Genomic DNA, 55,602 nt, shown 5'->3' with positions numbered 1-55,602 from the left:
CTCCCCCTTGACGCCGCCCTGGAGCCCGATCACGGCCAGCCGGCCGTTGACCGCGAGGGCGTCGACATTCCGGCCCAAATACTTCGCGCCCATGATGTCGAGGATGACGTCGGCGCCGCCGAACGCCTCCCGCACCTCGGCCGTGAAGTCCTGCTCCCGGTAGTTGATCCCGAGGTCCGCGCCCAGCTCCCGGCACTTCGCGAGCTTGTCCTCGCTGCCCGCGGTGACCGCGACCCTGGCACCGACTGCCTTGGCCAGCTGGATCGCCATCGTGCCGATGCCGCTGGAACCGCCGTGCACCAGCAGCGTCTCGCCGGGACGCAAGTGGGCGATCATGAAGACATTGGACCAGACGGTGCAGACGACCTCCGGCAGCGCCGCGGCCTCGACGAGCCCCACGCCCTTGGGCACCGGCAGCAGCTGCCCGGCCGGGACGGCGACCTTCCCGGCGTAGCCGCCGCCCGCGAGCAGCGCGCACACCTCGTCGCCCACGCTCCAGCCGGCGGTCCCCGGGCCGAGGGCGGCGACACGCCCCGAGCACTCCAGGCCCGGGTAGGGGGACGCGCCGGGCGGCGGGTCGTAGAAGCCTTGCCGTTGCAGCAGGTCGGCACGGTTGACGGCGGTCGCGACGACCTCGACCAGCACCTCGCCCTCGGAGGGTACGGGATCGGGGACCTCGGCCCAGACGAGCGCGTCGGGGCCGCCGGGTTCGGGGATGGTGATCGCATGCATGGGGCCGACGCTACCTCTGCGGGGCGTGCGAGGAGTCTTCCTGACTCGTCCTGTGGATGACGATGAGCCGATCGGTCAACTTCAACGGGCTCGCCTCGGGGTTGTCGTGGTCGAGCAGCCGGTGGCCGCGCTTGACGACCACGACCAGGTCGCCGATCTCACGCGGGTCCAGCCCGGCCTCCGCCTTGGTGACCGGGCGCTCGATCAGGTCCAGCCCGCTGCCGTAGCTGATCAGCTCCTCCATCACCTCACCCGCGCTCGGGCTGAGCATCGACATCCCGAGCAGCCGGCCCGCCGCGCCGGAGCTGGTGACGACGGCGTCGGCGCCCGACTGGCGCAGCAGGGGGGCGTTCTCCTCCTCGCGCACGGACGCGACGATGGTGATCCGCTTGCTCAGCTGGCGGGCCGTGAGCGCCACCAGGACGGCGGTGTCGTCCCGCTGCGCCGCGATGATCAGTTCCCTGGCCCGCTGGATCTCCGCGCGCAGCAGGACGTCGTTGCGGGTCGCGTCGCCGGTAACGCCGGCGAAGCCCGCGGCGACCGCGGACTCCACCGCCTTGGGGTCGGGGTCGACCACCACGATCCGCTGAGTGGGCACGCCGTGGCCGGTCAGCGTCTTGGCGGCGGAACGGCCCTTGGTGCCGTATCCGACGATGACGGTGTGGTCGCGCACGGTGGACCTCCAGCGCTGCTGCCGGTACTGCTCGCGGGTGCGCTCGGTGAGCACCTCGAGAGTGGTGCCGACGAGGATGATCAGGAAGAGCACGCGAAGGGGCGTGACCAGGAGAACGTTGGTCAGCCGCGCGCTCGCGCTGTACGGGACGATATCGCCGTAGCCGGTGGTGGAGAGGGTGACGGTCGCGTAGTAGACGCAGTCCAGCAGCGACATCGGGCCGCCGGCGTTGTCGTGGTAGCCACCGCGGTCGACGTACACGATCGCTACGGTCAGTACCAGGACCAGCAGGGCCAGCAGGAGCCGCCGGGCCACCTGGATCAGGGGCCCGACGGTTTTCTTGTGGGGCAGGTGGACGACGTCGCCGGTCGCCCACGCGGCGCCTCGGCCGCGGCCCGCGTCCCTCACAGCCGCCCCCAGCCGGTCTCCAGGACGGCCGTACGGTCGCCCTTGACGGCCCCGCCGGGCGGGATCACGGCCATGCCGTCGGCCGCCGCGACGCCGCGCAACATGGCCGGACCGCTGAAGTGCAGCGGAGCCGCCTGCGACTCGTCGTCGAGGACCACCGGCACCAGACGGGTGTCGGTGGGATGGCCGTGCACGTCACCGGTGAGCCGTGCCTCGTACGCCACCGGGGCCGGGCGGCCCGCGAGCGCGCGCAACAGGGGGACGGCCAGGGTCAGCACCCCGGAGACCGCGGCCAACGGATTGCCCGGCAGGCCCACCAGCCGTCCACCGTCCGGCAGTTCGGCCAGCAGCATGGGGTGGCCGGGGCGGACCGCGACGCCGTCGACGAGCAACCGCGCGCCGATGCGTTCCAGCACGGGGTGGACGAAGTCCACCGGGCCGCCCGCGGTGCCGCCGGTGGTGACGACGACATCGGCGGTGGACCCGGTGACGGCGTCCTCCAGCAGGCCGGCATCGTCCTTCAGCCGCCGCGCGCGGACCGTGCCGGCCCCGAGCGCGCCGAGCCAGCCGGGCAGCAGCGGGCCGAGCGCGTCCCGCACCCGTCCGGCGCCGGGCGCGCCGCCGTCCAGCAACTCGTCACCCAGGACGAGGACCTCCACCGACGGCCGCGCGATGACGGTCAGTTCGTCGTAGCCCGCCGCCGCGGCCAGGCCGAGCACCGCGGGCGTGACCAGCGCGCCGGCCGCCAGCAACTCGTCGCCGCCGCGGCACTCCTGGCCGCGGGGCCGCACGTCCTGGCCGGGCCCGGGGCCGCCCCGCGTGGCGTGCAGCAGCCCGTCGGCGGTGATCCGCCCGTGTTCCCGGCGCAGCACCGCCGTCGTGCCGGGGGGCAGCGCGGCCCCGGTGGCGATGACGGTCGCGTGGCCGTCGAGCAGCGGGGCCCCGGAAGCCTGCCCGGCGAGGACGCTGCCTTCCGTGCGCCACGGGCCCGGGCCTGCGACGGCCCAGCCGTCCATCGCGGAGGTGTCGAAGGAGGGCAGGTCCGTGAGCGCGATCAGCGGCCCGGCCAGAGCGTGTCCCAGCGCGGCGCCGAGCGGCACGGCCAGCCGTGCCAGCGGTTCCGCGGCGGAGCCGGCGATGCGCCGTGCCCGGGGCCACGGCAGGTCGTGGTGGCCTCCGTTGGCGCCGTGGACGCCGTTGCCTCCGCGGGCGCCGTGGGCGCTGTGGGCGCCGCCCCGGGTCCCGCCGTGCGGGTGGGGGAGGGGCGTCGGGGCGCCGTCGGGGTCCGCCCCGCCGGAGGGTGGCTGCACGGGGTCGTGCCGGCCGGCGGACCGCCCGTTGGCCAGGGCCAGCGCCGCGTCCAACTCGTCGTCGGCGGCGTCCCCGGCACCGGTGTCGCGGGCGCCGCCCGCCGCACCCGGCAGGTTCATGCGCCCGGGTCCCCGCTCTCCGCTTCCTTCGCCCACCGCTCGGCCAGCGCGGAAGCACGCCTGGCGGCCTCCGCGACGGCCTGCTCGCCCCCGCCCGCCGTGGCCGCCGCGTAGCCCACCAGGAAGGTGGTCAGCGGCGCGGCGGGGCGGTCGACGCCGTGCGCGGCGTCCCGGGCGAGATCGAGGAGCATGCGCATGTCGACGTCGAGTTCGATGCCGAGTTCGGCTTTGGCTGCGGTGATCCATTCATCCAACACGCCCCCATGCTCCCTGATCCGGGCCCGGGCTGTGGAGAGGTCGTCCCAGGTGTCGCAGTCGAAGGAGGCCTGCCCGGTCGGGTCGGGCAGCCGCCGCAGGGCCAGTTCGCCGGTGAGCAGACGCAACGGCAGCCCGCTGAGGGTCCCGTGCTCCGCGGCGATCAGCGCCAGGTGCTGGCGCAGCGCTTCCGTGCGGTAGGTGGCCGCCAGCGTCTGGTCGCGGCCGTCGGAGTCGGTGAGCACGACCCCGTCGGCGCCCTCCGCGCCGCGCAGGGCGGCGAGCAGCGCGTCCACCGTCGTACGGGAGAGGAACGGCAGGTCGGCGGCGAGCACCAGCACGACGTCCGCGGTGACCTCGCGCAGCCCGGCGAAGAGCGCGGGCAGCGGGCCCCCGCCCGGCGGTTCCTCGCGGGCCCAGGCCACCGGGCGGGCGGTGGGGCGGCGCGGGCCCACGACCACCGTGGTGGCCGCTCCCGCGCACGCGTCCAGGACACGGTCGATCAGCGCGCGGCCGGCGACCGGCAGCCCCGGCTTGTCGGCCCCGCCGAGGCGCCTGGCGGCGCCGCCGGCGAGGACGACCGCGTCGTGGGGCTGCTCGTACGGCGAACGCGGCGATGGGTGGTCATGCGGCTCACGCGGCTCCGGGGTCATGCCCGGAGTATCGCCCACCGTGAGGTGTTCACACCGCCCGGAGCAGCACCGCCGGCTGTTCCACGCAGTCCGCGACGAAGCGGAGGAAGCCGCCCGCCGTGCCGCCGTCGCACACCCGGTGGTCGAAGGTGAACGACAGCTGGACCACCTGACGTACCGCCAGTTGGCCTTGATGCACCCACGGTTTGGGGGTGATCCGGCCGACGCCGAGCATCGCGGCCTCGGGATGGTTGATGATCGGCGTGGAGCCGTCGACGCCGAACACGCCGTAGTTGTTGAGCGTGAAGGTGCCACCAGTCAGCTGGGCCGGGGTCAGACCGCCGGAGCGGGCCGCCTCGGTGAGTCGGCCGATCTCCGCCGACAGCTCCTCCGTGCTGAGCCGGTGGGCGTCCCGGACGACCGGAACGACCAGACCGCGATCGGTCTGCGCGGCGAAGCCGATGTGCACCTCCGGCAGCACGACGATCTCGCCGCGCTCGGTGTCCACCGTGGAGTTGAGCTCCGGGTAGCGGGCCAGGGCCGCCGCGCAGATCCGCGCGAACAGTGCGAGGACCGACACCTTGGGACCGCCCGCGGCGTTCATCGCCGCACGCGCGGCAAGCAGTTCCGTCGCGTCGGCGTCGACCCAGCAGGTGGCGTCGGGGATCTCCCGCCGGCTGCGGCCGAGCTTCTCGGCCACGGCGCCGCGGATGCCCCGCAACGGGATGCGGGTGCCCTCAGCGGCCGCGGCGGCGGGCGCCGGGTGGGCCGCCACGGCGACCGGCGCCGTGGACCCTGCCGTGATGGCCCGTTCCACGTCGGAGCGCAGGATCAGCCCGTCGGGGCCGGAACCGGTCAGCGCGCGCAGGTCGAGGCCGTGCTCACGGGCCCTGCGCCGCACCAGCGGGGAGATGACGGCGACGGGACCCTCGCGCCGGTCCGGCGCGGTGACCGCGGCCACCGCGGCCGGGGCAGGCACCGGGGCGGGAGGCGGAGCGGCTGCCGGGGCTGTCGCGACGGGAGCCGGCGCGGGGCGCACCCGGCGGCGCCGGGCCGCGGGGCCACTGGTGCCGTAGCCGACCAGCACGTTGCCGGACCCGGAGTCGCCGTCGGCGGAGGCGGCCGGGGCGGCGGCCACCGGAGCGCCGGGCGCCTGCCCGTCGGGGGTGCCGACCGCGACCGTCAGCAGCGGCCTGCCGACGTCGAGGGTCTGGCCCTCCTCGCCGAACCGCGCGGTGACCACACCGCCGTAGGGGCAGGGCACCTCGACCACGGCCTTGGCCGTCTCGACCTCTACGACCGGCTGGTCGATGGCGACGACGTCGCCGACCTGCACCATCCAGCGAACGATCTCGGCCTCGGTCAGGCCCTCACCCAGGTCGGGCAGGGCGAATTCGCGGACGACGGCCATCACGCCTCCTCCCACTGCAGCCGCCCGACCGCGTCGAGGATGCGGTCGACGCCGGGCAGGTGGTGGCGCTCCAGCATCGGCGGCGGGTAGGGGATGTCGAAGCCGGCGACCCGCAGGACCGGGGCCTCCAGGTGGTGGAAGCAGCGCTCGGTGACCCGGGCGGCGATCTCGGCGCCCACGCCGCCGAAGCCGGTGGACTCGTGGACGACGACCGCGCGGCCGGTGCGGCGCACCGACGCGGCGACCGTCTCGTCGTCGAAGGGCACCAGGCTGCGCAGGTCGACGACCTCCAGGTCCCAGCCCTCCTGCAGCGCGGCCTCGGCCGCCTCCAGGCAGACCGGGAGCGACGGGCCGTAGGTGATGAGCGTGGCGGAGCGGCCGCCGCGGCGGACGACGGCCCGGCCGATCGGGGCCACCTCCTCCGGCGCGTCCGCCGACCAGTCGGCCTTTGACCAGTACAGCCGCTTGGGCTCCAGGAAGATCACCGGGTCGTCGGAGGCGATCGAGGCCCTCAGCAGCCCGTAGGCGTCCGCCACCGTGGCCGGGGTGACGACGTGCAGCCCGGGGGTGTGCGCGTAGTACGCCTCGGAGGCGTCGCTGTGGTGCTCGACGCCGCCGATGCCTCCGCCGTAGGGCACCCGGATGGTGATCGGCAGCGGCATGGCGCCGCGCGTGCGGTTGCGCATCTTGGCGACGTGGCTGACCAGCTGCTCGAACGCCGGGTAGGCGAAGGCGTCGAACTGCATCTCGACCACGGGGCGCATGCCGTACATCGCCATGCCCACGGCCGTGCCGAGGATGCCGGCCTCGGCGAGCGGGGTGTCGGTGCAGCGGCTGTCGCCGAACTCCTTGGCGAGGCCGTCGCTGATCCGGAAGACGCCGCCGAGGGTGCCGATGTCCTCACCGAAGAGGTGGACGGACGGGTCCTCGGCGAGGGAGTCGCGCAACGCGCGGTTGAGCGCCTGGGCCATGGTGGCCGGCTTGCGCCCGGTGGCCACGGCGGTCGCGGTGGTGGCGGTGCTCATGACTGTGCCTCGGCCTCCAGCTCGGCCCTCAGCATCGCGGCCTGCTCGCGCAGCTGCGGGGTGGGCTCGGCATAGACGTGTGCGAACAGGTCCATCGGGTCCAGGACCGCGTCCTCGTTCATCCGCTCGCGCAGCGCGGATGCCATCCGCTCCGCGTCCTCCTCGGTGTCGCGGACCATCGCGTCGTCGAGCAGGTCACGCTCGCGCAGGGCGCGCTCGAGCACCGCGATCGGGTCGTGCTCGCGCCAGGCCTCGACCTCGGCGTCCTCCCGGTACCGGGTGGCATCATCGGCGTTCGTGTGGGCTTCCATGCGATAGGTGATCGCCTCCACCAGGGTCGGGCCGCCGCCCTCGCGGGCGCGGGCCACGGCCTCGATGAGCACGGCGTGCACGGCCGCGATGTCGTTGCCGTCGACGAGCCGCCCGGGCATCCCGTAGCCGACGGCCTTGTGGGCCAGCGACGGGGCGGCGGTCTGCTTGGCGAGCGGCACCGAGATGGCGAAGCCGTTGTTCTGCACGAGGAAGACCACGGGGGAACGCCACACGGCGGCGAAGTTCAGCGCCTCGTGGAAGTCGCCCTCGCTGGTGCCTCCGTCGCCGACCATGGCGAGCGCGACGACGTCGTCGCCCTTGAGCCTGGCGGCGTGCGCCAGGCCCACGGCGTGCGGCAGCTGGGTGGCCAGCGGCGTGCTGAGCGGGGCGACCCGGTGCTCGCGCGGGTCGTAGCCGGTGTGCCAGTCGCCGCGCAGCAGCGTCAGCGCCTCCACGGGGTCGACGCCGCGGGCGACCGCGGCAAGGGTGTCGCGATAGCTGGGGAACAGCCAGTCCTGGGGCTCCAGGGCCAGCGCCGCGGCGACCTCGCACGCCTCCTGGCCGGTGCTGGAGGGGTAGACGGCGAGCCTGCCCTGCTTGGTGAGCGCGGTGGCCTGCCGGTTGTACCGGCGGCCGCGCACCAGCTGTCCGTACATCGTGGTCAGCAGTCCGGCGTCGAGCGCGCCTGCCTCGGGGGTGCCGAGCAGTCGGAACGGCTCAGGGTCGGGCAGCAGCGGCGCCGGGTCGGTGCGGGGTTGCCAGACGTGCTGGTCCAGGACGGTCATCGCGAGCACCTCCTCGTGGGCGTGTTCGTTGGGGGGAGCGGGTATCGCTCCCCTACCGATTGTTCGGTCGCCGGAGGCATTTTGGCTACAGGTGTGTCCCGCCTGTGGACAAACGGTTCTGCACAGCCTGAGATGGAGCCAGTACGTCCATGCTAGGGAGGCTCGGGGGCGTGACGGATTCCCAAATTTCTCGGGGGGGAGCCCCGGGACCACAGGCCACGGCGCCGGACACCGGTCCGGCGGCGGTGCGTCCGCTGGACGCCATCGACCGCGCGATCCTGCGCTACCTGCAGGAGGACGGGCGGGCGTCCATACGATCGGTGGCCGAGCACGTCCACGTGTCCAGGGCCAACGCCTACGCCCGGATCAACCGCCTCATCGAGGACGGGGTCATCCGCGGCTTCACGGCCCGGGTCGACCACGAACGCGCGGGTCACGGCGCGTCCGCCTACATCACGCTGAAGATCGTGCAGAACTCCTGGCGCACCGTGCGGGAGAAACTGCTGGAGCTGCCCGGGGTGGCGCACATCGCCCTGGTGAGCGGGGACTTCGACGTCCTGCTGCTCGTCCACACCCCCGACAACCGCAGCCTGCGGGAACTGGTGCTGACGCGCATCCAGGCGGTGCCCGAGGTGCTCAGCAGCCGCACACTGCTGGTCTTCGAGGAGACCGACCGGGTGCTGACCGACTGACCCATGGCCCGGCCAGCGCTAGTCGGCGTGCTTCTCGAGGAAGGCCGTCACGGTGGCCCAGTTGGGGTCGTAGGTGAGCATGCCCACCCCGTGCTGGGGCCCGCTGACGATGTCGAGCCGGTTCTCGGCCGCCTTCTTCGTGGCCTTGCTCAGCGCCTCGGCCGACTCGGCGAACCCGGTGTCGCCCGCCGCCGCCATGTAGAGCACGGGCGCGGTGAGCCGGGGTACCGCGGAGCTCGCGTCCATGGTCCCGTAGGTCTCCGGCGCGGAGAGCGAGACCACGGCGTCGACCGGCGGGTCCACCGAAGCGGCCCCCTCCAGGACGGCCGTGCCGCCCTTGGAGGCGCCCATGAGCAGGACGTGCCGTGCGCCCTTGGCGCGCAGGAACGCCACCCCGGCCACGACCTCGGGCACCTCGCTGCCGTTCGAGTCGACGACCAGGACGCGGTAGCCGTCCTTGATCAGGAGATCGGCCTGCGGCATCCACTGGCACATGTCGCCGTCGGCCTGGTGCATCAGCAGGACGGCGGTGTCGCCCTTGCCGGCGAACCAGGCGTCCACGGGGTTGTCGTCGGTGTCGTCGTAGCTGACGGATCCGGACTTCGCCTGCGCGGCCGTCAGGCAGCCGAAGTCCTCCGGCGGTGTGGCGTCGGCGGCCTGCCCGCCGCCGTCACCCCCTCCGCACCCGGCGAGCAGCAGGACGGCGGCAGAGGCGGCGCACAGGCGGGCACGAGGGGCGAATGGCATGGCCCTGATCGTGGAGGCCGGTCTGGACCAGCGTCAAGAGACGCGCAGCCCGTCGAAGGCGAGCCGTACGACGGCGGCGACGACCGCCGCGTCGTCGTGCTCCCGGGTACCGGCCGCGTGCGGCTGGTACCACTCGACTATGGAATTGATCATTCCGAAGAGCAGCCTGGTCGCGAGCCTGGGCTCCACGTCTCCCCGCAGGTCCCCCTCCGCGACGGCGGACTTCAGCAGGTCGGCGACCCGGTGGTCGAACTCCCTGCGGCGCTCCAGTGCCGCGCGCTCGGTCCTGGTGTTCCCGCGCACCCGCAGCAGCAGCGTGACGTAGGGCAGCTCCGCCATCAGCACCTCGGTGGTACGGCGCGTGACGTACTCCAGCCGCTCCACGGCCCGCCCGCCGCGCGCTCCGGGCTCCTCCAGGATGCCGAAGAGACCGTCCAGGGCACGGCCGACGGCGCGCTCGAGAAGCTCCTCCTTGCCCCGCACATGGTGGTAGATCGAAGACTTGGAGATGCCGGCGGCCCGCGACAGGTGCTCCATGGACGTGCCGTCGTAGCCGCGCTCGATGAAGACCGCCACGGCCACGGCCAGCAGCGAGTCCGGGGTGTAGGTGTCCCTCTTGGGGGCGGAGGTGTCGCGCTGTGCCATGGCCATGATTAGAGCAGTCTCCCCTCGGCCGCCGCGCGGCGGCTCAGCTGACGGGACGGCGCGTAGCGCCCGCCGGGGTACGCCTGGTCCAGGTTGCGCAGCACCTCGCGGACCCACTCCGGGCCCAGTTCGTCGCCCCAGGCGAGCGGACCGCGCGGGTAGTTCACACCGAGCCGCATCGCGGCGTCGACGTCCTCCGGCGAGGCCACCCCGCGAGCGACGGCGTCGGTGGCGAAGTCCACCAGCATCGCCACGGTGCGGGCGACGATCATGCCCGGGACGTCCTCGATGACACTGACCTTCTTGCCCAGCGCCTGGAACAGCCCGATCGCCGCCTGCACCGTCTCCGGGCGCGCGGAGTCGGACGGCGCGATCGCAACCCGGGTGGCGGCCCGGTAGTCCAGCGCGAGGTCGAACTGCACGTAGTCGACGGCCGGGCCCGTGGTGGCCGGGCCGCCGTCCGCCAGATAGAGCCGGCCGCCGCCGGGCAGCTCGATGTATCCGTCGTCCGGGTCGGCGACCTCGCCGTCCAGCACCTCGATGCCCGCCTCGGCGATCATCCGGGGCAGTTCCGCGGCCGGGCCGCGGCCGCCCATGCACACGGTGACCTCGGCGGGCGGCTTCTCCGGCCCCGCGGTGTGGGGGACCGGCGCGGCGGCACCCTCGGCGTGGTCGTACCAGCCGTGCCCGCTCTTGCGGCCCAGCCGCCCGGACTCCACCAGCCGCCGCTGGGCGAGGGAGGGGGCGAACTTGGGGTCCCGGAAGAAGGATTCCCACACCGAGCGAGTGACGGCCTCGTTGACGTCCTGGCCGATGAGGTCGGTGAGCTCGAACGGCCCCATCCGGAAGCCGCCGCTCTCCCGCAGCACCGCGTCGATGGTGGCTGGATCGGCCACGCGCTCCTCGTGGAGCCGGAAGGCCTCCGCGTAGAAGGGGCGCGCGACCCGGTTGACGATGAAGCCGGGCGTGTCGGCGCAGCGCACCGGCGTCTTGCCCCAGGCGGCCGCGGTGTCGTACGCGGTCCTGGCGAAGGCCTCCTCGGTGGCGGCGCCGGAGACCACCTCGACCAGCGGCAGCAGTGGGGCGGGGTTGAAGAAGTGCAGGCCGACGAAGCGGCCAGGGCGGCGCAGCGCACCGGCCACGGCGGTCACCGACAGGGAGGAGGTGTTGGTGGCCAGCAGGCAGTCCTCGCGGACCACCGACTCCAGGGCCGTGAAAAGCTGCTGCTTGGCGCCCAGGTCCTCCAGGATCGCCTCGACGACGAGCGACACGCCCGCCAGCTCCTCGATCTCCCGGACGGCCGAGAGGCGCCCGCGGGCCGCGTCACGCCCGGCTGCGGGCAGCCGGCCCTTCTCCACCAGGCGGTCCAGCCGTTCCGCTATGGCCCGCTCGGCCTGCTCGGCCCGGCCGGGGCCCGCGTCGTAGAGCCGTACGGAATGCCCCGCCACCAGTGCGACCTGGGCGATTCCCTGGCCCATCGTCCCCGTGCCCACCACCGCGACCGTGCTGGATCGGTCAAGAGCGCTCATCGCCGCCACTGCTCCTCGCCAGTTGTCCACAGCTTCGGCCGGCCCCCCTTGTCCCGACCGAACATTCGGTTAATCTAGCGGGGAAGCCAGCACCCTGCCCACCCCAATCCAGCTCGACGAGGAGTTGGCCCCATGGCTGCCGATCCCACCGCTGTCCCGTCGGTCGTGAAGCACCGCGAGACGCTCGACAAGGCGCTCAAGGCGATCCGTACCCGCGAGTACTGGTCTCCGTACCCCGAGCACCCGAAGGCATACGCGGACGGCGCGACCGCCCAGGCCGCGTTCGAGGCCCTGCGCGGCACCCGCTTCGACCTGGACCAGCCCGGTACCGACGGCTGGACCGGCGGCGAGGTGTCCCCGTACGGCATCGAGCTGGGCGTGGAGTACCCGCACCCGGACGTCGACGTGCTCCTCCCCGCGATGCGGGCCGCGATGCCCGCCTGGCGGGAGGCCGGCCCGGAGAACCGGGCCCTGGTCTGCCTGGAGATCCTGGCCCGGATCAACGCGCGCACCACGGAGCTCGCCCACACGGTCATGCATACTTCTGGCCAGGCCTTCATGATGGCCTTCCAGGCCGGTGGCCCGCACGCGCAGGACCGGGGCCTCGAGGCCGTCGCCTACGCCTACGTCGAGCAGGTGCGCACCCCCGGCACTGCCGAGTGGGTCAAGCCGCAGGGCAAGCGCGACCCGCTGACCCTGCGCAAGGACTTCACGGCGGTGCCGCGCGGCGTCGCGCTCGTGATCGGCTGCAACACCTTCCCCACCTGGAACGGGTACCCAGGCCTCTTCGCCTCGCTGGCCACCGGCAACGCGGTCGTCGTCAAGCCGCACCCGCGCGCCGTGCTCCCGCTGGCACTGACGGTCAGGATCGCCCGCGAGGTGCTCGCCGAGACCGGCTTCGACCCGAACCTGATCTGCCTGGCCGCCGAGCGGCCCGGTGAGGGCCTGGCCAAGACGCTGGCGCTGCGCCCCGAGGTCCGCGTCATCGACTACACGGGCTCCACCGCCTTCGGTGACTGGCTGGAGGACAACGCCCGCCAGGCCCAGGTCTTCACCGAGAAGGCCGGCGTCAACACCGTCGTCGTCGACTCCACGGACGACTACAAGGGCATGCTGTCCAACCTGGCCTTCTCCCTGTCCCTGTACAGCGGCCAGATGTGCACCACCCCGCAGAACCTGCTGATCCCGCGCGACGGCATCGCCACCGACGACGGGCACAAGGGCTTCGACGAGGTGGTGGGCGATCTGGCGGCCGCAGTCGGCGGGTTGCTCGGCGATGACGCCCGGGCCAACGCCCTGCTGGGCGCGCTGGTCAACCCCGATGTGAAGGCCCGCCTGGAGGCGGCCGCGTCCCTCGGCGAGGTCGCGCTCGCCTCCCGCGAGGTCCCGAACCCCGACTTCCCGGACGCCGTGGTCCGCACCCCGGTGATCGTGAAGCTGGACGGCGCCAAGCCGGACGACGAGGCCGCCTACATGTCGGAGTGCTTCGGCCCGGTCGCCTTCGCGGTCGCCATGGACTCCACCCAGGACGCGGTCGACCTGCTGCGCCGCACCGTTCGGGACAAGGGCGCGATGACGGTCGGCGCCTACACCACCTCCCGGGAGGTGGAGCGGCAGATCGAGGACGTCTGCCTGGAGGAGGCCGCCCAGCTCTCCCTCAACCTGACCGGCGGGGTGTACGTCAACCAGACGGCCGCCTTCTCCGACTTCCACGGCTCCGGCGGCAACCCCGCCGCCAACGCCGCGCTGTGCGACGGGGCCTTCGTCGCGAGCCGCTTCCGGGTCATCGAGGTCCGCCGCCCGGTCTGATCCGGCTCTTGCGCACCACCGACAGCCCCGTCCGGAGCCGCCCTGTCACTCCGGACGGGGCTGCTCCGTCCCCACCCGCGCGTGGCGCTGGATCCAGGCGTGCATGGCGATGGCGGCCGCGGCGCCCGCGTTGATCGAGCGCGTGGAACCGAACTGGGCGATCGAGCAGACCGCCGCGGCGTGCTTCCACGCCTCGTCGGTCAGCCCGGGCCCCTCCTGCCCGAAGAGCAGCACGCACCTCCGGGGCAGCTCGGTGGTCTCCAGCGGCACGGCGCCGGGGAGGTTGTCGATCCCGATGATCGGCAGGTCCTCCTCGGCCGCCCACGCGGCCAGCGCCGCGACGTCCAGGTGGTGACGCACATGCTGGTAGCGGTCGGTCACCATGGCGCCGCGCCGGTTCCAGCGCCGCCGCCCCACGATGTGCACCTCCTTGGCCAGGAAGGCGTTGGCGGTGCGCACCACGGAACCGATGTTGAAGTCGTGCTGCCAGTTCTCGACGGCGACATGGAAGTCGTGGCGCCGGGTGTCGAGGTCGGCGACGATCGCCTCACGCGTCCAGTAGCGGTACTCGTCCACCACATTGCGGCGATCGCCGTGCGCGAGCAGTTCGGGGTCGAAGCGCGGGTCCTGCGGCCAGGGCCGCGGATGCGGCCCGACCCCGACCTCGGGGCCGAAGCCGTCGTCGTACTGCATCGGCTCGGCCGCGTCGTCCTGGCTGGTGCTCACACCACGAGGTTAGAGGGGGCGGGCTCGCCGGCCGGTCCCGGCCCTCGCTGGCCCGTGGCCGCCTGCGCCCCCGCGTCCTCCGGCTCCCCGGTGGCGCCCGCCGTCCCGTGGCGTCCCGCTCCGCGCCCCACCAGCCGGCCCATCCGGTCGCCCGCCCAGCGCAGGAAACCGGTGGGCAGGAAGACCGCGTCGGCGGCGATCATCGCCAGCGAGAAGAACGGCAGTCCGAGCACGACGGCGATCGAGGCGTGCTCCACGATCATCAGCGCGAGCAGCACGTTCTTCACGCGGCGGTTGAAGAGGGTGAAGGGGAAGGCGACCTGGACGATCACGGTGCCATAGGTGATCACCATCACCATCAGGCCGTTGGCGGCCATCGCGTGGGACAACTCCGGCCAGGGACTGAAGTCGTCCAGGTGCAGCGGGTAGTACAGCGCGGTCCCGTCCTGCCAGCGGGAGCCCTGGACCTTGTACCAGCCCGCCGTGGCGTAGATCAGGCACACCTCGACCACGATCACCAGCAGACCGGCGGCGTGCAGGATGTTGGCGAGGATGTCGAGCACCGCGCGCGGCTCGCCGGGCGCGTACCGCCGCACCGCCCACCACACGGCCTGGAGCACTAGGAAGCCCCACAGGAACGGGGTCCAGCCCAGCCAGGGCAGCAGGCCGTCGGTCCAGGTCAGGCCGGTGCTGCCGAGCAGTTGCGCCACGGCGAGCACGAGTCCGAGGACGATCCACAGCACGATCCCCGCGCCGCCGGTGTCCCGGCCCTTGGCTCTGCGGCGGGCGTCGAGCGACCAGACCTGTCCGCACCGGGTGAAGACGAGGTAGATCGCCATCAGGTGGATCACGTTGTCGCCGCCGTCGCCGACGAACACACTGCGGTTCTGCAGGGCGAGCACGCCGATCATGAACAGCAGCGAGGCCGTGCGGGTGCGCCAGCCGAGCAGCAGCATCGCGCTCGCCGCGATCGCACCCGCGTACACGACCTCGAACCAGGCGTCGGCCCTGCCCCACAGCAGCGGGGTGAAGGCGTGGTTGTCGGCGACGAGCCGGTTCGCGAGGTCCCAGCTCCACGACCCGTCCGGTCCGTAGAGCTCGTGGCGGTGCGGCCACTCACGCAGCAGGAACAGCAGCCAGGCCAGCGAGATGCCGATCCGTACGACGGCGGCCTGGTGGGGGCCGACGGTGGTGCCGGTGATCCGCGCCAGGCCGCGCGACAGACCGCCCGCGGCGGAACGGGACAGTCCCGCGAAGGGGGACGGGACGGCGGGCGGGACGGGGCCCGGCCGGCCGGCGGCGGGCACCGGCCGGTGCACGGCCCCGCGCGCGGACCCGTCCGGGCCCTCGTGCGCGGACTCTTCCACGGCCCCGCGCGCGGACTCGTTCACGTACTCGCTCACGACGCGTCCTCCCCGCCCTCGTCCTCGTCCGCCACGTCCGAGCGCCACCAGGGCAGCACCTGGAAGGTGGTACGCGTGTCGATCTTCTCGGGGCTCCAGGTGGGGGCCGCGACCGGCGTGGTGCCGGTCCGCACCTGCAGGCGGACGACGTCACCGCCGTTGAGCCGGGGCCCGAAGCGGCCCTCCACGATGCGCTGCAGGTACTGCCTGCTCAGCTCGCCGCGCACGCCGATGGGCTTGTCGTTCTCTCCGTGGGAGGCGGCGTAGAAGCTCCACGCCCTGCGCAGCTCGTTCTGCTGGGTGTGACTGGGCGCGACGTTGTGCCTGATGGCGGCTATGTCCATGGCCGTGAGGTCGACCCAGCCGGTCACCTGGGTCGAGCCGTCGTCCTTGTGCACCTCGGCACGCGCCCAGACGTGGATGTTCTGCTGAAGCGGATTGGGCGCGAAGAGCTTCCAGTTCTGCTCGAACTCGGGGTAGACGTAGCCGGCGACCAGGTCTCCGTGCTTCTTGGTGGCGGTGTTCGGCGGCGCGACGTGCAGGAAGACCATGAGCAGGTGCACCGCGACGCCGACCGCGGCCGCGGCCAGCGCCAGCGCGACCACGATCCGCGCGGGCGGCGACAACGCGGCTATGCCGGCCGGTCCCCCGGACTCCTCGGGTGGCTCCATCGTGGTTCTCCGCTCTGTTCCCCGTGCACCGCTCAGCACGGAACGGTACTCATGCCACACACGTGCGGTACAGCCGTACCGGTCAGCACAGGCCGCGGGTGGCACGGGGAGGGCGGGGAAGGCGGTGAGCCAGGGCGCAGGTGCCGCCGGTCAGCCGCCCATGGCGCGGGCAGGGGGCCTCAGAGCACGTGCGCCGGACCCGTGCCGTCCGTCACCAGGGGGCGGCCCGCGGCCTCCCAGCCGAGCATGCCGCCGTCGACGTTCACCGCGTCGAGGCCCTGCGCGATCAGGTACTGGGCGACCTGCGCCGAGCGGCCGCCGACCCGGCACACGACGTGCACCCGGCGGTCCGCCGGGACCTCCTCGATACGGGCGACGACCTCGCCCATCGGGATGTGCGCCGCGCCCTCGGCATGCCCGGCGTCCCACTCGTCGTGCTCCCGGACGTCGAGCAGGTAGGCGTCGGCGGGGACCTGCGCGGCGTCCACCGCGGGCAGCTGGGCGTTGAACATGGAACGGGCTCCTTCGGTCAGGGCGTGCAGGTCGAACGTACCCGACCCGCTACTCGGACCCCTTCGAGGAGCGCACCAGCTCCGCCAGCCGGGCCTCGCGGTTGGCCACCTGGTTGAGGAGGTTCTCCGCGATCTCGTTGAGCAGCCCGTCCGGGTCCTCCGGGGCGAGCTTCATCATCTGCGCGATCGCGCTGTTCTCCAGATCGGCGGCGAGCGCTGCCAGCCGCTCCTTGCGCTCCGCCAGCCACTCCAGCCGCGCGTACAGCACCTCGGCCTCGCTCGGCTGCCCCTCCGCCGGGACCGGCCCGGCCTCCCACTCCTCCGCCAGCTCGCGCAGGCGCTGCTCGTCCCCGTAGGTGTACGCCTCGTTGACCCGGGCGATGAACTCGCTCCGGCGCTCGACCTCGGCCTCGTCCTGCGCCAGGTCCGGGTGCGCCTTGCGGACCAGCTCGCGGTAGAGCCGCTGCGCCTCCTTGCCCGGCCGCACGCGGCGCGGCGGGTTCGGGTCCTCCTGGGGCCGGACCCCGTCCGAGCCGAGCAGACCCTCGAAGAGCTCCTCCACCCCCGGCATCGGCATCACGAGGGCGCGCGCCTCCCAGGCGCGCTGGATGTCCTCGCGGGAGCCGCTCTTGGCCGCGACCGCCTCCGCGATCAGCGCGTCGAGCTCGTCGAGCCGGGCGTACATCGGGCCGAGCCTCTGGTGGTGCAGCCGGGAGAAGTTCTCGACCTCCACCCTGAAGGTCTCCACCGCGATCTCGAACTCGATCAGGGCTTGCTCGGCGGCGCGCACCGCCTGCGCCAGCCGGTCCTGCGGCTCGGAGGAGGATGCGGCGGCCGACTCGGTGCGGGGGGAATGGGCCGACTCGGTGCCGGGGGAATTCGTCACCGGTCCAGCCTACGAGGAGTGGGGGGCGCCGGTCACAGGCTACGGCCTGGTAGCTGCCACCGGCACACCGGCACCAGTGCCCTCACACGCCCTCTTCCGCGGCGATCCGCCCGGCCCGCACCTCCGCCACCAGCTCGGCGTGGTCCGCCTCGGTCCGGTCGGCGTACGCGACCGCGAACGCCGCGACCGCCTCGTCCAGTTGCTCGCCCTTGCCGCAGTAGCCCGCGATCAGCCGCGGGTCCGCGGAGTGCGCGTGCGCCCGGGCCAGCAGCGCGCCGGTCATCCGCGCGTAGTCGTCTATCAGGCCGGGCTCCAGCTCCGCGGGGTCGACGCTGCCCTTGCGGTTGCGGAACTGCCGTACCTGGTACGGCCTGCCGTCCACGTCGGCCCAGCCCAGCAGACTGTCGCTGACGACCTGCATGCGCTTTTGGCCCAGCACCACGCGCCACCCCTCGTGCTCCACCACGGGCGCGTCGAACCCGGCCTTGCCCAGGTACGGCAGCAGCGCGGAGGGACGGGCCTCCTTCACCTGCAGCACCAGCGGCTGCCCGAGGTGGTCCAGGAGCAGCACCACGTACGACCGGGTGCCCACGCTGCCCGTCCCGACCACCCGGAACGCCACGTCGTGCACCGCGTAGCGGGCCAGCAGCGGCCGCCGGTCCTCACCGATCGTCGCCTGGTAGCCGGCCTCCGACAGGGACGCGGCGACCGCCGCCGCCTCCTCGTCCGGCACCCGGCGCAGCACCGGGGGAGCGTCGACGAAGCGGCGGCCGCCGCCCTCGACCTCCTCCGTCGCCCGCGCCGCGAACTTGGCGCTGGTGTTGCGGCGCGCCTTCCCCGCCACCAGGCGCAGCGTGCCCGCCAGGTCGCGGGCGTCGGCATGCGCCACCAGCTCCTCGTCGGCGATGGCGTGCCAGGCGTCCAGCACCGGCATCCTCGCCAGCAGCCGCATGGTGCGCCGGTACGCGCCCACCGCGTCGTAGGCGGCGCCCCGGCACGCGTCCTCGTCCGCCCCGGCCTCACGCCCGGCCAGCACCAGGGAGGCGGCGAGCCGCTTGACGTCCCACTCCCAGGGTCCGTGGACGGTCTCGTCGAAGTCGTTGATGTCCATGACCAGCCGGCCGAGGTGGTCCCCGTACAGGCCGAAGTTGGCGGCGTGCGCGTCCCCGCAGATCTGGGCGCCGATCCCGGTGACCGGGCCGCCCGCGAGGTCGGCGGCCATCAGCCCGGCCGAACCGCGCAGGAAGGCGAAGGGGCTCGCCGCCATCCTCCCCACCCTCAGCGGGACGAGTTCCGCGATGCGCCCGAGGCCGGACTCCCACACCGCCTCCACGGCGCCGGGCCGGTCGGCGCCGGGCGCGAACCCCGCGTGCGCCTCGCGCGGCACCGCCTCCCGCAGCGCCTTGCCCTCCTGCTTGGGCCGGCCGTCGTGCGGCCATCTCCGGAACCCGGCGATGTGCGGAAGCCTGTGCTCCACGTGCTCACCCTCCCCTTGGGCCATGCCCGGTTGGTCACTCCTGGGGGCAATCTAGCCATTTACCGGACCGCGTCCGATGTTTCATGCTTGCCTGGACGTGACGACCCGACCCTGATGCCCTTTCAGCCTTCCGCGCCGAACCGCAGCCGAACCGCAGGTGCCCGACGTTGGACGAGATGACCAGGCTTCCCACCACCACGACCCCGCTCGCAGCCACCGGTGTCTCCGCGCTCGTACGCCTCGCCGTGCTCTGCGTCGGCCCCGACGGCGACATCTCGTACTGGAACCGCGGTGCCGAGGAACTCTTCGGCCACCGCTGGGAGTGCGTGTTCGGCCGCCCGGCGGCCGGACTGCTGCCGCACACCGCGGGCCGCCACCCCGGTGAACAGGACGCCCTGGACGTACTGGACGACCTCACCCGGTCCGCCTGGGCCGGAGCGCTGCCCACGACCGACCGCGACGGTGGCGTCAAGGACGTGGTGTGGTGGTCCTACCGCGTCATGGAGCCGACCGGCCGGAGTCTGCTGGTGATCGCCGCCAACGCCCGCCCGCTGCGCGACACCGGGCCGCGCCTCGCGCTCGGCGACCAACTGCTGCCCTACACCGCCGACGGCACCACCTCTCGCGGCGCCGTCCGCATCACCCCGCGCCTCGCCCCGGTCGCCGACCCCGCGCACGCCGAGCACCTGGCCGGCCGGCTGGGCTCGGTGCTGCCCCGGGTCAGCGCCGGCCGGCTGGACCGGATCGTGCGTCAGATCGTGCCCCTGGGCTACCCGGCGGTGGAGGTCGACGGCACGGTGCTGCTCCCCGTGCTCCCCGAGGAGTACGGCACGACCGTCGCACCGCCCGCCACCAATCCCGCCACCGGCCGCACCGCACGGCCCTCCCGGCCCGCCCCGCACCCGGAGCTGCTGCCCGGCCCGCGCGGCGACGTCACGGCGCCGGTGCCGGCCCCGGTGGGCGTCCCCGGCCTCTCGATCGCCCCGGGTCACGTGCTGGACGAGCAGCTCGCCCTGCTCCGGGAGACCGGGGCCAAGGTCGGCACGACCCTCGACCTGGAGACGACCGCCCGCGAACTGTGCGCCGTCACCGTGCCGCGCTTCGCCGACTTCGCCGCCGTCCTCGTCGTCGACCAGCTGTTCTCCGACACCGAGCCGCCGAAGGACGACCTGTCAGGGGCCACGATCCTCGCCCGCCGCGTCGCCGTCGCCCACACCGACACCACCCCCGGCCCGTGGGCGGCCGCCCTGCCGGAGGGCGAGCTGATCCCGCTGCCCGCCGACTCCACCCCGCGGCTGGGCGAGCCGCTGCTCGTCCCGGTCATAGACCCCGCGCTCGCCCAGGACATCGCGCTCGACCTGGGCGTTCCCGGGCTCGGCCCGTTACTGCCCGAGCGGTCGATGGTCGTCGTACCGCTCACCGCGCGCGGCACGGTGCTGGGACGCATGTGCTTCCTGCGCCATCCCGGCCGCCGCCCCTTCGACGCCAAGGACGCCGCGACCGCCGCCGAGGTCGCCGCCCGCGGCGCCGTGCACCTGGACAACGCCCGGCTGCACCGCCTGGAGTCGCGCGCCGCCGCGACCCTGCAGCGCAGCATGATGCCGACCCGCCCGCCCCGCATCCCCGGGGTGCGGATCGCCCACCGCTACATGCCCGGCGACCGCCAGGCCCAGGTCGGCGGCGACTGGTTCGACGCCATCCAGTTGCCCGGCGGGCGCGTGGCGCTGATCGTCGGCGACGTCATGGGCCACGGCCTGCTGTCGGCCGCCGTGATGGGCCAGTTCCGCACCTCCGTCATCACGATGGCCGCGCTCGACCTGCCGCCCGCGCAGTTGCTGCGGCACCTGGACAACCTCGCCCACCGCTTGGGCGCCGAGCACCTGGCGACGTGCGTGTACGCGGTCTACGACCCGATCCACCGCACGCTCGCCCTGGCCAACGCCGGCCACATCCCGCCGGTCCTGGCCCGGCACGACGGCCGCAGTCAACTGCTGCAGGTGCCCGAGGGCGCCCCGATCGGGGTCGGCGGCGTGCCCTTCGAGACGGTCGAGATCCCGGTTCCTGACGGCAGCTGGCTGGTGCTGTGCACCGACGGCCTGGTGGAGGTGCGTGGTCAGGGGATAGACGCCGGCCTGGCGGCGCTGTGCTCCAACGTCATCGAACCGCAACAGACCCCCGAGGACGTCTGCGAGCAGATCCTCAACCGTGTCCACTCCGACGACCGTCGCGACGACGTGGCCCTGCTGGTCGCCAACTTCCAGGGCATCCCGTCCGAGGACGTCGCCGAGTGGCGGCTGTCGATGGATCTCTCCGAGGTCCGCAAGGCACGCGCGCTCACCCGCGAGCAGCTGGCGCGGTGGGGGCTGCGAGGGCTCAGCGACCTGACCGAGCTGCTGGTCAGCGAGCTGGTGACCAACGCGCTGCGGGTCGCCTCGCACGAGGTGTCGCTGCGGCTGATGCGGGTCGGCAAGCTGTTGGTCGAGGTCAGCGACGACGACCACAACCTGCCGCAGCTGCGCCGCGCGGACGCCGACGACGAGGAGGGGCGGGGCCTGGCCCTGGTCAGCAACCTCTCCCGGCGCTGGGGCACCAGTCGCAAGGCGGTCGGCAAGGTCGTCTGGTTCGAGCTGCCGCTGCCTGACTGACCCGGGGGGCGACATCTCCCGCATCAAGGCCCACGAGCAGGCCACCGCCAAGGCCAGGGAGCTCGCGGCGCGCGTCGCCCGGCCCCGTTCCGGCCGCCCGACGCGGAGGGGCCGCGCGGCATGCGCCACGCCGCCCCTCTGGCGTCGTACGTGCCCGCCCGGCCCGGGCGTACGGCTACCTCACAGGTTGACGCCGAAGTCCTGCGCGATGCCGCGCAGCCCCGAGGCGTAACCCTGGCCGACGGCGCGGAACTTCCACTCGGCGCCGTTGCGGTACAGCTCGCCGAAGACCATCGCCGTCTCGGTCGAGGCGTCCTCGGACAGGTCGTAGCGGGCGAGCTCGTTGTTGTCGGCCTGGTTCACCACGCGGATGAAGGCGTTGCGGACCTGGCCGAACGACTGCTGGCGGCTCTCGGCGTCGTAGATCGACACCGGGAAGACGATCTTCTCGACCTCGGCCGGCACGGTGGCCAGGTTCACCTTCACCTGCTCGTCGTCGCCCTCACCCTCGCCGGTGAGGTTGTCGCCGGTGTGCTCCACCGAGCCCTCCGGGCTCTTCAGGTTGTTGAAGAACACGAAGTGCTTGTCCGAGACGACCTTGCTCTCGGCGTTGACCAGGAGCGCGCTCGCGTCGAGGTCGAAGTCGGTGCCCGTGGTCGTACGGACGTCCCAGCCCAGACCGACGGTGACCGCGGTCAGTCCCGGGGCCTCCTTCGTCAGCGAGACATTGCCGCCCTTGGAAAGGCTGACACCCATGGGATCTCCCTGCTCAATCCGGCGCGGGCCGCGCCCCTTGACGATTCCTTTGCCCAATCGCTCAACGGCTCCGCCGGGCCCCGGGTTCCCGGCGCCGCAGCCGTTCACCTGAGTGCCGTACACGCCCGTACGACGACCGCGGGAGCGGTAGAAAGGACTCATGGCCACCGGCTCCCGCGCTTCGTCCGACTCCCCCTCCGGCGCCGACGACCCCGGGAGCACCGCCGAGGAGATGGTCAGCGCCCTGCTGACCGCCTCCCGGCTCCTCGTCGCGGTCTCCGCCCGCTCGCTCACCGCGGTGGAGGACGCGCTGACCCTGCCCCAGCTACGCATGCTGGTCGTCCTGGAGACGCACGGGGCCCTGAATCTCTCGCAGCTCGCCGCGGAACTCGGCGTGCAGCCCTCCACGGCGCTGCGGATGCTGGACCGCCTGGTGGCGATCGACATGGTCACCCGCGACGCCTCCCCCACCGACCGGCGCACGTCGGTCATCTCGCTGACCGCGACCGGGCGGCGCACCGTGAACGACGTCACGGAGCGCCGCCGGGCCGAGATCGCCCGCATCGTCGACGCCATGCCCCCAGGGCAGCGCCGCCACCTCGTCCAGGCCCTGCAGGCCTTCGCCGAGGCCGGCGGCGAACCCCCCGTCGGCGAGCACGACGCCCGCCACGTCGGCTGGTGACGGTCAGGACGGCCGGACCCGCAGTCCGAACTCACCGCCGCACTGGCTGCGCCATCGCCGGGGAGGCGCAGGGCCCGGCGTCCGCTGCGCCAGGGCCGCCGGCGCTCGTGGCGGATCCGTGCCTCGCCGAGCCGGCTTCAGGAGGGGGCACGGAGGGCGTCGACGGGTTCCATGCGGGCGGCGCGCAGGGCGGGGTAGAGACCGGCGAGAAGACCGACGAGGGCGCCGGCGACCGGGGCGCCCAGGGCGAGGCCCAGGTCCAGTACCGGTGTCCAGTGCCTCACAGCCGCCACGCAGACGACGGCCACCACGCCGAGGGCCGCGCCGACGATGCCGCCGAGCAGTCCGATGGTGGTGGACTCAGCGAGGAACTGCCCGGCGACCTGCCGTCTGGACGCGCCCAGGGCGCGACGGAGCCCGATCTCACCGACGCGTTCCATGACGGTGACAAGGGTGACGTTGGCGATGCCGATGGCGCCCACGACCAGCGAGACCAGTCCGAGCACCAGGAACAGGCCGTTGACGTCGCCCTCGACGCCCTTCCTGGCCTTCGACAGATCCGGTGGGGCGGTCACGGTGAGGGCCTCCTCGTGTCCGGGCGACAGGGCGATCGGCGCCTGCCGGGCGACCTGCTGAGCCGCGCCGAGGGAGGTGTTGACCAGGACCCGGGTCACGTTCTCCATGCCCATCCGGTCCGCCGCCGTGGTCGGGGGCAGGATCACCGAGGCGGACAGGCGCCGCTCGCGGCGGATCCCGTCGAGGACACCGATCACCGTGTATGACTGCCCCTCGAAGAAGACCGCGGGGGCGTCGCGTACGTCGTCGATGCCCAGCAGCCGGGCCGCCTGGTCGCCGAGGACGGCCACCCGGTCGTGGCGCGCGATGTCGCCGGCGTCGAAGAAGCGACCCGTGGTCATGGCGCCGTGGACCGCCTCCGGCAGCGCCGGGGTCGCGGCGACGACCGCCAGGGTCTGCTCGGTCAGTGCGCCGGGGGCGACCACGTCGTTCGCCCGGACCTGGACGTTCGCGCTGCCCTCGGAGTCGGACAGCGCGGCAGCGGACTCCACTCCCGCGAGGCGCTCGACGGCGTCGGCACCGGACCATTCCACCAGCGGCGGATCGCTGGTTCCCGGCGGCGGCAACGGCACCACGACGGTCACCGAGGTGGCGGTGAGGGCGTCGAACCGGCCGACGATCTGGTTGGCCGCCGTCGACGCCACGCCGATCGTGATGACCAGCGTGCCGATGCCCAGCACCGTGCCCAGGGTCGTCAGGGCGGAACGGACCGGTCGGGCGAGCACCCCGGCCAGGGACTCCGACCACAGGTCCCGCGGATCCATCCACGGACGCTCGTGGCCGCCCCGGCCGTGGGCCCGGCGGCAGGAACGCCGTCCGCCGCGTCGCCGGAACGGGGGCGCTCCCTTGTCCGCTGCCCGTGCCCGGCGTACGGCGCGGTCGATGGCGGTCATACGCTCTCCTGACTGAGCCGGCCGTCCCGGATCCGCACCCGCCGTCCCGCCCGTGCGCTGACGGCGTCGTCGTGGGTGATCACGAGCAACGTCATGCCCTGGGCCTGCAGTTCGCCGAAGAGCGCGAGCACCGATTCGGTGTTCTCGCTGTCGAGGTTGCCCGTCGGTTCGTCGCACAGCAGCAGGGCGGGCTCACCCATCAGCGCCCGGGCGATGGCCACCCGTTGCCGTTCGCCGCCGGACAGCCGGCCCGGCAGGAAGCCGAAGCGGTGTGCCAGACCCACCCGTGTCAGGGCGGCGCGGGCGCGCTCGGCGCGAGTGCGCCGAGCGCGGCCCGGACGGGAGGCGCGGTAGGTCTCGGCGAGCATGACGTTCTCGTCCACGGTCCGGTACGGCAGCAGGTGGAAGGACTGGAACACGAACCCGATGCGGCTGCCACGCAACGCCGTGCGTTCGGCGTCGCCGAGGGTGTTGGTGAGGACACCGTCGAGCCAGTAGCTGCCCGACGTGGGCCGGTCCAGCAGACCCAGAGTGTTGAGCAACGTCGATTTCCCCGAGCCGGAGGGGCCGACGATCGACAGGTGCTCCCCCCTCCTGACCTCCAGGTGCACGTCGCGCAGGGCGTGCACCGGAGGTTCGGTGTCGAACACCCGGCCCAGGCCGCTGAGCCGGATCACGGTGTCCGGGTCGGGCGCCTGCTCAGGAGCCGGCGGAGGCGGTGCGGGTCTGCGCCTCACCGTCCGACCACCACCTGGTCGCCCTCGTCCAGCGATCCGCCGTCCGCCCTCACCTCGACCTGGCCGGCGGCCGAGAGGCCCACGATGACGGGAACGTTCACCACCTTGCCGTCGCGCTGCACCCGTACCCGGGCCCGGCCGTCGGCGCTGGTGTGCACCGCCGCCACGGGCACCACCAGAACGGCGCCCTTCGAGGCGCCCACCTCGATGGTCACCTTGGCGGTGCCGCCCGACTGGTCCCTGAGCGGGCCGGGATCGGGCACGGAGATCACCAGCTGCACCGGAGCGGCCGGGTCGGCGACCGGGTCGGCGGCCGCATCGGCGTCGGGCTCGGCGTCAGGCTCGGTGTCGCCCTCGCCCTTTCCGTCCCCACCTGCGCCGTCCGCGTCCTTTCCGGCACCGGTCTGCGTTCCGGTGCCGCCGACCTGCGCGACGACGCCGCGTACACGGGTGCCGTCAGCCGTCTCGATCCGTGCCTGCATGCCCTCGCGCAGGCTGGAGCCGTCGGCCCCGGGCACGACGGCGCGCACCACCACGTCGGAGCTGGTCACGGTGGCGACCTCGCCGCCCGGGGTGTCACCGAGGCGCACCTTGACCTTGTCGACCCGGACCGGCAGGTCGGGCAGGAAGACGACCTCGCCCGCCGGGACCTTGGTGCCGTACGTGCCGGTGAACGCGCTGAGCGCCGCGTTGGCCCGGTCCAGCTGGTGCTGCGCGGCCTGCAGTTCCAGGGCCGCCGCCTCGCCGGAAGCCGGCGGGCTCGCCGTGCCGGAACCACCCTTGCCGCCCTGGGCCCCGCCATCACCTCCGCTGTCGCCCCCGCCGCCTTCCGCCGCGAGGACCGCGAGCTGTGCCTGTGTGACGGCGGCTTCCAGGTCGCCCAGCTGCTGCTGGTCGGCCACACTCGGCCGCTGCGGCTGGAACCCCTTGCCCTGATACCAGCGGCCCACCGCCGACGCGGTCCCCTGCCGATAGTCCCCGGTGATGGCCCCCGGATCGTGCCCGATCCTGCGCAGCGCGCTCTGCAACTGCCTGACGTCGTCACCCGAAGTACCAGGGCCCAGAGCCCGGTACATCGGGACCGAGCCGCGCAGCACGAACACCGGACGGCCGTTCACCTGCATCAGGACACTGCCCTCGCGCAGCGTGGCACCGGCCTGCGGCAGCTTGGTGACCCGCTGGGTCGCCTCGCCGTCCCCGGAACCGCTCGCGGACCCGACTGACCCGGACAGCGACACCCCATGCGGTGCCCCGAACTCCACGCCGCCCTGCGCGATCACGGTCGCGGTCAGTTTCCGGCGCTCCACGGCGACGGTGACCGGACCCGCCTCCGGCGCCCGGCGCGAGGCGGCGGCGTCGGCCGGCGACTGCATCTGCGTGCCGGCGAACCAGCCTCCCGCGCCGACGAGCGCCACCACACCCATGATCATCCCGACCTGCTTGCCGCGCCCCTTCGGGCCGCTCGGCAGAAGCCGGCTCATCCGGCGATCCCGGAGAAGGGGTGCTTGGCCAGCTCGGGGAAGTACGCGGCCCGGAACTCCTTGCCGCACTCCAGGTCCTTCATCGCGATCCCGATCTCCTGGGTGAGCTTGGCCTGGCCCTCTTCCTTGTCCATGTTCTGGACTCCGCTCGACGGGATCAACGTGGCCGTCGCGAACTTCACCATGTCCCCGATGGCGGTCGGCTGCGTCGTCGTCACGGCGACGCCCTCGTCCCGCAGGCAGGACGCGAACCGCTGCGCCAGAGAGATCAGCTGGGGATCCCCGTTCAGCGCCTGCTTCGCCGCACGGTCCTGCTCCTCGTTCACGGCACGCTCACGATCCAACTCGGCCTGGGACTTCTCCGGCCCGTAGCCCTTCTCGAATCCTTCCTTCACGCACCCCGGAAGCATCACCTTCTTCCCACTGGGGAGTTGCTTCGCAGAGCCCATCGCCTTGTCGTAGGCCTTCCGCTGCGCCGGGGACAGCGCGTCGAGGTAGGCCCGGTCCGGGTTGGCCGTCTCCTGAGCCTCGTGGGCCTTGCTGCCGACAACAGTCGGGTCGTCCGGGTAGACGGCCGGCGCGAAGAAGCCGAAGCCGAACTTCTCCCGGTACTTCTTCGCCAGTTCGTAGTCCTGACCGTCGACCGGACTGGCGGCGGCGGTGAGGCCCGCCACGCGCGGGGTGTAGGTGAAGCCCTTCTTCCGCATGCAGGCGGCCTTGGCGTTCTCCGACACATAGATCCGCCTGGTGTCCTCATCGACTCCCTCGGGAATCGCCACCTCGCCCTGCGCGGGCGCCCCGGCCTTCGAGGACGCCGCCCGGTCACCGGAGTCAGCGGACGTGGCGGAGCCGCCGTCGGCCTGGGCGCATCCGGCGAGTGCGAGCACACCCGCGGCGGCCACCGGCCAGAAAATGCGCGTGATGCGTATATGAGCCATGTCGTTCCATCACTTCGGTCCAGGGATCGCACGATGCCGTGCACTTCGTCGATGACTTCAACCCGGTGGCCCTTACCGAGGTCGTAGCCGCCGGCCGTGATGTGACGCGGGTCACGAAGGCGAATGGGAGGTATATGCACAGTCAAGGATGACTACGGCTTCCGCAAAACCGCGGAGGAGGCTGCGGCGGGCCTGTCACCATTGCCGGCCACGAGACGCCTGGCGTGCCAGGAAGCCCAGAGGCTGATCGCGTACCGGCTGGCGCTGTTCACCGAGTTGGCTGCGCCAGGGCCACGGAGGTGCCCAGCCGCGTTCTCGATCTCTGCGGCGGAACCGGGGGGCGTGACCGTGCCGATGACGGCATTCGATGGGTACGAGCGTCGTACGTGGGCCGGTCGGGCCGACGCGTTCGCGGGGAGCTTCGCGAGGCTGTGCGCCTATCCGGTTCCGCAGTTGCTCGACGCTGCGGCGGTTGAGTACGGGGTCCGGGTTCTCGACGTCGGGACCGGGACGGGAACGGCGGCCGCGGCGGCGTGCGAGCGCGGCGCGAAGGTGACCGCGGTCGATGCCGAACCCAGCATGGTCGAACGGGCAGCACTGGCGGTGCCCTCCGCCGAGGTGCTGACGGCCGCCCTTCCCGCGCTCCCTTTCGAGGACGGAGTCTTCGATGCCGTGGTCGGGAACTTCGTGCTCAACCACGTGGGGCGTCCCCGGACAGCCCTCGCGGAGCTTCGCCGGGTGGTCCGGCCGGGTGGACGGATCGCGCTGACGATCTGGGCGGTTCCCGCCCCGGCCGGCCAGGCCCTGCTGGGCCGGGCCGTGGAGATGGCGGGTGTGACCCGGCCGTCGCATCTGCCTCCGCTCGCGGCAGCGGACGACTTCCCGCGCGACCAGGACGGCCTGGCCGGGCTGATGACGTCGGCCGGACTGCGCGAGGCCGCGTGCCGGAAGCTGCGGTGGGATCACCGGGCGAGCGCCGAGGAGTGGTGGAGCGGGCCGGCGTCCGGGGTGGCCTTCATCGGGCAGTTGCTGCTGAGCCAGAGCGAGGAGACCCGCAGCGAGGTGAAGCGGCACTTCGACGCACTGACCCAGGAGTTCCTCGGCCAGGACGGCCTGCTGGTCCTTCCCCACGCCGCCCTGCTGGTCAGCGCCTGCCGCTGACCCGGGGACCGTCAACGTATGCCTGGAGTTCCGCCTCGGTCGCCCGGAGCTGAGGCAGTCGGCGTTCGATCCTTCTGTGCCATATCCAGCTCGCCCACGCCAACCGCCGGAAGATCACGACGCGGTTGGGCAGCCTGACTCCCGGCGGTCAGCGCCCATCAGGCGCACCAACCGCAGACGCAAGACGAAGCCTCCCGGCACCCGCAGGGCAACCGGCCGCCCGGCGCCGCCACTTGAGTGACGCGCCCCACAGATGGACATCACCCACACGAAAGAAGCAGCGCGTGAGGGACGCGGCGGCCGCCGGCCTGCCGGGCCGACCTCTTGGTCAACACGAGAAACGGGCCCCCGACTGCGACTTTCGTCACGGTCGGAGACCCGTCTCCGCTGTGCGCGAGGGGGGAGTTGAACCCCCACGCCCTTTCGGGCACTGGAACCTGAATCCAGCGCGTCTGCCTATTCCGCCACCCGCGCATGGGTGTCGTCTTCCGGGCCCTTCACACCTTGGGGTCTCCCCCGTCCGGCGCGTCAGCCCCTTCCGACACCGAGAACATTAGCACGCTGCTCAGGGTGGAATCACATCCGTTTCCGGGCACCCCCGAGCGAGGGGAACCGTCCTCTGTTGCGGGACACTGACATGAGGCGCCTCTACCATCCCTGTGGGGGAGCGGCCGCGGACCGTGGCACTGTTGACACCGGTCCCGTGGGACCGACCGGGGAACCAGCGGTTTTCCCAGTGCGTGGATACGATCAGTAAGCAGTACCGGAAGGATCGGACCGGAAGATCACGGCGGACCGCCGTGCACGACCGCAGGACCTCGAGGAGGGAGGTGCATCGTGGGAGTACTCAAGAAGTTCGAGCAGCGTCTCGAGGGCTTCGTGAACGGCACCTTCGCCAAGGTGTTCAAGTCCGAGGTACAGCCCGTGGAGATCGCCGGCGCCCTCCAGCGCGAGTGCGACAACAACGCGACGATCTGGAACCGGGACCGCACCGTGGTCCCCAACGACTTCATCGTCGAGCTCAGCACCTCCGACTACGAGCGTCTGAGCCCGTACGCCGTCCAGCTCGGCGAGGAGCTCGCCGGGATGGTGCGCGACTACGCCAAGCAGCAGCGCTACACCTTCATGGGCAACATCAAGGTGCACCTGGAGAAGGCCGACGACCTCGACACCGGCCTGTACCGGGTGCGCAGCCGCACGCTCGCCTCCAGCGAGTCGCAGCAGCAGTACCAGCAGCAGCCCCCTGCCGGCCGCGGTGGCTACGGCTACCCGCCGCAGGGCCCGCAGCGCCCCGTGGGCCCGCCGCCGATGCCGGCCGGTCCGCCGCCCGGCGCCGCGCCGGTCACCCGGCTCCCCGGAAGCGGCCCCACGGCCCCCGGCGGCGTCGGCATGAACGTACGTCGCTGGATCGAGATCAACGGCATGCGCCACCAGATCTCCCGTCCGACCCTGGTCCTCGGCCGCAGCACAGAGGCCGACGTGCGGGTCGACGACCCCGGTGTGTCCCGCCGCCACTGCGAGATCAGGGCGGGATCGCCCTCGACGGTCGTGGACCTCGGGTCCACGAACGGCATCGTGGTGGACGGACAGCACACCCAGCGCGCTACGCTCCGCGACGGTTCACGGATCGTCGTGGGCAGTACCACCATCGTGTACCGGCAAGCCGAAGGGTGAAGCGGGGGCAATGTCAGAGCTGACCCTGACGGTCATGCGGTTGGGTTTCCTCGCCGTACTGTGGCTGTTCGTCATCGTGGCCGTGCAGGTCATCCGCAGCGACCTGTTCGGCACGCGGGTGACCCAGCGCACCGCCGGGCGCCGCGAGGCCCAGACGCGTCCCCCGCAGCAGCGCCAGCAGGCGCAGGCCGCGCAGGGCCGTCAGCAGCAGAACAACAACCGGGCCCGGCGCGGCGCCCCCACAAAGCTGGTGGTCTCCGAGGGCTCGCTCGCGGGCACCACCGTTGCGCTCCAGGGGCAGACGATCACCCTGGGCCGGGCGCACGATTCCACGATCGTGCTCGACGACGACTACGCGTCCAGCCGCCATGCCAGGATCTACCCGGACCGCGACGGCAACTGGATCGTCGAGGACCTGGGATCCACCAACGGTACCTTCATGGACCGGAACCGGCTCACCACGCCGACCCCGATCCCGCTCGGTGCCCCGATCCGCATCGGCAAGACCGTCATCGAGCTGCGGAAGTAGTCGCACAATGGGCGAGCACAGCCAGCGAGCGCGAGCGAGAGGGTGGGCAGCGTGCGGATGTACCCGGAGCCGACGGGCGAGGTGCGCATGACTCTGTCGCTGCGCTTCGCCGCCGGCTCGCACAAGGGAATGATCCGGGAGGGCAACGAGGACTCCGGCTACGCCGGTCCGCGGCTGCTCGCCATCGCCGACGGCATGGGCGGCCAGGCCGCCGGTGAGGTCGCCTCCTCCGAGGTGATCTCCACCCTCGTGCCCCTCGACGACGACGTCCCCGGCTCCGACATCCTCACCTCCCTCGCCGTCGCCGTGCAGCGGGCCAACGACCAATTGCGCGTCATGGTCGAGGAGGACCCGCAGCTGGAGGGCATGGGCACCACGCTCACCGCCCTGCTCTGGACCGGCCAGCGGCTCGGTCTGGTGCACGTCGGCGACTCCCGTGCGTACCTGCTCCGTGACGGTGTGCTCACCCAGATCACCCAGGACCACACCTGGGTGCAGCGGCTGGTCGACGAGGGCCGGATCACCGAGGAGGAGGCCGGCACGCACCCGCAGCGCTCGCTGCTGATGCGCGCCCTGGACGGCCGCGGCCAGGTCGAGCCCGACCTGTCGATCCGCGAGGTCCGGGCCGGCGACCGCTACCTGATCTGCTCCGACGGCCTCTCCGGCGTCGTCAGCCACCAGACGCTCGAGGACACCCTCGCCGGGTACCACGCCCCCGCCGAGACCGTGCAGGAGCTGATCCAGCTCGCCCTGCGCGGCGGCGGCCCCGACAACATCACCTGCATCGTCGCCGACGTCCTGGACATCGACGACGGCGACACCCTGGCCGCGCAGTTGCACGACACGCCCGTCGTCGTGGGCGCCGTCGCCGACAGCCGGCACCACTCGCCGCTGTCCGACCCGCGGCATCTGCAGACCCCGGCAGGCCGCGCCTCCGAGCTCGGCCGCCCGCCGGCCCCCGAGGGTGCCTTCGGCCCGCCCGGCAGCGGCAACCCACAGGTCGGCGCGCCCGTGGGCAGCTTCGGTGCCTTCGAGGACGAGGATCTGCAAAAGCCCCGCAAGCGCGGCCGCTGGCTCAAGCGCTCACTGATCCTGCTGATCGTCCTCGGTGTCGTCGGCGGCGGCCTGTACGGCGCGTACCGCTGGACCCAGACGCAGTACTACGTGGGCGTCAAGGGCGACCACGCGGCGATCTACCAGGGCATCGAGCAGAAACTGGCCTGGCTCGACCTGTCGAAGGTCCACGAGGACCGCCCCGGTATCGAACTCAAGTACCTACCGCAGAACCAGCGCAAGTACGTCACGGCCACGATCGCCGCCAGCGACCTCGCCGACGCGCGCAGGACCGCGGACGAGCTCGAGCACCAGGCGAAGGTCTGCCAGACCAAGGAATCGATCGACAAGTCCAACGCCGCCGCGGCGGAGAAGGCCGAGAAGGACCAGCAGAAGGGCGCCGACACCGCCACCGGCAAGACCACCGGCAGCCCGTCCTCGGACGCGTCCGCCTCGCCCAAGCCCAGCACGACCCCCTCCACCAGCCCGTCGACCAGCCCCACCCTCTCCGACGAGGACCAGTCGCTGGCCCAGCAGTGTCCGAGCGGCAACTAGCAGTGAGCAGGAGGGGCCTCAGTCCGGCATGAGCGTTGTCACCAACACCACGACCATCACATCCGTCGGCGCGCCGAGCCGCCGCAACACGGAGCTCGCGCTCCTCGTCTTCGCGGTCCTGATCCCGGTCTTCGCGTACGCGAACGTGGGTCTGGCTATTACCGACGAGCTGCCCTCGGGCATGCTCGGCTACGGTCTCGGGCTCGCGGCGCTGGCCGGCGTGGCGCACCTCACGGTGCGCAAGTTCGCGCCGTACGCCGACCCCCTGCTGCTCCCGCTGGTGACCCTGCTCAACGGCATGGGTCTCGTCTTCATCTGGCGGCTCGACCAGTCCCCGCGGCTCCGCCAACGCGCCGAGGCCCTGTTCGGGTCCTTCAGCCCGGACACCCCCAAGCAGCTGCTGTACTCGGCCGTGGGCGTCGCCCTGTTCGTCGCGGTGCTGGTCTTCCTCAAGGACCATCGCATCCTGCAGCGCTACACCTACATCTCGATGGTCGTGGCGCTGATCCTCCTGATCCTGCCGATGTTCTTCCCCGCAGTGAACGGCGCGAAGATCTGGATCAGCATCCCGGGCGTCGGCACCATCCAGCCCGGCGAGTTCGCGAAAATCATCATCGCGGTCTTCTTCTCCGGCTACCTGATGGTGAAGCGGGACGCGCTGGCCCTGGCCAGCCGCCGCTTCATGGGCCTGTACCTGCCACGCGGCCGCGACCTCGGCCCGATCCTGGTGATCTGGGGCCTGAGCATCCTGATCCTGGTCTTCGAGACCGACCTCGGCACCTCGCTGCTGTTCTTCGGCCTGTTCGTCGTCATGCTGTACGTCGCCACCGAGCGCACCAGCTGGATCGTCTTCGGTCTGCTGATGTCCGCCGTCGGCGCCGTCGGCGTGGCCACCTTCGAACCCCACGTCCAGCAGCGCGTCGACGCCTGGCTGGACCCGTTCGCGGCCTTCAAGGACGGCACGAGCGACCAGGTCGCCCAGGCCCTGATGTCCTTCGGCTCCGGCGGGATCCTGGGCACCGGGCTCGGCCAGGGCAACTCCGATCTGATCGGCTTCGCCGCCAACTCCGACTTCATCCTCGCCACCGTCGGCGAGGAGGTGGGGCTGGCCGGCCTGATGGCCTTCCTGCTGCTCTACGGGCTGATCGTGGAGCGGGGCGTCCGCACCGCGCTCGCCGCCCGTGACCCCTTCGGCAAGCTGCTGGCGATCGGACTCTCCGGCGCCTTCGCGCTCCAGGTCTTCGTCGTCGCCGGCGGTGTCATGGGCCTCATCCCGCTGACCGGCATGACGATGCCGTTCGTCGCGGCCGGTGGCTCGTCGGTGATCGCCAACTGGGCCCTCGTGGGCATCCTGCTGCGGATCAGCGACACCGCGCGCAGGCCCGCCCCGGCCCCCACGTCCCCCGATGCCGAACCGACCCAGGTGGTGCGCGTCCAGTGAACAAGCCCCTGCGGCGGGTTGCCATCTTCTGCGGCCTACTCGTCCTCGCCATGCTCATCCGGGCGAACTACCTCCAGTTCGTCCAAGCCGACGAGCTGAAGACCAACACCCACAACCGCCGCGTCGCGATCAACCAGTACGCCACCCCGCGCGGCGACATCATCGTCGACGGCAAAGCCATCACGGGCCACACCGAGACCAACGGCAGCGACTTCAAGTACAAGGCCACCTTCAAGGACGGCCCCCTGTGGGCGCCGGTCACCGGCTACGCGTCCCAGGCGTTCGGCTCGACCCAGCTCGAGAACATCTACGACTCGATCCTCACCGGCGACGACGACCGCCTGTTCTTCAAGCGCACCGTCGACATCCTCTCCGGCAAGCAGAAGCAGGGCGGCGACGTCGTCACGACGCTCAACGGCGCTGCGCAGCGTGCCGCCTTCGAGGGCCTGGGCAAGAAGAAGGGCGCGGTCGCCGCGATCGACCCGCGGACCGGCGCCATCCTGGCCCTGGCCAGCACGCCCTCGTACGACCCTTCCTCCTTCGCCGGCAACTCGGAGAAGGACAGCAAGGCCTGGAACGCGCTGCAGAAGGAGAACGACCCCGACGAGCCGATGCTCAACCGGGCGCTGCGCCAGACCTACCCGCCGGGCTCGACCTTCAAGGTCGTCACGGCCGCCGCGGCGCTGGAGGACGGACTGTACGACAGCATCGACGAGCCGACCGACTCCGAAGTGCCGTACATCCTCCCGGACACCGCCAACCAGCCGCTGGACAACGAGGGCAACATCAACTGCAGGAACGTCTCCCTGAGGGAGGCGCTGCGCGTCTCGTGCAACTCGGTCTTCGGCAAGCTCGGCGCGACGCTCGGCCGCGACAAGATGGTCGAGGAGGCCGAGAAGTTCGGCTTCAACAAGGAGCAGTTCATCCCGGTCCGCGCGGCGGCCAGCAACTTCTCCACCAAGATGGACAAGCCGCAGACGGCCCTGTCCTCCATCGGCCAGTTCGAGACGGCCGCCACCCCGCTGCAGATGGCGATGGTCGCCGCGGCGATCGCCAACGACGGCAAGCTGATGCAGCCGTACATGGTCGACCAGCTGCGCGCTCCCAACAACACGGTGGTCGAGCAGACCAAGCCCAAGGAGTTCTCGCAGCCACTCAGCGCGGAGAACGCCCAGAAGCTCCAGGAGATGATGGAGACCGTCGTCAACTCCGGCACCGGCACGAACGCCCGGATCCCGGGCGTCACCGTCGGCGGCAAGACCGGTACCGCCCAGCACGGCGTCGAAAACAGTGAGAATCCCTACGCGTGGTTCATCTCATACGCGAAGACCGACCAGGGCTCCCCGGTCGCGGTCGCCGTCGTGGTCGAGGACGCCAGCGCGAACCGCGGCGACATCTCCGGTGGCGGCTTCGCCGCGCCGATCGCCAAGAGCGTCATGGAGGCCGTGCTGAACAAGTGATGCCGGTCACGCCGTATCCATGGATGTGCGTTAAGTCGCACGTCGCGATACCGGTCGTATATCGGCTACCGGCCAGGGCCGGGATCGGCACGCGGCGGCGGGTACGGTATGCCCGAGCAGCCACACGGACGGTTTAGGAAGGGCAAGCGCTATGGAAGAGCCGCGTCGCCTCGGCGGCCGGTACGAGCTGGGCTCGGTGCTCGGCCGCGGTGGCATGGCCGAGGTGTACATCGCCCATGACACCCGGCTCGGCCGCACCGTCGCCGTGAAGACGCTCCGGGTGGACCTCGCCCGCGACCCGTCCTTCCAGGCCCGGTTCCGCCGTGAGGCCCAGTCGGCCGCCTCGCTGAACCACCCCTCGATCGTCGCCGTCTACGACACCGGCGAGGACTACGTCGACGGGGTCTCCATCCCGTACATCGTCATGGAGTACGTGGACGGCTCCACCCTGCGTGAGCTGCTCCACTCCGGCCGGAAGCTCCTGCCGGAGCGTTCCCTGGAGATGACGATCGGTATCCTCCAGGCCCTGGAGTACAGCCACCGCTCCGGCATCGTGCACCGCGACATCAAGCCCGCGAACGTGATGCTGACCCGGAACGGCCAGGTCAAGGTCATGGACTTCGGCATCGCCCGCGCCATGGGCGACTCCGGCATGACCATGACGCAGACCGCGGCCGTGATCGGCACCGCCCAGTACCTCTCCCCGGAGCAGGCCAAGGGCGAGACCGTCGATGCGCGCTCCGACCTGTACTCCACCGGCTGCCTGCTCTACGAGCTGCTCACCGTGCGGCCGCCCTTCGTCGGCGACTCCCCGGTCGCGGTGGCGTACCAGCACGTGCGCGAGGAGCCGCAGCCGCCGAGCGTGTACGACCCCGAGGTCTCGCCCGCGATGGACGCCATCGTTCTCAAGGCGCTGACCAAGGACCCGGACTACCGCTACCAGTCCGCCGACGAGATGCGCGCCGACATCGAGGCCTGCCTCGACGGCCAGCCCGTCGCCGCCACGGCCGCCATGGGCGCCGTCGGCTACAACGGCGGCGGCTACGGCGGCTACGGCAACGACGTCCCCACCACGGCCCTCCCGCCCCAGCAGGACGCCGGCACCTCGATGCTGCCGCCCATGCGGGACGACGACGGCGGCTTCGGCTACGACCAGCCCCAGGGCGGTGGCGGCCGGCGCAAGCCGAAGAAGAGCAACACGTCCACGATCCTGCTGGTCGTCGCGGCCGTCCTGGTCCTGATCGGCGCGATCTTCATGGGCAAGGCGCTGTTCTCCGGGAACAGCGGCGGCGACGGCACGGTGTCCGTCCCGCAGTTCGTCGGCGACACCAAGGCCGAAGCCGAGGACCGGGCGGCGAACGGTGGGATCACCATCACGTTCGGCGAGTCGATGTTCTGTGACGACCAGCCCAAGGACCACGTCTGCGAGCAGTCGGCCAAGGCCGACAGCAAGATCTCCAAGGACGAGACCGTCACCCTGAAGCTCTCCAAGGGCACCGAGAAGATCCCGGTCCCGGACGTCACCGGTGACTCCTTCGAGGACGCCGAGAAGGCCCTCAAGGACGCGGGCTTCGAGGTCGACAAGCAGTCCAAGACCTCCAACGAGGACGAGGGCACGGTCCTGGACCAGGACCCGAAGAGCGGCGCGAAGCGCGCGAAGGGCTCGACGATCACCCTCACCGTGGCCGTGGCGCCCGAGGAGGTCGTGGTCATCAACGTGGTCGGCCAGGACGTGGCGCAGGCCAAGAAGACCCTCGAGGACCAGGGCCTGAAGGTCACCACGCAGGACCGCGAGTCGGCCGACCAGCAGCAGGGCAAGGTCGTCGACCAGAACCCGCCGGGTGGCAGCAAGCTCAAGGCCGGCGACTCGGTGACCCTGTTCGTCGCCAAGCCCCCGTCCACGGCCCAGATGCCCGACCTGAAGGGCCAGACGGTCGCGCAGGCCAAGGCGGTCGCCAACGAACTGGGCATGCAGATCAACTTCGTCGGCAACTCCTCGCGGAACGACAACGCGATCGTGAGTAACCAGTTCCCGCAGCCCAACAGCCCGGTGAAGCCGGGTGACACCCTGACGCTCTTCGCTCAGGACCCGAACGGCGGCGGCGGCCTCGTCAACGGCGGCAACGGTGGCTGACGCAGTCGCTCACCACGCCTGACGAAGCGGGGAGGCGGTCACCACGGTGACCGCCTCCCCGCTTTGTCGCGCCCGCGGGGCCTGACCGTTCAGCCCTCCCCGGCGGCCTCCGCCACGCCCTCGGCCGCGCCGTTCCCGGCGCCGACGTACAGGCGGCCGCGTACCGGATACGGAGATCCACCGGACGTCAGCACCTGGCCGCGACCGCGGCGCCGACCGACGAGCCGGCGGGTGTGCTCCGCCGCGGGGACCGCGGTCACCCGCCGGCCCGTCACCGCCCAGGGGTGCCTTCTCGCCAGGCAGGCCCTGGCGGTCCGGCCGGCTTCCCGTCCGGCCAGGGGAGATCGACGCAGCCGCCCCGCGTTTTCGACCCCGGCCCCGTTCCGGACCGGTCAGCCCAGCTCCGCCGGAGGGGTGCGCTGCGCGTCCACCTTCTGGGTGCGGACGAGTTCGGCCCACACGATGTAGCGGTCGCGCGAGGTGTAGACCGGGGTGCAGGTGGTGAGGGTGAGGTAGCGGCCGGCCTTCTTCTTGCCGCTCTCCCTGGGGATCTGGTCGATGACCCGGACGTTGAACTTCGAGGTCTCGGGGAGGACCTTGTAGACCTTGTAGACGTACCAGGTGTCGCGGTCCTCGAAGACGACCGGGTCGCCCTTCTTGATCTTGTCGATGTTGTGGAACTTGGCGCCGTGGCCGTCGCGGTGCGCGGCGAGCGTGAAGTTGCCCCGCTTGTCCCAGGGCATGGCCGACTCCACGGGCTCGGTGTAGTAGCCGGCGACACCCTCGTTGAGCACCTTGGTGGTGGTGCCCTTCTTCACCAGGACCTCGTAGTCCCTGCCCATGGCGGGGACGTGGAGGAAGCCGATGCCGCCCTTGGTGTCGAGCTTGCCCGGGGCGCTGTCGGCCCACTCGCGCCTCACGGCATCGCTGTCGTGCTTGGCGGCGCGGTCGGCGAGGACGTTGGTCCACCACAGGGAGTAGACGACGAAGAGCCCGAGGATCACTCCCGCGGTGATGAGGAGCTCACCGATCAGACTGACGGTGGCGGCGATCAACGAGAGGGGACGCCGGGTCGGCGCGGCCTCCCGGGCGCGGTCGTGCTGGGTGGTCGTCACCACGTGCCCCGATCTGTGTACTTCCCTACCTGGCCTACTCGACCAGGGCGTCCGGCTTGCCCTTGCTGCGCGGCCGTTCCTCGACCATCTTGCCCCAGACGATCAACCGGTACTTGCTGGTGAACTCCGGTGTGCACGTGGTCAGTGTGATGTAGCGGCCCGGCCTGGTGAAGCCCGATCCGTCGGGGACCGGCTTGATCACCGAGATGTTGGAGGGCGGCGTGGACGGCAGCATGCTCGTGACCTCGTACGTGTAGTACGTGCTCTCGGTCTCGACCACCACCTTGTCCCCCGCCACCAGCTTGTTGACGTAGCGGAACGGTTCGCCGTGGGTGTTGCGGTGCGCGGCGAGGGCGAAGTTGCCCTGCTTGTCCCAGGGCATGGCCGTCTCCAATTCGCCGGAGTAATGGCCGATCATGCCCTTGTCGAGCACCTTGTGCTTGTCGATGCCCTCGGCGATGGGCGCCTTCACGTCCAGCTTGGGGATGTACATGATCGCGAAGCCCTGTCCGGGCGAGAAGGCGCCGGGGTCACGGTTCGGGCCCTTCTCGCCCTCCCACTGCTTCTGCAGGTTGTTGGCAGCGCCGCCGGCCTGCTGGTGGGCGAGGACGTTGGTCCACCACAACTGGTAGGTGACGAAGAGCAGCATCAGCACGCCCAGGGTGATGAACACCTCGCCGGCCACCCGGCTGGCGATCACCGCGGGGCTCTCCTTGGCCGCGCGCGCGGCGCGCCGGGCCTCCACACGGGACCTCGGCGCGGCCGGGGTCGACGCCATGGGGGCCATGGCAGCCTCTGTGACGGCCGGGGAGGGCACGGGGGCACCGGAACGCCGCCGTCCCCTGCCACCGCGCCGTGCGGCCTCCTGGGCCGCCTTACGGCGGGCCGCACGGCCGCCGCCCTCGGGTGCCAGGAGGTCCGGGACAGGTCGCGGGGTCTCCTCCGAGTCCGGGTCCGGATCCCGGCGGTCCCGCTCCCCCTCCCGCCCGGGCTCGGACTCGGTCACCACGGGCATCGCCACGGTGTCGCCCGGCGTGCCCGCCACCCGGCGGCGCGCGGCGGCGCGCTCCTCGTCGGTGAGTGGCCGCCGGGCGGCCCTGACCGCCTCGGCGTACGGCTGCTCGGCGGGCCCCTCGGGTACCGGCACGGACGACGGCGGGGACGGCCAGAGATCGGCGGGCCGGGGCTCGTAGCCGGGCCTCGTGGACCCGTAGTGGCCCTGTCCCCGCTCGTACGACTGCTGGCCCGGCACCGCTGCCCGGGGCGTGTCCGGCTGCGCGGTCGTGGGCGGCGTGGCGGGCGGCGCGGCGGGGGGCGTCGCGGGGGCCGCCGCGGCGGGCTCGGTGTCGGGCTCCTGCGGGGGGCGGGCCGCGCGCCGCGCGGTGTTGGGCAGCGGGTCGTTGAGCGGGTCGGCCAACTTCTCCACCGCGGCGGCGAATTCGGCGGTGTCGCCGAAGTGCCGATGCGCGGTCACGCAGTCACGCCCTGGTTCCGACCACAGGCGCGAGGCCCGCGGAACGCTCGACGGCGTCCTTGTCGCCGCATTCCACCAGCCAGTTGGCGAGCATCCGGTGCCCCCACTCGGTGAGCACCGACTCGGGGTGGAACTGGACGCCCTCCACCCGGGCGCTGCGGTGCCGCAGTCCCATGATGATGCCGCTCTCCGTCCAGGCGGTGATCTCCAACTCTTCGGGCACCGTTTCCCGTTCGACCGCCAGCGAGTGGTAGCGGGTCGCGGTGAACGGCGTCGGCAGCCCGGCGAAGACCCCGCGGCCCTCGTGGGTCACCAGGGAGGTCTTGCCGTGCAGCAGCTCCGGCGCCCGGTCCACCACGCCGCCGTACGCCACCGCCATGGACTGCAGCCCCAGGCAGACGCCGAAGACCGGGACGTCGGTGGCGGCGCAGTGACGCACCATGTCGACGCAGACCCCGGCCTCCTCTGGGGTGCCGGGCCCGGGGGAGAGCAGGACACCGTCGAAGCCGTCCTGGGCGTGGGCGAGCTCCACCTGGTCGTTGCGGAGCACCTCGCACTCGGCGCCCAGTTGGTAGAGGTACTGGACGAGGTTGAAGACGAAGCTGTCGTAGTTGTCCACGACGAGGATGCGCGCGCTCATCGGACGGCCGCCCTCCCCTCGTCGACGGTCACGTCCCCGAACGGCAGCAACGGCTCCGCCCACGGGAAGACGTACTGGAACAGCACATAGACGGCGGCGAGGACCAGCACCAGCGAGATGACTGCCTTCACCCACACGTTGCCCGGCAGATGCCGCCAGATCCAGCCGTACATGCGCCGCCTTCCTGCCTTCCGTGCCCGTGCCTCGCCCAAGATTAGCCCGACAAACCCTCCGGCATACCGTCCTCCACAGGCTGTGTGGATTCCAGGTGCCCCCAGGTGATGAGCCGGTGGCCGTGACCCCACTCGGGATCGCAGGTGGTGAGGGTCGGATAGCGGCCGGGAACGGTGTACACGGACCTCTCCGGGACCGGATCGGTCACAGCGACGTCGGTGGGCACGGTGCGGTAGGGTGCGCGGTCGATCTCGTAGGTGTACCAGGGTGCGCCTGTCGGTCAGGACGACCTCGTCGCCCTTGCGCAGTCCGGCGAAGTCCTTGAACGGGTCGCACGCCGGTCCAGAACAGCACGTAACAGACGAAGAGCACGATCAACACGCCCCCGGTGATGCACAACTCGCTCAGCGTCCGCACCACCAGGCGCATGCTCACCCCACAGGCTTGGCGTACTGCAGATCCACTGTGCCGGAGTAGCCGGGGAGAGTCACCCGTCGTTCGTCCTCGACTTGCCAGCCGAGCCCGTAGGCCTGGACGTACTGCAGGTAGTTCTGGATCGCGGGGCTGGCGTCGAGCGCCTTGTGCAGCTTGTCCTGGTCGCCGACCGCCGTGATGGTGTACGGCGGGGAGTAGACGCGGCCCTGCAGGATGAGCGTGTTGCCGACACAGCGCACCGCGCTGGTGGAGATCAGCCGCTGGTCCATCACCTTGATGCCGGAGGCGCCGCCCGCCCACAGCGCGTTGACCACGGCCTGCAGGTCCTGCTGGTGGATGACGAGGTCGTTCGGCTGCGGATTCGGCACGCCCGGGACGAGCGGGGTCGCGTCCGGCGGCGCGTCGTTGAGGGTGACGGAGACGGCGGGACCGGTGAGCTTGACGGTGCCGGCCTCGACGCCGAGCCGCGCCAACTGCTCCCGGGTGGCGTCGCTGACGCCGCTGTCCGTGTGGGCGAGTCCGTCGACGTCCTTGCGCACCCCGGCGAGCTCGTTCTCCAGTTGCTCGTTCTGCCTGCTCTTCTCCTGGACGCGGTCCGACAGGCGCAGCAGCGGGTCGTCGGTGCGGATGTCCAGGCCCTTGGCCGTGTCGAAACTCATCCAGAACAGCAGACCGGCCATGGCGAAAACCCCGGCGCTGAGCACGCGAAGCACCACAGACCGGGCGGATAGGCGGCCCGGGGAGGCGCCGACCGGATTGCTCACCGTAGCCTTATCTCCTTCCAACCCGAGGAAGCACTACGCTAACGGACGCCCGGAGGCGTGGTAGTCCCTGCCGTCCGGCCGCACATACAAGACGTCACACGCGCGGTTACGCAGCGCATCGACAGGAGAGTCCCTCGTGCCGAAGTCACGGATCCGCAAGAAGGCCGACTTCACCCCGCCCCCGGAGAAGACCGCCCCCATAAAGCTGAAGTCCGGCCGCGGCTGGGTGGCTCCGCTCATGCTGGCGCTGTTCCTCGTCGGCCTGGCCTGGATCGTCGTCTTCTACGTGACACAGGGCAGCTACCCGATCGAGCAGCTGGGCAACTGGAACATCGCCGTCGGCTTCGGATTCATCGCGGGCGGGTTCGTCGTGTCCACGCAGTGGAAGTAGCAGCTCGCACAGTTATCCACAGGCGTCATCCACAGTGTTGAAAAGGTCGCACGATCTGTGGATAACCATCAGCCGGTTGACACCGGTGTGACCGGTGGTCCGATGTACGGACCACCGGTCTTTCGTTGATCTTGCAGGTCAGACACGGTGTGTACGAGCACGCGCACGGCTTGCCCACAGGATGCACAGGAGGCCTCCGCCTCTCTGTGGATAACGTCTGATCAACGGTGCGCGTTACGGCCTAGCCGGAGATGTCCGCGACCCCGGCCCACACCGTGACCGCCACGGCGAGCAGCATCACGGCGCACGTCCCCCACTGGACCAGCGCCCGGTGCGAGCGCGGCGCGTACGCCATGGCGACGGCGATGACCGCCCCGGTGACGAGGCCGCCGATGTGCGCCTCCCGGCTGATGTTCGCCCAGGTGAAGGTGAACAGCAGATTCAGCCCGAGCAGGATCAGGACGGGCCGCATGTCCATCCGCAACCGCTTCACGAAGACGGCCATGGCGCCGAAGAGCCCGTAGATCGCACCCGAGGCACCGAGCGATCCCGCGGCCGGTGCGGCGAGCAGTACCACCAGCGCGCTGCCGCCGAGCCCGGAGATCAGATAGAGGGCCAGGTAACGGCTACGGCCGAGCAGCGTTTCCAGCGGACCGCCGATCCACCACAGCGAGAGCATGTTGAAGGCGATGTGCCAGATCTCCTGGTGGAGGAAGACCGAGCTGAGCAAGCGGTACCACTGACTGGGCCCCTCGGCCACGCCGACGCACTGCCCCAGGCCGTTGCAGGCGCGGCCGACCAGCGCGAGGTCGTAGGCCAGCCGCGGGCCGAGCACCTGGACCAGCAGGAAGACCAGCAGGTTCAGCCCGATCAGGATCTTGGTGACCAGTCTCGGGTCGCCCGCGACCGAGCCGCCCGCCACCGTGCGGGGTTCCGCGGCCTGGGCGGCGCGACGGCCCTCGCGCACGCACTCCGGGCAGTGGAAGCCGACCGACGCGTTGATCATGCACTCCGGACAGATCGGCCGCTCGCAACGGGAGCAGCGGATGCCGGTCTCCCGGTCCGGATGCCGGTAGCAGCGGACGGCCTGGTCGGTCATGTCTCAGCCCTTCGCAGCGGAATCGCCCCGCCCGTCATACGCGCGGACGGGGCGTTCTGGTTCCCGGGACCCTAGCGACGCTCGATCACGACGCTCTGGATCACGACGTCCTCCACCGGCCGCTCGGTGCGCGGGTTGGTGGGAGTGGTCGCGATGGAGTCCACGACCTTCTGGCTGGCGGGGTCGGTGACCTCGCCGAAGATGGTGTGCTTGCGGGTGAGCCACGCGGTCGGCGCGACCGTGATGAAGAACTGGGACCCGTTGGTGCCCGGGCCGGCGTTCGCCATGGCCAGGAGGTAGGGCTTGGTGAAGGCCAGGTCCGGGTGGAACTCGTCGGCGAACTGGTAGCCGGGGCCGCCGGTGCCGTTGCCCAGCGGGTCGCCGCCCTGGATCATGAAGCCGGAGATGACCCGGTGGAAGACCGTGCCGTCGTAGAGGCGGTCGTGCGAGGTCCGGCCGGTGTCGGGGTCCGTCCACTCACGGGTGCCCTCGGCGAGCTCCACGAAATTCTTGACCGTCTTCGGCGCGTGGTTCTGCAGCAGCCGGACGGTGATGTCCCCGTGGCTGGTCTTCAGGGTGGCGTACAGCTGCTCGGCCACGGTCTTACCTTCCCTAGTCCTCACTGACAGGGACAAATCCTCGCACGCCAGGGCTTCCCCCACGCAACTGTCGCGCCGCAGGTCATCCGGTGGCATCGTCGGTGGATGCCCCCCTTGACCCGGATGCCCGCGCGCACATGCCGGACCGCGCGGTGGCGGGCATGATTTCAAACCGGGTGGAAAGGCGAAAACCGAACGCCACCGAGGAGGAGGTTCTCGTGACCCGCATCGACAGCGTGCGCGACGCAGCCGAGAGGACAAGGGACAGCGTGCGGCACGCCGCGGACGCGGTGGCGCCGTACGCCGGCACAGCGAAGCTCAACGCCGTGCACTACGCGGACGAGGCCAGGCTGTACCTGGCACCGCGGGTTTCGGCGGCCGGGCGGCAGGCCCGCGCCGCGGCCCGCACGCGGTACGACGCGCATCTGGCGGCGCGCGTCGACCAGGCCCTGTCAGCGGTACCGCCGGGCGTCCAGCAGAAGGTGGGCACCGCCGCCCGGCGCACCCGTGAGACCGCCCGTCAGGCGGCGGAGTTCACGGGCCCGCGGGTGGGCCAGGCCATGACCACCGTGCGCAGTGTCGCGGCCCCGGCCGCGGAGGAGGCGGCCGCCCGCAGCGCCGCCGCGGTCGCCGTGCTGCGCAGCCACGTCACGGCGGACGACATCCGCAAGCTGGAGCGCCGTCGCGAGCGCCGGGCCCGCAACGGACGGTTCGCCAAGGGCCTGCTGCTGGCGGGCCTCATCGCCGGCGCGGGCTTCGCGGCGTGGAAGTGGTGGAGCAAGCAGACCAACCCCGACTGGCTGGTCGAGCCGGCGCCCGCCACCGAGGTCGCAGACCGCGCCTCCCTCAACGGCGGCGTCGGGGCCGACGCGTCGTTCGGCAAGGTCGACGGCTCGCCGGTGGACGCCCTCGACCCCGAGGTGCAGGCCAAGCAGGCGGAGGCGGAAGCCGACGACCGCCGCGACCGCGGGGACACCCACCCGTGACGTGACGGCCCGACACCGGGGGCGGTGTGACACGACACGAGCGGAGGGCGACGAACCCGTGACGGGTTCGCCGCCCTCCGCTCGTGCGCATCCGTCACCGTCCGGACGGCGCGGGCAGCGGCAGGACCTCGTCCTCGGCCTCAGGGTCGGGGATCTCCGCGGGCACCCCGCGCAGGGTGCACAGCGCCACGACGGCGCCGACGGCGAGCAGCGCCGCCCCCACCACGGCGGTGACCTGGACGCTGTGGCTGAAGGCGTCCTTCGCGGCCGCCAGCAGCGCCGCCCCGTCCGCCCCCGGCACCCGGACGGCCGCCTCGGCGGCTCCGCCCACCGACTCGCGGGCGGCCTCCGCGGCGCCCCCCGGCAGCCCCGCGGGCAGGACGAGCGCGTCGCGGTAGACCGCGCCGAGCAGCGAGCCGAGGATCGCGATGCCCAGCGAACCGCCCATCTCCATGGCGGTCTCCGAGACGGCGGCGGCCGCGCCGGTCCGCTGCTTGGGGGCGCTCGCCAGGATCGTGTCGTTGGTGACGGAGACGATCAGGATGATGCCCGCGCCGTTGACGACCAGCGGCGCCAGCAGCTCCCAGTACGGCGTCCCCGGCGCGGCGAGCCGGCCGAGCAGCGCGGTGCTCGCGGCCAGCAGCAGCAGCCCGAGGGCCACCACCCGTGCCCGGCCCAGTCGCGGGATCAGCGCGGTGGCCAGCGGAGCGGCGAAGGCCGCGGCCAGCGGGCCGGGGAGCAGCGCCAGGCCCGCGGTAAAGGGCGACCAGTCGCGGACGACCTGGAAGTACAGGGAGAAGGCGAGCGACAGCGTGGACGAGGCGAAGATCATGACCAGGTTGGCGCCGACCGCGCCGCTGAAGGCGGGGTTGCGGAACAGCCGCAGGTCGATCAGGGGCTCCTCGACCCGCACCTGACGGCGGGCGAACAGCACCAGCGACGCCGTGCCGACCGCCGCGGCGATCCACACCGGCGCGTGGTCCGCGCCGTCCCGGAAGCCGGCCTTGATCGCGTAGATGGCGCCCAGCACACCGACGATCGACAGCGGCACGCCGGCCCAGTCCAGCCGCCCCGGCCGCGGGTTGCGGGACTCCGGCAGCAGCAGGGCACCGGCCACCAGGACGACAGCCATGAGCGGGACGTTGATCAGGAAGACCGAGCCCCACCAGAAGTGGTCCAGCAGCAGTCCGCCGACCACGGGGCCGAGCGCGAAGCTCGCGGCGCCGATGCCGCTGCTGATCCCGATCGCCGTGGTGCGCTCCTTGGGGTCGGTGAAGGCGTGGCGCACCACGGAGAGCGTCGAGGGGACCATCGCCGCCCCGGCGACGCCGAGCAGCGCGCGCCCGGCGATCAGCGCCTCGGGGTTCGGTGCGTAGGCGGTGAGCATGGACGCCACACCGAAGGCGGCGGCGCCCAGCAGCATCATCCGCTTGCGCCCGAGCCGGTCGCCGAGGTTGCCCATGACGACCAGCAGGCCGCCCATGGCGAAGCCGTAGATGTCGGAGATCCACAGGATCTCGGTGCCGGACGGGCCCATGTCCTTCAGCAGCGAGGGGATGGCGTAGTTGAGCACGCTGTTGTCGATGCCGAGGAGCATGGCGGCCAGGCAGCAGACGGCGAGTGCGGCCCACCGGTGGCGGGCCGGGGCCGCGGCAGCGGTGTCGTGAGTGCTTGCGGGATTCGTCATGTCCGGCACAGTGCGCGCGGGCGCTGACCGGCCGCGCACCGCGTGCTGACCGGCGGCTACGGGTGCCCGGTCAGCACGGTCAGCGCCCGCAGCGCCCGGTCGGTGGGGAGCCCCGCACCGCGCGCGTACGCCTCGTCGTGGGCCGGGTCGCCGAGGGCGGCGCGTACGGCGTCCTCGGTGCGGGCCGCGTCGGGACCGGCCGGCACCTCCGGGCCGCGCAGCGCGCTGCCCACGCCCAGCAGTTCGGCGGCCCGCGCCGGGTCCCCCTCGGCGAGCGCGAGCCCGGCGAAGGCGTCGGCGAGGCCGGCCGCCAGCGGCAAGTCGCGGGCCCCGTGCTCCACCCCCGCCGCCTCGCGGAAGTGACCGCGGGCGCGGGCGGTGTCGCCCTCCTCCTGGGCGATCCTGCCGAGGGCGATGTGCGCCTCGGCGCGGGCGCTCTCGCCGGTGTACCAGCCGTCCAGGCACTCGGACAGGGCCAGCCCCGACAGCCGGCGTGCCTCGGCGAGGTCGCCGGTCAGCCGGGCGCACTCGCCGAGGCCCAGGTGGGCCCCGGCGAACATCTCCCGGGCGCCGCAACCGCGGGCCAGCTCCAGGGCGCGCGTGAAGTCGGCGCGGGCCTCCTCGTACCGTCCGGCCCGCAGGCCGCACCTGCCGCGCTCCGCGAGCAGTTCGGCGACACTCTCGGTGGCGCCCAGCCCGGCGGCGTGGCCGAGGGCCTCGTCGATCAGCCCCACGGCCCGCACCACGTCGCCCCGGGCGGCGGACAGCCAGGCCAGCTGGGTGAGGGCCATCGTGGTCCCCCAGCGGTCGCCCAGGGCGCGGAACCCGGCGAGAGCCCGTTCGAACTCCGTCTCGGCGGCGGCGATGTCACCACCGACCATCCACGCGCGGAACCCGGAACCGATGTGGACCAGGGCCCGCTGCCAGGGCTCGACGAGGCTCGCCGCGCCGTCCGCGTACCGGGCGTACGTCTCGTCGTCCGGCACCCCGGCGAAGGGCGCCCAGAGCAGATTGAGCACGGGGTAACGGCGAGCCATCCCGCCGAGCCCGGCGACGACGTCCGTGGCGGCGGCCAGGTGGACGGCGAGCTCGGCCTGGTCGGCGCTGACGGAGGCGGCGGTGATCACACACAGCGCGTACTCCTCCGCCAGCCCCGGCGGCGCCGCGGGCCCGGTCGCCGCCAGCAACTGACGGGCCGCCCGGGCGCCCTCGTAGCGCATGCCGCGCAGCATCCAGTACGTGCACAGGGCGGCGAGCAGCCGCAGCGCCAGGGCGGTGTCGCCCGCGGCCACCGAACCGCGCAGCGCGGCGTGCAGGTTGTCGTGGTCGGCGGCGAGCCGGCGCAGCCACTCCAGCTGCTCGGCCCGGCGCAGCCATGGGTCGGCGGTCAGCGCCAGGTCGAGGAAGTACACGGCGTGCGCCCCCCGCAGCGCCTCCGACTCGCCCGTCTCCGCGAGGCGTTCGGCGGCGTACGCCCTGATGGTCTGGAGCAGCCGGTAGCGGACGCCGCCGTCACCGCCGCCCTCGCCTTCCGGACGGTCCACCATCACCAGCGACTTGTCGGCGAGGGAGGCGAGCAGGTCCAGCACGTCCTCCGCATCGATGGCGGCACCGTCCGCAGCACCGGCCGGGGGTCCCGCGCAGATCGCCTCGGCGGCCGGCAGCGTCCAGCCCCCGGCGAAGACGGAGGCCCGGCGCAGCACGGTGCGTTCGTCCTCGGGCAGCAGCTCCCAGCTCCAGTCCACGACCCCGCGCAGGGTCCGCTGGCGGGGCTGGGCGGTGCGGCTGCCCCGGGAGAGCAGCCGGAAGCGGTCGCCCGGCCCGGCGAGCACGTCCCCGAGCCGGTCGGCGATGTCGGCGGCGGACAGCGACCGCAGCCGGGCGGCGGCCAGCTCGATGGCGAGCGGGACGCCGTCCAGGGCCCGGCAGATCCGGGCGGCGGCCTCGGCGTCGGGCACCCGGCCGGACGGGCTCACGGCGGCGGCCCGCTCCAGGAACAGCCGGACGGCAGGGGAGCCGAGCACGTCCTCCTCCGGAGCGCCGGGGGCCGGCAGGGGCAGCGGCTCCAGCGGGCAGAGCGTCTCGCCGTTGACGCCGAGCGCCTCCCGGCTGGTCGCCAGGACCCGCAGGAGCGGGCAGGCGGCCAGCAGCTCCGCGCCGATGCGGGCGACGTCGTCGACCAGGTGCTCGCAGTTGTCCAGCACGAGCATGAGGTGCCGGTCGGTCAGCGCGGCCGTGAGGCGGGCCGGCAGCGAGCCGTCCGGGCCTCCGGTCTCCCGCCCGGCGGTCCCGGGAAGCAGGCCCGCCTCCCGCAGGCCCAGCGCCCCGGCGATCGCCTGCGGCACCTCGGAGCCATGGGTGAGCCCGGAGAGGTCAACGAAGCAGACCTCGCCCGTGTGCCGGCCGGCCGCCTCCACCGCGATACGGGTCTTGCCCGCGCCGCCCGGGCCGGTCAGCGTGACCAGCCGGGCGTCACGGAGCCGCGCACCGATCCGGGCCAGCTCCTCCTCCCGGCCGATGAAGCTGGTCAGCTGGGCGGGCAGCCCGTGCCGGAGGACGGGCCGCCCGCCCGGGCCTTCCACGGACGATGTTTCACGTGAAACACCCGAAGCCCGGCCATCCGGCGCGCCGGCGGCCCCCGCGGTGCCCCCGGGGGCCGCCGGCGGCGCGGCACGGGAGGGCGACGGCGCGCCGCGCAGCACCTCCAGATGCGCCTCCGCCAGTTCAGGACCGGGGTCCGCACCGAGGGACTCGGCGAGCTCACGCCGTGCGTCCTCGTACACCCGTAGCGCCTCGGCCTGGCGGCCGCAGCTGTACAGCGCCCGCATCAGCTGGGCCCGCAGTCGTTCCCGCAGCGGGTACCGGGCCACCAGCTCCCGCAGTTCGGCCACGAGTTCCTGGTGGTGCCGGGCGTCCAGCGCCAACTCGGCCGCGATGCGGTCCTCGACCGCCGCGATCCGCAGTTCCTCCAGCCGCGCCACCTGCGCCGGCGCGAAGGGCGCGTCGCCCACGTCCGCCAGGGCGGAGCCCCGCCACAGGCGGAGCGCGCCGCGCAGCAGCCCGGCGGCCCGCCCGGGCTCACCGGCCGCCAGCGCCTCCCGTCCCTCGGCCGCGAGCCGCTCGAAGCGGTGCACATCCACCTCGTCCCGGGCGACGACGAGGCGGTAGCCGCCCGGATGGCGCTCGATCGGCACACCCAAGGCCGCACGCAGCCGCGAGACCTGGGACTGCAGCGCGTTGCCGACCCCGGCGGGCGGCTCGTCCCCGTACAGCCCGTCGATCAGCCGCTCGGTGCTGACGATCCGGCCCGCCTCCAGCGACAGCATCGCCAGCAGCGCCCGCCGTCCCGGGCCTCCGACGGCGGCGGTGCCCCCGTCGTCCCGCAGCGCTCTCGTCTCCCCCAGAATGCCGAAACGCACGCCGCCGATTCTGCCGCACGGGTCCACGACCGGCACCAGCCCCCGGGGACACGACAGGCCGGGACCTCACTGAGGTTCCCGGCCCGGTCGGACGGTGTGGAGCCTAGGGGAGTCGAACCCCTGACATCCGCCATGCAAAGACGGCGCTCTACCAACTGAGCTAAGGCCCCGTGCCGCAGACCAGCGTACCGGCTGCGGAGAGGATCACCGACCGAGTATCGGGGGTCCGTAGGATGACGGGCAAGTTCGCGGCCGCAAAGGTCCCCCGTCAGGAGCCCGCAATGGACACCTCCCAGCCGGACGCCACCACCCGCGTCCAGGACATGCAGCGCACCTGGTACGGCGAGCCGCTCGGCGTACTGTTCCGCCGGCTCATGGAGAACCTGGGGCTGAACCAGGCGCGGCTGGCGGGGGTGCTGGGGCTGTCGGCGCCGATGCTGTCCCAGCTGATGAGCGGACAGCGCGCGAAGATCGGCAATCCGGCGGTCGTACAGCGGCTCCAGGCGCTGCAGGAGCTCGCCGCGGAGGTGTCCGGCGGAGCGGTGACCGCGGCCGACGCCGTACCGCGGATGGAGGAGATCCGCGGTTCCGAGGGCTCGCCCCTGCTCGGCACCACCCAGAGCGCGACCGGAGCGCCGCTGCCGCCCGCGCGCAGGGTCGTCCACGAGATCCGCTCGCTGCTGCACGGGGTGGCCTCGCCCGCCGAGATCGCCGAGGCGGCCGGCTTCCTCGCCCAGCGCCACCCCCAACTGGCAGAGTTCCTCCGGGTGTACGGCGCCGGGCCGGCCGACGCGGCCGTCCGGGACTACGAGGCGCGGAAGCAGGGGGCGGACGCACGCCATGGGTGAGCTCTTCGCCGGCCGGTACGAACTGGTCGATCCGATCGGGCGCGGCGGGGTGGGCGCGGTGTGGCGTGCCTGGGACCGGCGGCGCGGACGCTACGTGGCGGCCAAGGTGTTGCTGCAGAGCGACGCCCACGCCCTGCTGCGCTTCGTCCGGGAGCAGGCGCTGCGCATCGACCACCCGCACGTCCTCGCCCCCACGAGCTGGGCGGCCGACGACGACAAGGTGCTGTTCACCATGGACCTGGTGCGCGGTGGCTCGCTGTCGCACCTCATCGGCGACTACGGCCCGTTGCCGGCCCGCTATGTCAGCGGTCTGCTCGACCAGTTGCTCTCCGGTCTGAGCGCCGTGCACGCCGAGGGCGTGGTGCACCGGGACATCAAGCCCGCGAACCTCCTGATGGAGGCGACCGGCACCGGGCGCCCGCACCTGCGGCTGTCGGACTTCGGGATCGCCATGCGCAAGGGGGAGCCCCGGCTGACCGCGGCCAACTACGTGGTGGGCACCCCGGGTTACTTCGCCCCGGAGCAGCTGCTCGGCGCCGAGCCGGACTTCCCCGCCGACCTGTACGCCACGGGGCTGGTCGCCCTCTACCTGCTCAGCGGCAGCAAGCCCGACGCGGAGGCGGTCGTCACCCAGTACGCCCACGGCATGCCGCGGGCCCCACAGGGCGTCCCCGGCCCGCTGTGGGAGGTGGTCGGCACCCTGCTGCAGCCGGACCCGGAGGCCCGCTTCCGCACCGCCGCGGGCGCCCGCAAGGCCCTGGCAGCGGCGGTGGAACTGCTGCCGGACCCGGAGCCGGACGAGGAGGCCGTCGAGGTCTTCGACCAGATCGGGCCGCTGCCCGCGGGCTTCTCCCCCGACGGTCCGGCGGACCCGGCGCCGTCGGCGGAGGAGACCGGGAGCTTCCGCCTACCGCCGCCCGCGCCCGCCCCGCCGGCGGCCGCCACCGCCCCGGCACCGCCCACACCGCCGACGCAGGCGCCGGTCACCCCGGGGCCCACCCGTCCGTACACGGCGACCGTGGCGGGTGCCGGCGCCCCGGTGGCCGCCCCTGCCGCAGCCCTCGCCCCGCCGCCGCCGGCGCCCCCGGCCGTCGCCCCGGCGACGCCCGCCGCCCCTGCCGCTGCCCCTGTCGCCGCACCGGCACCCGCGCGCCGGCCCGGCCCTCCTGCCAAGGTCGTCGTGCCGATGCTGCTCGTCGCGGCCCTCTGCCTCGCCTTCGGCTTCTGGGCCCTGTCAGCGTCCTGAGGCCGCGGCCGGCCCGCGCCGCGCGGTCACCGTCCAGACCGCCAGCGACAGCAGCAGCACCGTGCCGGCGCCCAGGGCCGCGAAGCCGAGGGCGCGCAGCAGCGGGTTCCCGGAGCCGGGCTCTCCGGGGAGGTCCAGGTCCTCGCCGGGGTCACCGGCGTACGACGGCCCCGGCTGCGCCGCCCCCTCGACGTTGACGCGCAGCGTGACGGGGACGGCTCCGTCGACGAAGCCCGCGACCTGCGGGTGCACCGACACCGCCACGTAGTAGAAGCCGTCGAAACGGGCCGCAGAGACGGCGTCGCCGCTCTCGTAGCGGTTGGCGTAGGCGACCTTCCCGGTCGTGGCGGTGACGGAGGTCTGCTCGCCCGAGTAGGAGGCCGTGTCCGTGCCGATGAAGGCCCAGCGCGGGTTGTAGACCTCCACGCGTACGCCGGAGCCGCTGAAGCCGCCCGGCTTCGTCACGTCCGCGTTGGCGAAGTCGGCCGCGACCCAGGCCTGTTGCCCCCAGCCGACCGGCACCCGGTAGAAGCGCGTCTGGCCGGGCAGCACCGCGTCCTTCCAGACCCCGGTGCCGAGGACCCCGGCATGGGCGAAGTCCGCGCCGCCGGTGGTCCCGTGGGCTGTGCCGCTCGCGGGCACCGGTGTCTGCGTGCCCGGATTGAGGGCGGGCCCGGGCGTGGCGCCGTCGGTGAGCCCCGGCTCGTTGGTGAAGCGGATCTGCAGCGGCCAGGGCGCGGCGTCCGAAGTGCCCTGCGATTTACGGGTCACCTCCAGGACGTACGCGTGCGCCTCCTGACACGGGCCGTCCTCGCCGATCGTGCGCTTGACCCAGGTGCCGATCGGTCGCGCCGCCCCGTCGTCGGAGAAGGTCCGGTAGTCGCTGTCGCAGCGGGTGCCGTCGGTGCTCGTCAGCGTCAGCTCGATGCCGTCCCCGTACGCCACCTCGGTGCCCGGGCGGGGCAGTGCGAAGACCGCGAGGTAGGCCGAGTGCACCGCGTCCAGGTCGAGGGCGTAGTTCCGGCCGCCCTCATCCGCCGCCAGGGTGTCCCGGTACAGGACGCCGGGCTTGAGTCGCGGGGCGTCCGCGGTACTCGCCCGGCCCCGTACCTCCACGCCCTGCGGCTGCCAGGAGGGGACGGCCGGGTCGGCGGACGCCGCACCCGTCGCTCCCGCCAGCAGCGCGAGCGCCGCCGCCACCGATGTCAGTGCCCTGCGGATCATGCCCCGTCCCTCCGCCTGCGGCCCAGCAGGGCCACCGTCCCGACCCCGGCGAGCGCCACCGCGCCGCCCGCGGCCGCGGCGACCACGTCGGCCGCCGTCATGAAGCCACCCCCGTCCCCGGGGGCGCCGGCCGCGGCGGTGTCCGCCTCCCCGGCCGGCGTCCGTTCCCCGTCGTCCCGGCCGACGGCCGGACCGCCCCCGCGCGCGGGCGCGTCGTACTGCGGGCCGGCCAGTTCCGTACCGGTCACGTTCACGCGCAGGACGACCCCCACCGCCGCGTTCCGCGCCAGCCCCGCCGCACCCGGCCCGAGCGACACGGCGACGTAGTGCTCGCCCGCCGTGCGGGCGCCCCGGGCACTGCCGCCGGCGACCCAGCGGTTGGTCCACGTCACCGGCACCGTGCCGAGCCCCACGGACAGCGGCCGCCCGTAATAGCCGCGGCGCTGCAATGCCCCGGAGACGTCGTCCAGCGGCTGCCGTCCCGGCCCGTAAGCGGCCGTCGCCACGAAGGACGAGGCCGTGGACCCCCCCTCCAGGAGCGGCTCGTTGGCGAAGTCGGCGGTGTACGTCAGTCGCTGTCCCCAGCCGACCCGCACCTTGTAGAAGCGTGTCTGGCCGGGCAGCAGCGTGTCCCGCCAGATGCCCGTGCCGAGCCTGCGCGCGTCGTTGAACCCCGTGCCGCCCTCGACGTCCCGCGGCGCGCCCGTCAGGGCCGCCGGCGGGTCCCCGTAACGGGTCGCGGCCGGCGCCGGGGTGGCGCCCGCCGCGAAGGGCCGCTCGGTGCCGTACCGCAACTCCAGAGGCCAGCGGGCCCGGTCGGAGCCGGCGGCGCTGGTGCGGTGCACGGAGAGCACGTAGCGCCCCGCCTTGTCGCAGACACCGTCCCCGTCGTCGCCGGGGATCCGGCTCACGGCGCCGCCGATCACCATCGCGCCCTCGTCCTGCCCGAAGTGCGCGGAGTCCGAGCCGCAGGTGAAAGGGTATGTGCCGGTGCCGGCCAGCCGGAGTTCGACGCCGTCCCCGTACGCGACCTTCACCCCGGGCCGCGGCACCGCGGTCACCGCCAGGTCGGCCGTGGCGGCCGAGTCCAGCGTCATCGCGTACCAGCGGGTCTCACCGGGCACGATGTCGTCGACGTACTGGCCGGGGGACAGGCCGGGAGCACCGGCGGCGCTCGTCCCGCCGGTCACCCGCCGGCCCTGGAGGCGGTACGCGTCCGCGCTCAGCCGGGAGGCCCGGGTCAACTGGCGCACGAGCGAGGCGGCGTCGGGGGCGTCCCGGTAGCTGCCGTGACCCGCTTCGGCGATGCACTCCAGCTGCTCGCGGGCGCCGCCGCGCACCTGGAAGCCGATGGTGTCGATCCGCAGGTCCACGCCCTGTCCGGCCAGCCGTGCCGCCACCTCGCAGGGCTTCGGCGCCCCGCAGGTGTCCTCGCCGTCGGAGACCAGCACGATCGTCCGCCGCCCGCCCCCCGGCAGGTCGGCGGCCGCCTTCTCCAGCGACAGCCCGATAGGGGTGTCCCCCTTGGGCCGCACGCCGGCCACGGCCCGCTTCACGGCGTCGCGGTCCAGCGGCCGCACGGGCTCCAGCAGCCTGGTGTCGTCGCAGCCGTGCTGCTGGCCCGCGCCGTAGACCCGCAGCCCCGTCGGGTAACCGTCCGGCAGCGCGTCCACAACGGCGCCGACCGCCTTCCTGGCCGCCGTCATGCGGGCGCCCGCCATGGAGCCGGAGGAGTCCAGCACCATGACCAGCCCGTCGCCGTCGCCGACGGCCCGGGCCCGTGCCGCCTCGACCGGGCCCAGCAGGGCGCCCAGCACGGCGAGCCCGCACGCGGCGGCCCACAGCGGCCCCACCGGCCCGCGTGGCAACGCCTTTCCTCGTCGCATGTGCTGTCCCCCTCGCACATCGTCGGCCTCAGCGAAGCTATTGATTTGCGACAGCAAATACAAGCGGAACACGTCACGGTCGGGCAACAACGACGCGGACATGACGGAGCCCCGACCACATCGTGATCGGGGCTCCGGGA

General features: G+C 72.6%; 48 protein-coding genes, 2 tRNA genes and 1 pseudogene (1 of these 51 only partly in view). 15 read left to right on the top strand and 36 right to left on the bottom strand.

The window, feature by feature from the left end; translation table 11 throughout:
* The 7 genes in view from AC3EUJ_RS01595 to pdhA are tightly spaced (at most 28 nt apart) and all read right to left on the bottom strand, a layout consistent with a single transcriptional unit that may run on beyond the window.
* A protein-coding gene (locus AC3EUJ_RS01595; RefSeq protein ID WP_431959019.1) for an NAD(P)H-quinone oxidoreductase crosses the window boundary here: on the bottom strand, nt 1–732 show its 5' portion. The gene continues 240 nt to the left of window position 1, outside the view; only the first 732 of its 972 coding nucleotides appear in the window; its start codon is at nt 730–732; its stop codon lies beyond the left edge, outside the window.
* A gap of 10 nt (nt 733–742) precedes the next feature.
* Nucleotides 743–1,813 carry a potassium channel family protein gene (locus AC3EUJ_RS01590; RefSeq protein ID WP_431959018.1) on the bottom strand — a complete coding sequence of 357 codons (1,071 nt, stop codon included), beginning with the start codon at nt 1,811–1,813 and terminating at the stop codon, nt 743–745.
* On the bottom strand, nt 1,810–3,243 hold the full coding sequence (locus tag AC3EUJ_RS01585) for a molybdopterin molybdotransferase MoeA (protein WP_431959017.1): 1,434 nt from the start codon (nt 3,241–3,243) through the stop codon (nt 1,810–1,812). Before AC3EUJ_RS01585 ends, AC3EUJ_RS01590 begins: the two co-directional genes overlap by 4 nt.
* On the bottom strand, nt 3,240–4,151 hold the full coding sequence (locus AC3EUJ_RS01580; RefSeq protein ID WP_431959016.1) for an NTP transferase domain-containing protein: 912 nt from the start codon (nt 4,149–4,151) through the stop codon (nt 3,240–3,242). The genes AC3EUJ_RS01585 and AC3EUJ_RS01580 overlap by 4 nt, the downstream gene beginning before the upstream one ends.
* Before the next feature lie 28 nt (nt 4,152–4,179).
* Nucleotides 4,180–5,541 (bottom strand): dihydrolipoamide acetyltransferase family protein, encoded by a 1,362-nt coding sequence (locus tag AC3EUJ_RS01575; RefSeq protein WP_431959015.1) that lies wholly within the window; start codon nt 5,539–5,541, stop codon nt 4,180–4,182.
* Nucleotides 5,541–6,566, bottom strand: a complete 1,026-nt coding sequence (locus AC3EUJ_RS01570; protein ID WP_431959014.1) for an alpha-ketoacid dehydrogenase subunit beta — start codon at nt 6,564–6,566, stop codon at nt 5,541–5,543. The genes AC3EUJ_RS01575 and AC3EUJ_RS01570 overlap by 1 nt, the downstream gene beginning before the upstream one ends.
* Nucleotides 6,563–7,663, bottom strand: a complete 1,101-nt coding sequence (gene pdhA, locus AC3EUJ_RS01565) for a pyruvate dehydrogenase (acetyl-transferring) E1 component subunit alpha (protein WP_431959013.1) — start codon at nt 7,661–7,663, stop codon at nt 6,563–6,565. Before pdhA ends, AC3EUJ_RS01570 begins: the two co-directional genes overlap by 4 nt.
* 149 nt (nt 7,664–7,812) lie before the next feature.
* On the opposite strand from pdhA, the gene AC3EUJ_RS01560 reads away from it, so the two are divergent.
* Nucleotides 7,813–8,355, top strand: a complete 543-nt coding sequence (locus AC3EUJ_RS01560) for an Lrp/AsnC family transcriptional regulator (RefSeq protein ID WP_431959012.1) — start codon at nt 7,813–7,815, stop codon at nt 8,353–8,355.
* Nucleotides 8,356–8,373: 18 nt separating this feature from the next.
* On the opposite strand, the gene AC3EUJ_RS01555 is transcribed toward AC3EUJ_RS01560, so the two are convergent.
* Genes AC3EUJ_RS01555 through AC3EUJ_RS01545 form a run of 3 tightly spaced genes read right to left on the bottom strand, consistent with a single transcriptional unit; the run spans nt 8,374 to nt 11,276 of the window.
* On the bottom strand, nt 8,374–9,102 hold the full coding sequence (locus AC3EUJ_RS01555; protein ID WP_431959011.1) for an alpha/beta hydrolase family protein: 729 nt from the start codon (nt 9,100–9,102) through the stop codon (nt 8,374–8,376).
* A 33-nt stretch (nt 9,103–9,135) separates the two neighbouring features.
* Nucleotides 9,136–9,753, bottom strand: coding sequence for a TetR/AcrR family transcriptional regulator (locus AC3EUJ_RS01550; RefSeq protein WP_431959010.1), 618 nt, complete (start codon nt 9,751–9,753; stop codon nt 9,136–9,138).
* A 2-nt stretch (nt 9,754–9,755) separates the two neighbouring features.
* The gene (locus AC3EUJ_RS01545) at nt 9,756–11,276 is read right to left on the bottom strand and encodes a 3-hydroxyacyl-CoA dehydrogenase (RefSeq protein ID WP_431959009.1); all 1,521 of its coding nucleotides are present in this window, start codon (nt 11,274–11,276) and stop codon (nt 9,756–9,758) included.
* A gap of 132 nt (nt 11,277–11,408) precedes the next feature.
* On the opposite strand from AC3EUJ_RS01545, the gene paaN reads away from it, so the two are divergent.
* On the top strand, nt 11,409–13,085 hold the full coding sequence (gene paaN / locus AC3EUJ_RS01540; protein WP_431959008.1) for a phenylacetic acid degradation protein PaaN: 1,677 nt from the start codon (nt 11,409–11,411) through the stop codon (nt 13,083–13,085).
* A 45-nt stretch (nt 13,086–13,130) separates the two neighbouring features.
* Here the strand turns inward: paaN and AC3EUJ_RS01535 are convergent, their stop codons facing one another.
* From AC3EUJ_RS01535 to AC3EUJ_RS01510, 6 genes are all read right to left on the bottom strand, one after another.
* Nucleotides 13,131–13,778 (bottom strand): TrmH family RNA methyltransferase, encoded by a 648-nt coding sequence (locus AC3EUJ_RS01535; protein WP_431959223.1) that lies wholly within the window; start codon nt 13,776–13,778, stop codon nt 13,131–13,133.
* 29 nt (nt 13,779–13,807) lie between these two features.
* Nucleotides 13,808–15,130 (bottom strand): HTTM domain-containing protein, encoded by a 1,323-nt coding sequence (locus tag AC3EUJ_RS01530; RefSeq protein WP_431959222.1) that lies wholly within the window; start codon nt 15,128–15,130, stop codon nt 13,808–13,810.
* 80 nt (nt 15,131–15,210) lie between these two features.
* On the bottom strand, nt 15,211–15,885 hold the full coding sequence (locus AC3EUJ_RS01525) for a DUF5819 family protein (RefSeq protein WP_431959007.1): 675 nt from the start codon (nt 15,883–15,885) through the stop codon (nt 15,211–15,213).
* Between the two features lie 179 nt (nt 15,886–16,064).
* Nucleotides 16,065–16,397, bottom strand: a complete 333-nt coding sequence (locus tag AC3EUJ_RS01520; RefSeq protein WP_431959006.1) for a rhodanese-like domain-containing protein — start codon at nt 16,395–16,397, stop codon at nt 16,065–16,067.
* Nucleotides 16,398–16,446: 49 nt separating this feature from the next.
* Nucleotides 16,447–17,283, bottom strand: coding sequence for a hypothetical protein (locus AC3EUJ_RS01515; RefSeq protein ID WP_431959005.1), 837 nt, complete (start codon nt 17,281–17,283; stop codon nt 16,447–16,449).
* Between the two features lie 82 nt (nt 17,284–17,365).
* Nucleotides 17,366–18,784, bottom strand: a complete 1,419-nt coding sequence (locus tag AC3EUJ_RS01510) for a DUF2252 domain-containing protein (protein WP_431959004.1) — start codon at nt 18,782–18,784, stop codon at nt 17,366–17,368.
* Nucleotides 18,785–18,936: 152 nt separating this feature from the next.
* Between AC3EUJ_RS01510 and AC3EUJ_RS01505 the strand changes: the two genes are divergently transcribed.
* The gene (locus AC3EUJ_RS01505) at nt 18,937–21,405 is read left to right on the top strand and encodes a SpoIIE family protein phosphatase (RefSeq protein WP_431959003.1); all 2,469 of its coding nucleotides are present in this window, start codon (nt 18,937–18,939) and stop codon (nt 21,403–21,405) included.
* A 180-nt stretch (nt 21,406–21,585) separates the two neighbouring features.
* Here the strand turns inward: AC3EUJ_RS01505 and AC3EUJ_RS01500 are convergent, their stop codons facing one another.
* A complete protein-coding gene (locus AC3EUJ_RS01500) occupies nt 21,586–22,161 on the bottom strand; it encodes a TerD family protein (protein ID WP_431959002.1) in 576 nt (191 codons plus the stop codon).
* A 160-nt stretch (nt 22,162–22,321) separates the two neighbouring features.
* On the opposite strand from AC3EUJ_RS01500, the gene AC3EUJ_RS01495 reads away from it, so the two are divergent.
* The gene (locus AC3EUJ_RS01495; protein WP_431959001.1) at nt 22,322–22,843 is read left to right on the top strand and encodes a MarR family winged helix-turn-helix transcriptional regulator; all 522 of its coding nucleotides are present in this window, start codon (nt 22,322–22,324) and stop codon (nt 22,841–22,843) included.
* Nucleotides 22,844–22,980: 137 nt separating this feature from the next.
* Here the strand turns inward: AC3EUJ_RS01495 and AC3EUJ_RS01490 are convergent, their stop codons facing one another.
* The 4 genes from AC3EUJ_RS01490 to AC3EUJ_RS01475 are packed head-to-tail and all read right to left on the bottom strand — an operon-like array spanning nt 22,981 to nt 27,468.
* Nucleotides 22,981–24,312 carry an ABC transporter permease gene (locus tag AC3EUJ_RS01490; protein WP_431959000.1) on the bottom strand — a complete coding sequence of 444 codons (1,332 nt, stop codon included), beginning with the start codon at nt 24,310–24,312 and terminating at the stop codon, nt 22,981–22,983.
* Nucleotides 24,309–24,989, bottom strand: coding sequence for an ABC transporter ATP-binding protein (locus AC3EUJ_RS01485; RefSeq protein ID WP_431958999.1), 681 nt, complete (start codon nt 24,987–24,989; stop codon nt 24,309–24,311). The genes AC3EUJ_RS01490 and AC3EUJ_RS01485 overlap by 4 nt, the downstream gene beginning before the upstream one ends.
* A 56-nt stretch (nt 24,990–25,045) precedes the next feature.
* Nucleotides 25,046–26,530 carry a peptidoglycan-binding protein gene (locus tag AC3EUJ_RS01480; RefSeq protein WP_431958998.1) on the bottom strand — a complete coding sequence of 495 codons (1,485 nt, stop codon included), beginning with the start codon at nt 26,528–26,530 and terminating at the stop codon, nt 25,046–25,048.
* Nucleotides 26,527–27,468 (bottom strand): hypothetical protein, encoded by a 942-nt coding sequence (locus AC3EUJ_RS01475; protein ID WP_431958997.1) that lies wholly within the window; start codon nt 27,466–27,468, stop codon nt 26,527–26,529. The genes AC3EUJ_RS01480 and AC3EUJ_RS01475 overlap by 4 nt, the downstream gene beginning before the upstream one ends.
* Before the next feature lie 354 nt (nt 27,469–27,822).
* Here AC3EUJ_RS01475 and AC3EUJ_RS01470 point away from each other — a divergent pair, with 354 nt between their 5' ends.
* Nucleotides 27,823–28,629, top strand: a complete 807-nt coding sequence (locus tag AC3EUJ_RS01470; protein WP_431958996.1) for a class I SAM-dependent methyltransferase — start codon at nt 27,823–27,825, stop codon at nt 28,627–28,629.
* A gap of 390 nt (nt 28,630–29,019) precedes the next feature.
* Here AC3EUJ_RS01470 and AC3EUJ_RS01465 read toward each other — a convergent pair.
* A tRNA-Leu gene (locus tag AC3EUJ_RS01465) sits at nt 29,020–29,103 on the bottom strand.
* A 363-nt stretch (nt 29,104–29,466) separates the two neighbouring features.
* On the opposite strand from AC3EUJ_RS01465, the gene AC3EUJ_RS01460 reads away from it, so the two are divergent.
* The 6 genes from AC3EUJ_RS01460 to pknB all read left to right on the top strand — a co-directional run bounded on the left by AC3EUJ_RS01460 (nt 29,467) and on the right by pknB (nt 37,475).
* The gene (locus AC3EUJ_RS01460) at nt 29,467–30,303 is read left to right on the top strand and encodes an FHA domain-containing protein (RefSeq protein WP_431958995.1); all 837 of its coding nucleotides are present in this window, start codon (nt 29,467–29,469) and stop codon (nt 30,301–30,303) included.
* 10 nt (nt 30,304–30,313) lie between these two features.
* Complete coding sequence (locus AC3EUJ_RS01455; RefSeq protein ID WP_431958994.1) at nt 30,314–30,832, top strand: FHA domain-containing protein FhaB/FipA; 519 nt, start codon at nt 30,314–30,316, stop codon at nt 30,830–30,832.
* Nucleotides 30,833–30,889: 57 nt separating this feature from the next.
* Nucleotides 30,890–32,440: a PP2C family protein-serine/threonine phosphatase gene (locus AC3EUJ_RS01450; RefSeq protein ID WP_431959221.1), complete on the top strand. Its 1,551-nt coding sequence runs from the start codon at nt 30,890–30,892 to the stop codon at nt 32,438–32,440.
* A gap of 28 nt (nt 32,441–32,468) precedes the next feature.
* Complete coding sequence (locus AC3EUJ_RS01445) at nt 32,469–33,881, top strand: FtsW/RodA/SpoVE family cell cycle protein (protein WP_431958993.1); 1,413 nt, start codon at nt 32,469–32,471, stop codon at nt 33,879–33,881.
* Nucleotides 33,878–35,341 (top strand): peptidoglycan D,D-transpeptidase FtsI family protein, encoded by a 1,464-nt coding sequence (locus AC3EUJ_RS01440; protein ID WP_431958992.1) that lies wholly within the window; start codon nt 33,878–33,880, stop codon nt 35,339–35,341. Before AC3EUJ_RS01445 ends, AC3EUJ_RS01440 begins: the two co-directional genes overlap by 4 nt.
* Nucleotides 35,342–35,492: 151 nt before the next feature.
* On the top strand, nt 35,493–37,475 hold the full coding sequence (gene pknB, locus AC3EUJ_RS01435) for a Stk1 family PASTA domain-containing Ser/Thr kinase (protein WP_431958991.1): 1,983 nt from the start codon (nt 35,493–35,495) through the stop codon (nt 37,473–37,475).
* An 89-nt stretch (nt 37,476–37,564) separates the two neighbouring features.
* On the opposite strand, the gene AC3EUJ_RS01430 is transcribed toward pknB, so the two are convergent.
* The 7 genes and pseudogenes from AC3EUJ_RS01430 to AC3EUJ_RS01400 all read right to left on the bottom strand — a co-directional run bounded on the left by AC3EUJ_RS01430 (nt 37,565) and on the right by AC3EUJ_RS01400 (nt 42,077).
* The gene (locus AC3EUJ_RS01430; protein ID WP_431958990.1) at nt 37,565–37,735 is read right to left on the bottom strand and encodes a hypothetical protein; all 171 of its coding nucleotides are present in this window, start codon (nt 37,733–37,735) and stop codon (nt 37,565–37,567) included.
* Between the two features lie 132 nt (nt 37,736–37,867).
* Nucleotides 37,868–38,590, bottom strand: coding sequence for a class E sortase (locus AC3EUJ_RS01425; protein WP_431959220.1), 723 nt, complete (start codon nt 38,588–38,590; stop codon nt 37,868–37,870).
* 34 nt (nt 38,591–38,624) lie between these two features.
* Nucleotides 38,625–40,064 carry a class E sortase gene (locus AC3EUJ_RS01420; RefSeq protein ID WP_431958989.1) on the bottom strand — a complete coding sequence of 480 codons (1,440 nt, stop codon included), beginning with the start codon at nt 40,062–40,064 and terminating at the stop codon, nt 38,625–38,627.
* A gap of 4 nt (nt 40,065–40,068) precedes the next feature.
* Entirely contained in the window at nt 40,069–40,704 is a 636-nt protein-coding gene (locus AC3EUJ_RS01415; RefSeq protein WP_431958988.1) for an aminodeoxychorismate/anthranilate synthase component II, read from the bottom strand.
* Nucleotides 40,701–40,877, bottom strand: coding sequence for a hypothetical protein (locus tag AC3EUJ_RS01410; protein WP_431958987.1), 177 nt, complete (start codon nt 40,875–40,877; stop codon nt 40,701–40,703). The genes AC3EUJ_RS01415 and AC3EUJ_RS01410 overlap by 4 nt, the downstream gene beginning before the upstream one ends.
* Nucleotides 40,878–40,918: 41 nt before the next feature.
* Nucleotides 40,919–41,210: pseudogene (locus AC3EUJ_RS01405) on the bottom strand (sortase domain-containing protein); the annotation flags it as partial.
* Between the two features lie 99 nt (nt 41,211–41,309).
* Nucleotides 41,310–42,077, bottom strand: coding sequence for a DUF881 domain-containing protein (locus AC3EUJ_RS01400; RefSeq protein WP_431958986.1), 768 nt, complete (start codon nt 42,075–42,077; stop codon nt 41,310–41,312).
* Between the two features lie 136 nt (nt 42,078–42,213).
* On the opposite strand from AC3EUJ_RS01400, the gene crgA reads away from it, so the two are divergent.
* On the top strand, nt 42,214–42,468 hold the full coding sequence (gene crgA / locus AC3EUJ_RS01395) for a cell division protein CrgA (protein WP_431958985.1): 255 nt from the start codon (nt 42,214–42,216) through the stop codon (nt 42,466–42,468).
* Between the two features lie 241 nt (nt 42,469–42,709).
* Here the strand turns inward: crgA and AC3EUJ_RS01390 are convergent, their stop codons facing one another.
* The gene (locus tag AC3EUJ_RS01390; RefSeq protein WP_431958984.1) at nt 42,710–43,567 is read right to left on the bottom strand and encodes a rhomboid family intramembrane serine protease; all 858 of its coding nucleotides are present in this window, start codon (nt 43,565–43,567) and stop codon (nt 42,710–42,712) included.
* A gap of 71 nt (nt 43,568–43,638) precedes the next feature.
* A complete protein-coding gene (locus AC3EUJ_RS01385) occupies nt 43,639–44,166 on the bottom strand; it encodes a peptidylprolyl isomerase (protein ID WP_431958983.1) in 528 nt (175 codons plus the stop codon).
* A gap of 218 nt (nt 44,167–44,384) precedes the next feature.
* Here AC3EUJ_RS01385 and AC3EUJ_RS01380 point away from each other — a divergent pair, with 218 nt between their 5' ends.
* Nucleotides 44,385–45,152 (top strand): DUF5324 family protein, encoded by a 768-nt coding sequence (locus tag AC3EUJ_RS01380; protein ID WP_431958982.1) that lies wholly within the window; start codon nt 44,385–44,387, stop codon nt 45,150–45,152.
* Nucleotides 45,153–45,246: 94 nt separating this feature from the next.
* On the opposite strand, the gene AC3EUJ_RS01375 is transcribed toward AC3EUJ_RS01380, so the two are convergent.
* From AC3EUJ_RS01375 to AC3EUJ_RS01365, 3 genes are all read right to left on the bottom strand, one after another.
* Nucleotides 45,247–46,839 carry an MFS transporter gene (locus AC3EUJ_RS01375; RefSeq protein ID WP_431958981.1) on the bottom strand — a complete coding sequence of 531 codons (1,593 nt, stop codon included), beginning with the start codon at nt 46,837–46,839 and terminating at the stop codon, nt 45,247–45,249.
* Nucleotides 46,840–46,895: 56 nt separating this feature from the next.
* A complete protein-coding gene (locus AC3EUJ_RS01370) occupies nt 46,896–50,258 on the bottom strand; it encodes an AfsR/SARP family transcriptional regulator (RefSeq protein WP_431958980.1) in 3,363 nt (1,120 codons plus the stop codon).
* 97 nt (nt 50,259–50,355) lie between these two features.
* A tRNA-Ala gene (locus AC3EUJ_RS01365) sits at nt 50,356–50,428 on the bottom strand.
* Nucleotides 50,429–50,539: 111 nt separating this feature from the next.
* Here AC3EUJ_RS01365 and AC3EUJ_RS01360 point away from each other — a divergent pair.
* Both AC3EUJ_RS01360 and AC3EUJ_RS01355 read left to right on the top strand, forming a co-directional pair.
* A complete protein-coding gene (locus AC3EUJ_RS01360) occupies nt 50,540–51,106 on the top strand; it encodes a helix-turn-helix domain-containing protein (RefSeq protein WP_431958979.1) in 567 nt (188 codons plus the stop codon).
* Nucleotides 51,099–52,352 carry a serine/threonine-protein kinase gene (locus tag AC3EUJ_RS01355; protein WP_431958978.1) on the top strand — a complete coding sequence of 418 codons (1,254 nt, stop codon included), beginning with the start codon at nt 51,099–51,101 and terminating at the stop codon, nt 52,350–52,352. Before AC3EUJ_RS01360 ends, AC3EUJ_RS01355 begins: the two co-directional genes overlap by 8 nt.
* On the opposite strand, the gene AC3EUJ_RS01350 is transcribed toward AC3EUJ_RS01355, so the two are convergent.
* Together AC3EUJ_RS01350 and AC3EUJ_RS01345 are read right to left on the bottom strand one after the other, a co-directional pair.
* Complete coding sequence (locus AC3EUJ_RS01350; protein ID WP_431958977.1) at nt 52,341–53,576, bottom strand: hypothetical protein; 1,236 nt, start codon at nt 53,574–53,576, stop codon at nt 52,341–52,343. The two genes, AC3EUJ_RS01355 and AC3EUJ_RS01350, sit on opposite strands and share 12 nt — an antisense overlap.
* Nucleotides 53,573–55,462 carry a vWA domain-containing protein gene (locus AC3EUJ_RS01345; protein ID WP_431958976.1) on the bottom strand — a complete coding sequence of 630 codons (1,890 nt, stop codon included), beginning with the start codon at nt 55,460–55,462 and terminating at the stop codon, nt 53,573–53,575. Before AC3EUJ_RS01345 ends, AC3EUJ_RS01350 begins: the two co-directional genes overlap by 4 nt.
* Nucleotides 55,463–55,602: the final 140 nt, after the last annotated feature.

It is taken from the genome of Actinacidiphila sp. bgisy160, from assembly GCF_057707815.1.
Note: the sequence above shows the minus strand (reverse complement) of the source record. Positions and strands in the feature narration are given on the sequence as shown.

Excerpts from the sequence above, each read along its gene's own strand:
- AC3EUJ_RS01580 (WP_431959016.1), bottom strand. The coding sequence starts at position 4,151 with ATGACCCCGGAGCCGCGTGAGCCGCATGACCACCCATCGCCGCGTTCG.
- AC3EUJ_RS01585 (WP_431959017.1), bottom strand. The coding sequence starts at position 3,243 with ATGAACCTGCCGGGTGCGGCGGGCGGCGCCCGCGACACCGGTGCCGGG.
- AC3EUJ_RS01575 (WP_431959015.1), bottom strand. The coding sequence starts at position 5,541 with ATGGCCGTCGTCCGCGAATTCGCCCTGCCCGACCTGGGTGAGGGCCTG.
- AC3EUJ_RS01570 (WP_431959014.1), bottom strand. The coding sequence starts at position 6,566 with ATGAGCACCGCCACCACCGCGACCGCCGTGGCCACCGGGCGCAAGCCG.
- AC3EUJ_RS01475 (WP_431958997.1), bottom strand. The coding sequence starts at position 27,468 with ATGGCTCATATACGCATCACGCGCATTTTCTGGCCGGTGGCCGCCGCG.
- AC3EUJ_RS01360 (WP_431958979.1), top strand. The coding sequence starts at position 50,540 with ATGGACACCTCCCAGCCGGACGCCACCACCCGCGTCCAGGACATGCAG.
- paaN (WP_431959008.1), top strand. The coding sequence starts at position 11,409 with ATGGCTGCCGATCCCACCGCTGTCCCGTCGGTCGTGAAGCACCGCGAG.
- AC3EUJ_RS01480 (WP_431958998.1), bottom strand. The coding sequence starts at position 26,530 with ATGAGCCGGCTTCTGCCGAGCGGCCCGAAGGGGCGCGGCAAGCAGGTC.
- AC3EUJ_RS01410 (WP_431958987.1), bottom strand. The coding sequence starts at position 40,877 with ATGTACGGCTGGATCTGGCGGCATCTGCCGGGCAACGTGTGGGTGAAG.
- AC3EUJ_RS01520 (WP_431959006.1), bottom strand. The coding sequence starts at position 16,397 with ATGTTCAACGCCCAGCTGCCCGCGGTGGACGCCGCGCAGGTCCCCGCC.
- AC3EUJ_RS01495 (WP_431959001.1), top strand. The coding sequence starts at position 22,322 with ATGGCCACCGGCTCCCGCGCTTCGTCCGACTCCCCCTCCGGCGCCGAC.
- AC3EUJ_RS01455 (WP_431958994.1), top strand. The coding sequence starts at position 30,314 with ATGTCAGAGCTGACCCTGACGGTCATGCGGTTGGGTTTCCTCGCCGTA.
- AC3EUJ_RS01545 (WP_431959009.1), bottom strand. The coding sequence starts at position 11,276 with ATGAGCGCTCTTGACCGATCCAGCACGGTCGCGGTGGTGGGCACGGGG.
- AC3EUJ_RS01355 (WP_431958978.1), top strand. The coding sequence starts at position 51,099 with ATGGGTGAGCTCTTCGCCGGCCGGTACGAACTGGTCGATCCGATCGGG.
- AC3EUJ_RS01535 (WP_431959223.1), bottom strand. The coding sequence starts at position 13,778 with ATGCAGTACGACGACGGCTTCGGCCCCGAGGTCGGGGTCGGGCCGCAT.
- AC3EUJ_RS01450 (WP_431959221.1), top strand. The coding sequence starts at position 30,890 with ATGTACCCGGAGCCGACGGGCGAGGTGCGCATGACTCTGTCGCTGCGC.
- AC3EUJ_RS01505 (WP_431959003.1), top strand. The coding sequence starts at position 18,937 with ATGACCAGGCTTCCCACCACCACGACCCCGCTCGCAGCCACCGGTGTC.
- AC3EUJ_RS01560 (WP_431959012.1), top strand. The coding sequence starts at position 7,813 with ATGCTAGGGAGGCTCGGGGGCGTGACGGATTCCCAAATTTCTCGGGGG.
- AC3EUJ_RS01390 (WP_431958984.1), bottom strand. The coding sequence starts at position 43,567 with ATGACCGACCAGGCCGTCCGCTGCTACCGGCATCCGGACCGGGAGACC.
- AC3EUJ_RS01350 (WP_431958977.1), bottom strand. The coding sequence starts at position 53,576 with ATGATCCGCAGGGCACTGACATCGGTGGCGGCGGCGCTCGCGCTGCTG.
- AC3EUJ_RS01470 (WP_431958996.1), top strand. The coding sequence starts at position 27,823 with ATGACGGCATTCGATGGGTACGAGCGTCGTACGTGGGCCGGTCGGGCC.
- AC3EUJ_RS01500 (WP_431959002.1), bottom strand. The coding sequence starts at position 22,161 with ATGGGTGTCAGCCTTTCCAAGGGCGGCAATGTCTCGCTGACGAAGGAG.
- AC3EUJ_RS01550 (WP_431959010.1), bottom strand. The coding sequence starts at position 9,753 with ATGGCCATGGCACAGCGCGACACCTCCGCCCCCAAGAGGGACACCTAC.
- AC3EUJ_RS01415 (WP_431958988.1), bottom strand. The coding sequence starts at position 40,704 with ATGAGCGCGCGCATCCTCGTCGTGGACAACTACGACAGCTTCGTCTTC.
- AC3EUJ_RS01490 (WP_431959000.1), bottom strand. The coding sequence starts at position 24,312 with ATGACCGCCATCGACCGCGCCGTACGCCGGGCACGGGCAGCGGACAAG.
- AC3EUJ_RS01375 (WP_431958981.1), bottom strand. The coding sequence starts at position 46,839 with ATGACGAATCCCGCAAGCACTCACGACACCGCTGCCGCGGCCCCGGCC.
- pdhA (WP_431959013.1), bottom strand. The coding sequence starts at position 7,663 with ATGACCGTCCTGGACCAGCACGTCTGGCAACCCCGCACCGACCCGGCG.
- AC3EUJ_RS01345 (WP_431958976.1), bottom strand. The coding sequence starts at position 55,462 with ATGCGACGAGGAAAGGCGTTGCCACGCGGGCCGGTGGGGCCGCTGTGG.
- pknB (WP_431958991.1), top strand. The coding sequence starts at position 35,493 with ATGGAAGAGCCGCGTCGCCTCGGCGGCCGGTACGAGCTGGGCTCGGTG.
- AC3EUJ_RS01510 (WP_431959004.1), bottom strand. The coding sequence starts at position 18,784 with ATGGCCCAAGGGGAGGGTGAGCACGTGGAGCACAGGCTTCCGCACATC.
- AC3EUJ_RS01445 (WP_431958993.1), top strand. The coding sequence starts at position 32,469 with ATGAGCGTTGTCACCAACACCACGACCATCACATCCGTCGGCGCGCCG.
- AC3EUJ_RS01555 (WP_431959011.1), bottom strand. The coding sequence starts at position 9,102 with ATGCCATTCGCCCCTCGTGCCCGCCTGTGCGCCGCCTCTGCCGCCGTC.
- AC3EUJ_RS01525 (WP_431959007.1), bottom strand. The coding sequence starts at position 15,885 with ATGGAGCCACCCGAGGAGTCCGGGGGACCGGCCGGCATAGCCGCGTTG.